This is a genomic window from Metamycoplasma auris 15026, assembly GCF_000367765.1.
In the GTDB taxonomy this organism is placed as follows: Bacteria; Bacillota_I; Bacilli_A; order Mycoplasmatales; family Metamycoplasmataceae; genus Metamycoplasma; species Metamycoplasma auris_A.
Genome location: NZ_AORI01000001.1, coordinates 57,672 through 115,342 on the forward strand (window position 1 = coordinate 57,672; position 57,671 = coordinate 115,342).

A 57,671-nucleotide genomic window follows, 5' to 3' on the forward strand; every position below is an offset into this window, starting at 1 on the left:
AGAAATTAAAAATTACAATGATTTCGATATTGAAAGCATCATTAAAAATAACAATCTTTTTATAGAAAAAAAGGCCATTGATTTGCATGCAATTATCAAAGAAATTTTTAAAGAAAATCTTTCTTTGGAAGCTGAATTTAAAAACAATTTCAATCGTGCATCCAAATTTTTAAGTGGTCAAGTAATGAAAAAAACTAGTGGTAAAGCAGACATAATTGAACTAAATAAATTAATTAAGGCGTTGAATGAAGAAAAAAAATAAAGACTTTTTACAAACTGGATGAGATAAAGACCCAGAGCAACAAGAAGAAAATAAGGAAAATCTTGAGCAATCTAAAGACTTTTCAACAAGACATATTGTTAAAAATAAAAAAAGACAAAACTTGCTTGAAAAAATTATTAAATGAATTATCTATGGCATTCTCTTCATTGCCATGCCTAACTCATTAAGAAGCTCAAAAACAAAAGCAAAAGAAATTGTTAATAATACATATCTTAAAATAAATTCATACGAATTTGCATTTGTACCTGCGGGATTTGCAATGTATATGTTTTTATCCTTTATTCCAACAATTGGTTTAGTTATTGGAATAGTAGGATTAATTAGTCCAAATTATGAAAATGTAATTAAGGTTATTATTCTTGGCCAATTAATTCCTGGGATTGAGCATGTTATTCCAACATTCTCAGGAATTCTAAAGACAGCTGGTGGAGCTGTTACATTCATCATTTTGGCACTTTCAATCTTATGATTATCATCAAAAGGATATAGTAAATTTGTTCTTTCAATCGATGCATTATATGGACACAAAACAACAAATGCTCTTTGAAAAACAAGAATTAAGGGCTTTTTAACAAGTATCATTATTACAATTTCATTGACCATTTTTCTATTAACTTACTCGGCTTTTTTAACTTTTATTTTAGATAGAGTTTTTGATCAAGGTAAACTTTTACCAAATATTAAACTAAAAGATTTACGTTGGGATTTTCAAATTATTTTTTGATTACCTATTATTTTATTTTTACCTCTATTAATTTATTGCTCACTGCTTATTTCTTTCAAATTTTCACCAAATTTCAAAGTTAAATTATCCCAAATTAACCCTGGCGCTTTAATTGCTGCAATCCCAACTTCTTTATATATTTTAATTTTTGGATCCTTAGCGTCACTTATTAATTATCATAAATTTGGCATTGTTGCATCTTTTATGTACATTATTTTACTTCTTAGCATTATGTCATATTTTATTTATACAGGTGTGATTGTTAATGCTAGTTTTTACAAAACCTTTATCAAACTTCCTACCATTGAAAAAAGTAGATGGTTAAACAAAAGAAGCTAAGCTGGTTTTTGTTTTGTTTCAAATTGCTTAAATAAAGAAAATAATAATATATTATTATTTATATTAATTAGTACCATTTTTATTACTTGTAATAAGACTAAAAAATACTAATTTATAAACCTAAAGTTGAATAATAAAGGAAGGATATGAAAGAGAAATTGCCTGGTGGTATTAATCACTATCTAAAGTGAGCAAGATCACAAACAAATATATCTTTTAGAAAATGGAATCCGAAAAAGATTGCATTTGTTGGTGTATTAATTGCTATTTCTGTTGTTATGTTTCTAATTTCAGTTAGAATTCTTCCAATTAGTGCACTTCCTGCATTTAAATTTAGTTTTATTGGACTACCAATAAAAATTACAGGTTTTGTTTTTGGACCTGTTGTTGGAATTATAACTGGGGTATTAGCAGATCTTATTTCTTTTGCATTAGTTCCCACTTATTATAGTGTTTTATATACGCTAGCTGTTGCCACAGCTGGTTTTGTTCCTGGTTTAATTGGCTATTATTTTTTTAATCTAAACGAACTTTTTTTCTCAAGAAAATATCGTATTTACAAATACAAACAAACAATTGAATTCTTTAAGATTCAATATCTCGAAGCACAAGCAAGAAGAAATTCCGAAGACTTGCAATATTTTTCAGAAAAAATAGCTTTCTATGAAGTAAAAGTTATTATTCTTGAAACAAAACAAAAACCTGTCGCTATGATTAACTTTTCTTTCATTTCAGCAATTAGTTTTTTAGTGTTACAAATTATTATTATTCTAGCTATTTTTTCAAAGCTAGATAATTCAATCTTTGAACATAACCGTTTTATTAAGAATCGTTTATTTTATGTAATTCTTACTACTTCTGGTTTTATTGGAATGATTGTTTTTGTCGTTCTATACCGTTTATTCTTAAGAAAAAACTACCAAACTTTTATTGAAGTTATGGCAATCATTACATTTTGTGCTATTTTAGAATTAGTAAATACACTTCTATTAGCATGAGCTGATACTGAAACTCTTAAGACAGACTTCTGGGTGAATTTTACAGGTCAAACGCTAACTAGTCCAATTAAGATATTCTTTAACCTAGCTATCATTTTAGCAACATACAAAGTAGTTGCCTCACTTATAAGATCGAAAGAAGGCAATAGATTTTAATGGATAAAAAAATTACAGGTTTAAGAGTTACAGGACTTAAGAAAAAAGAAAAAAACTGAATAAATAATAAGATTAATTTTGACTTGCTCATTAGTAATCTTAATTTTTCTTTATCTAAGAATAATATTTTAGGTATTATTTCGCAAGATAAAGAAACTAAGGATGCAATTTTTAAACTGCTAACTAATAATAAAATTAAATGAAAAGGCTACCAAGGTTTTATTGAATTCAAGCAAGGAAACAATAAAAATTATTCATTAACATATAAAGATGATGAATACCAAAAAAATCTTGCTTTTGGTTTTGATGATGAAAATCTGTTTCAAAATAAAACAAAAGATACTGTTTTTTCTTATTTAGAACGTTATATTATAGAAAATAACATCATCAATTTTATGACTTCTGTTTTTAAAAAAGGATGACAAGACGTATACCAAGATTCTAAGTACCATTTGCATTTAAAATATTCAGAAATAAATTTAAATTTACAAAAAGAAATTGAACCAATCATTGAAGAAATAAAAAAAATCATTGAGTTTAATTCAAATGATAAATTAAATGACTTTAGTTATAATGACAAAATTATCTTAATGCAAAATATTTATAATCTTATTAAAAATGTAATTAAAATAATTCAACATTATGAACAAGAATTTTTAAGTTATATTGAAGATCGGATTAATGACTATGAAAAAGGTTCGTCCCTTTTAAAATTTAAAGAATATAACTATGCTAGATTAGAATATGAAAAACTAATTAACCAAAATAACCAAAATAAAAAAATCACAATTGACTCACCCCTTTTAAGCAAACTAAAAAATCATCTAAAAATCCTAAAACTAAAAAAGAATACAAAGCTTGAAATTAAAAGATACTTTGATAAATTACAACATGAATTTATTCTAGAAATTGCTTTTAACAAAGCAAATCTAAACAAAAAAAATAAAAGCAATGCTTTTTCTTATTACTATCCAAGATACTATGTCAATAAGACTTTTTATGCGGCTTGCAAAAAACATCTTCCCAAAATTCGATTATTTGAAAAGTCCTTAATTATTGATTTTATTAAAGAAATTTATGACTTAAGAGACTATATTGTTAATGAAATTAGTGCTCTTGGCATTCTCAGTTCCCAAAAACAACTAAAAAACCAAGCTAAATACATTACCAAATCAATTGTTGAAAAAAACATTAAGATGTATGATGAAAGATTTAAGAATCTTATTGAAGAAGAAAGTTCAAATATCATTAAAAAAATTAATAATGAAATAGCAGAACTAAAAAATGAAAAAAAATACAATCATATTAATATTTCCAAACTCAAAGAGTATCAATATGATCTAGAAGAAAAAAAATACGAATACTACTGAAAAATTGATACAGAAGGAAGAAAAATCAAAGCTGAAGCTTCTAAAATATATGCTAATTCCCTTCCTTTTTATAACAAAAATAAAAACAATCTTTTAGTAATTAAACAAAATCTTAATTTTTTACTTGATGAAATTTTTAAAAAACACGCAGAAGAAATTGAAAATATCAATATAAAATCTTTATTTTCAAGTCCTCTTTCAAGAATCTTTTATGATTTACAATCAATGAAACTCCTTCTATTTGATTCATTTCATAAGTTTCATAATTACGAAAAAATCATTAATGATATAAAAAACAACAAAGATGCTTTCTTCCAGTTAATGCTGAAATTAAATATCTATAAAGTTATTCAAAATTCTGGTATGTCTTTGGATAAATTAGTAATGAATTTATCATATCTAACCTTAGATGAAAAAATAGCTTTAGAAATTAATAAGATTTTTCTAAACAACCCCGATCTTATTATTGTAGGTGATTTAATTTCTAAATTAACTAATAAAATTCAACTTGAAACACTCAACAAATTAAATCAATATATTTTAAGTAAAGAAGGTCTTGGCATCTATCTTTTAGACAAAATTGAAGTTGCCTCAAGAATTACTACTGATTTAAATATTATTTATAACTCCATTACAATTGAACAAGGAAAAACAAATAAAATCATTGATAATCCAATCAATCCTTATCTAAAAACAATTTTAAATAAAGAAACTGCTGATACAAAAGAAGAATTGGATAACTTTCTTGAAAAAAGCAATAATGTTGAAGGTATTTTTAAATACGAAATTGAACCTGATCATTATGTTTGATGTAATTGAAGTCAGTTAACTAGATGAGTAGAAAGTAATAATATAAAAAATAAAAAAATAAGAAACCTTCTTTTATTAGATGAAAATCAAAACAAAAGCCCAGCTGAAATAAATGACAAATATGAATTTGAAGAAGAAACAATAATCAATCTCGAAAAATCCAATAAAAAAACGCAAGAGCAAAAAGAAGAAAAAGATATGGATAAAAATTTCGATCATAAACTAGTTGAAAAAAATAGAAATAAAAAATGAGTTGAAATGCAAGCTTTTTCAACTCATGATTTAAGTAAACCTCCATTTACTATTATTCTTCCTCCTCCAAATGTTACCGGACAACTTCATATTGGTCATGCTCTAGATACTTATATTGCCGATACAATAATAAGATACAAACGCAATAAAGGTTTTGATGTTAAATGAGTAGCAGGTAAAGACCACGCTGGTATAGCTACACAAGTTGTTGTTGAAAAAAAATTAGCTAAAGTTGGACTAGATAAATACAAACTTGGAAGAGAAAAATTTATTGAAGAAATTTGAAACTGAAAAACTGAATACTCCAATAGAATTAGTGAACAATGAGCTAAATTAGGACTTGCATTGGATTATCCAAGCGAACGTTTTACTTTAGATAAAGAAGCTAACGAAGCAGTACTAAAAGTCTTTGTTTCAATGTACAATGATGGCTTAATTTATCGTGATACAAAAGCGATTTCATGGGATCCAAAACTTAAAACAGCCTTATCAAGTATTGAAGTTATTCCAACCGAAGTAAAACAAAAACTTTATTATGTTAAATATCCAATTAAGAATAAAAATGAAGATCTTGTTGTTGCTACAACAAGATTAGAAACTATGTTTTCTGACGTTGCAATTGCCATTAATCCAAATGATTCAAGATTCAAACTTCTAATGAATGAAACAATCATTCATCCGCTAACAAAAAAAGAAATTCCAATTATTGCTTCTCAGTTAATTGATCCTTCTTTTGGTACTGGAATTATGAAAGTTTCAGCGCATGCTATTGATGATATTGAAATTATTAAGCAAAATAATTTGGAAATCATTGAATGTATTGATGACCAAGGTAAAATGAATGAAATCGCCAAAAAATACCAAGGATTGGATCGCTTTGAAGCTAGAAACTTAATTGCAACAGAACTAATCCAAAATAATTTGATAGAAAAAATAGAAGACATAGTTTCAAATGTTGGCTATGGTGAAAGAAGTAACGAACCAATTGAAATTCTTGTCAAACCACAATGATTTGTCAAAATGAAATCATTGTCAGAAAAAATTCTTAAAAATCTAGAATCATCAGCAGCTGTAAAATTCATTCCTGAAAGATTTGAAGATGTTTTAATCAAATGAATGGAAAATGTTCATGATTGAACAATCAGTAGACAACTTTGGTGAGGACACAGAATTCCAGCTTGATATAAGGATAATGAAGTAGTTGTACAAATTGAAAGTCCTGGTGAAGAATGAATACAAGATAGCGATGTTCTTGATACTTGATTTAGTTCAGCTCTAGCTCCTTTTGTTTTCTTAGGATGACCACAATCTAATGAACAAATCAAAAGATATTTCCCAACTAGTTTATTAGTTACAGGTTATGACATTATTTTCTTTTGAGTTTCAAGAATGTATTTCCAAAGCTTGCAATTTATGAATGATATTCCTTTCAAACAAGTGCTTCTTCATGGTCTTGTAAGAGATGCCCAAGGAAGAAAAATGTCCAAATCACTTGGTAATGGTATTGATCCAATTTCAATGATTGATCAATATGGTTCTGATGTTTTAAGAATGTCATTAATCTTCAACTGTTCTCCTGGAGCTGATATTAATTTTGGCGACGATAAAATTCAAAGTGCTAGATTATTTATTAATAAATTCTGAAACATTGCAAGATTAATCAAACCAATAGAAATCAATCTTGATGAAAAAATAAAATATGAAAAACTAGATGAGTTTGATTTCTGAATTCTTTCTCAATTTAATCTAATGAAACAAAATATTGATAATTCTATGAATAAATATGAATTTTCAATCATTTATAAGCATATTTATGATTTTATTATTAATAAGTTTTCAGCATGATATTTGGAATTTCTAAAATTTAAAAATAATAACTACTTTATTCATTATTTATTTAGAGAAATTTTAATTACCCTTCATCCATATATGCCTTTTTTAAGTGACTTTTTATTTGAAGATATTTATAAAGAAGAGCTTCTTCAAACTAAAAGTATTGAATATAATCCAAATAAGAATTTTAATTCCAAGAATATTGATAATCTAATTGAATTAATTACGCTTTTAAGAAAATATCGTGAAGATAAAAGAATTTCAAAAGCAATTAATCTTAACTTCTTTGCCGAAGAATATGAAATTAATCAATTAAATGCATTAATTATTAATAAATTATCTAACTTTAGTATTAAAGAAAATACTGATTTTCTAATTCAAAGTTCATTTGCAAAAATTTTTATTGAACAAAGCAAAGAAGATAAGAATAACGAATTGGAAGAACTAAAAAAACTAATTGAAAAAACGAAAAACGAAATTGCTTTCAACGAAAAATTCTTAAATAATCCACAATTTCTTAAAAATGCACCAGCTAAACAAGTTTCTGATAAGAAAGAAAAGCTTGAATTTCATAAGAAAAATCTTCAACTTTATTTAGATGAATTAAAACAAAAAGAAGAATAAAAAATTAGCCTAGTTTTTGGCTAATTTTTTAATAAGTTTTTCTGCATTAATCTTAATTGAATTAAGACTATATTTTTCAATTAGAAAAGTAGCTTCTGAAGATAAAAAAATATTTTTTAAATCAAGGAAATCTTCTTTAATATCATCTAAATGAAAATCAAAGACTAATTGTGCAATTACTTTGTTTCTAAAAGCAAAATCTTTATATTCAATAAATTTCGAAGCCCAAGTGCTTTTAATGTCTTCTAAATTTGCATAAATGTTTTCTAAATTTTGATATTCATTTAAGAGTTTTGAAGCTGTTTTTGGACCAATGCCTTTTATGCCACTAAAGTTATCACTACTATCCCCAATGATTGCTTTATAATCAACGACTTGATATGGTTCAATGCCGTATGAAGTCTTAAAATTTGCATTATCTAATATGAAATACTCATCTTTATTTTTTTTAATAATTGACGTTTTTTCATCAATTAATTGGTTCAAATCTTGGTCAGCTGAAAAAATCAATTTATTTATATTTTTATATTCAAAACATAATTTGGCAATAATATCATCAGCTTCATAGCCATTTTTTTCAATATTTCTTATTTTTAGGGAACTTAAAATTTGTTTAATTAAATCAAGTTGGAAATAGAAACTTGGTTCCATTTTGCTTCGATTTGCCTTATACATATCATACATTTGGTGTCTAAAAGTTTTTTCTTTAGCATCAAAAGCAACAAACAAATGTGTTGGGCGATGTTCATTAATTAAATTAAAAAGGCTTTTAAAAAAAAGCACAACTTCATTTGTTGAAAAACCATTTTCATCCGTAAGCATAATATTGGATTTGTTTAAAGCAAAATATGACCGGTAGGCTAAATATGTTCCATCTATAATTAATAGTTTATTATTCATTATTTAATAACCTTAAAATCTATTAAATCAATTCAGTTTTCTTTTCTTCTTATAAATTTAATTTTTACAATTTTATTTTTTAAATTTTTTAACTCTTCATTGTATTTGTATTGCACGGCAATTACTTTGTAACTTGAATCTTGGAAGTATAAGATTTGTTGTTTGCTTTTATATTTACTTAATTTTTCAACCACGTCCACACATTGGGCAACTAATACATATTCATTATTAATTCTTGTGTTAATTAATCTATTGTTGTCAATTTCATATTTAGATGTAATGAAATAATTATAAGCTTGTCCAAGAAGCTCAATTTCATTAGCTTGCAAATCTTCTTCGTTATCTTGTTTTGTATCTAATAATTGATAATTTGCAATCTTATTAAGAATTTCTTCATTACTCTTGGAAAGATTTTCTTTGATAAAAATATTCAAATTAGATTTTGGATCTAGTTCATCCAGCATCGTTTGTTGACTTAATTTAAAATCCCTAAAAGTCCCAGCTTTAATTAAAAGTTCTTCCGTTGCTTTGCCTAGAGATTTGATCTTAGAAAGATTTAAAATACAGTGTAAAAAGTTTTGATATTGCCCAATAGCATTTCTATTTTCAATAATTAACTTAATTATTTCTGGACCAATTCCTTTAATTAATCCAAGTGGAAGAATAATTTTATTATTTTCAATATTAGCTATCTCAAACGATTTATTTATATGTGGACTAATAAATTCAATCCCCATTGATTTTGCTTCATTTACATATTTAGCAATTGTAGCTTGCGCACCGTTAGCTGATGAGATACATGAAGCATAAAATTCAAGTGGATAATTAGCTTTTAAATATGCCATTTTAAATGTTAAAGTTGCATAAGCAATTGCATGCGATTTATTAAAGCCATAATCAGCAAATTTTTCAATATTATTAAAAATTTCAGTTGCTATATCTTTTTCATAACCATTATTAATTGCTTTATTTATAAATTCATTTTTTATTTGAAGCATTTGGGAAGACTGTTTTTTAGAAATAATTTTTCTTAATAAATCAGCTTCTTCAAAAGACATGTTAGCAATTCTTTGAGCAATTTGCATAATTTGTTCTTGATAAATTATGATGCCATATGTATCTTTTACAATCTTGTTATATTCATTTGAAATTGAAGGAATTTTTTCAATTCCTTTTTTTCTTTTAGCATAATTAGAAACATAAGCAATTGGCCCTGGACGATTCAATGAAATAACAGCAGCAATATCATTGAAACTATCAATGCCAATTTCTTTAAGTCCTTTAATCATTACTGGACTTTCTACTTGAAATACTCCTAACGTATTTCCATTTGAAAGAAGTTCAAAAGTTTTTTTATCAAAATAATTTATCTTATTTCAATCAATCTTATTATTAGGATTTTTGTTGTTAACATAATTTTCAATTTCTTTAATTGTTGTTAGTGTTTTTAAACCTAAGACATCCATTTTAATAAGTCCAAAATACTCAAGATATTCTAAACTAATTTGGGTTTGTAAGAAATCATCAGTGTTTTTTGAAATCGGAATTGATTCAATGATTGGATTTGAAGAAATTACAATCCCTGCTGCATGTGTGCCAATTTGCCGATAGAAACCTGAAATTCTTTCAGTTTCAGCAACAATTTTGTTTGCAAAATTTGCATCCTTAACATTAAGTTGTTCAAGTTCTTTTTTTAGGTAAATATTTTTTTTAAATTCATCAAATAAATTTGTTTCACTTGAAGAAATTAATTTCGAAATAACATTGATTTTAGATGGAGCTATTTCATATGCTCTTAAAACATCTCTAATTGCTGATTTTTTACCTAAGGTAGAAAAAGTTACAATGTTATTAACTTTTTCATAGCCATATTTTTCAATCAAATAATTAATAACCAAATGTCTTTTATCATCTTGCACATCAATATCAATATCCGGCATAGAAATTCTTTTAGCATTTAAAAAACGTTCAAAAATTAAATCATACTTAATGGAATCAATTTCAGTAATACCTAAAACAAAGCAAACTAAAGAACCTGCTGCTGACCCTCTACCAGGGCCTATTGCAATATCATTATTTTTAGCTCAATTGACTCAGTCTTGCACAATTAAAAAATAATTAGCAAAATTTAGTTTGCTTATTGTTTCTAGCTCTTTCTCTAATCTTTTAACATATACTTCATTTTTAAATAAAAGACTTAAGTCATTAGATTCTTTAATTTTTTTAAGAACTAAAAATTTCAAATACAAATGAGATTCCAAATTCTTTTCATTTTCAAAATTTGGCAATAAATAATTTCTTTTTAATATAGGAAAATATAAACTTTGAACCAAAGAATTTGTTTTAGATATTAGATTAGTTATAACTTCTTCTTTAGAATTAAAATCAAAAAATAATGGTGTTCCTAAATCTAGTTGATTTTTATTAGTCATTTTGTTAAGCAACTCAATAATGGAATAATCTTCTAGACTTAAAATATTAAAGTTATTAAATACTAGGATATTCTCATTATTTTTAATTAAATCTAAAAAATTATTAATTTCTTCTAACTCAAGGCCAATATAATAGTTGGAATTTTTGATTATTTTTTTAGTTTCCTTGAAATAACTTAGATGTGGATTTTCAATAACAATAATATCTTTATAATTTTCTAATATCTCATCTAATGTTAGTTTTTTATTGTCCAATAAAAAATAAGAAATAAGTTTTAAAAAATAAAAAGCATCTTCATTTTTAGCAAACAAATTATATCTATATAAAGATCCATCAACCTCCAGGAACACATCAAGTCCAAAAATGGGCTTTAGATTATTTTTTAAACATTTTTCATTAGCCTCGCCTAGGCTAAAAAAATGATTTTTTTCGCTAAAAACTAAATAATCAACACCAGATTCTAAGGCTTTTTTTATTGCATCTTCAACACTTATTGTGCTACTTAAAAAAGAGTAAGTTGTATTTAAATGAACATTTAATAATTTCATAGTTTAATTATAATCAAAAGCAAAAATTAAGTTTCTAATTGAGACTCTAAGAAACTTAAAAAAAGCCTTATTTTTCTAGTTACTGACATATTAATTTGCTGTTTTCAACTCAAATTGAAAAGAGATTTTTAAAATTCTTAATTTATTTTTAAAAATGACCTAAATTATTAGTTTTTTGTTAATAAATCTATGTCAAAAAAGTGTTTTTAAAAATAAAATGCCCTTAATTTAAGATGAAAAATGCAAATGTTTTTTGTCTATAAAAAGGACATTTGTACCAATAAAATCTGAAATTAAAAAAATTTGAGACTTATTGCTTTTTTAGTTTCTTAAAATTATTTACAAGACAGTCAAAAGCTGGATCTAACACATTCTAATTAATAAAAAAAGGAGGTAAAATGTCATGCAAAACTATAAATTTGTAATTGATAATGCAAGTATGATTAGTTCCAAAGATTTAGTTAACTTAAGAACATTTTATACTCCTATAATTGGAAATAATGGTATTGCTTTTTATCATCATTTATATGACTTATATAATATTAATAAAGAAAAAAAATATGATTTATTAGCAACAATGAATTTTTTAATTTTAGATTATAAACAACTAAAAAAGACTAAGGACGAACTGGAAGCTATAGGTCTAATTCAAACTTACCAGGATTTAAATGGTGATCTTCTTTTTAGATTAATAAAACCTTTGAATGCAAATGAAATTTCTAATAATATTTTGATTTCTAGCATGCTTCAAGAAAAACTAGGTAAAGATAACTACTACCAAATTATAGAAAGAAATGCTAGCTATACTTTTGATGAAAATAAATTAAATAACGTTTCAAAAACCTTTTTTGATGTTTTTGAAACCAAAAACTTATTATCTCAGCAAGATAATAGTTTTGATTTTAAATTAAAAAATGATTACCAATTAATTAATTCTTTAAGTGCTGAAGAATATATTCATCACTTTACAAAAAAAGAACTAAGTCCTTCTCAATTACTTATGCTTAAAAAAATTAAGTTAATGAATTTTAGGGATAATGCAATTAATTGCATAATTAAATATTCAATTGCAATCAACAACGCAATTGTATGCAACTATATAGAAAAAATAGCCAATGATTTTGCCAAAAGAAATCTTTTTGAAGCAGATATGATTGATACTGAATTAAACCAAGCTTCTTTTTTTAAAAATAAAAATACATCGCATTCAACATTAAAAAATAAAAATAATCCTAGCTTTGATGATGGCTTTTGTGATGGGCTGGCTTGAGATGATTAAAAGGAGATAAAAAAGAATTATGGATAAAAAAATACTCAACTCCGTTTTTTCATTAAATGATGAATTAGATATTAATAAACTGCGTCAAGAAGTTTTATCTGATCCATACATAAAAAAAGAAATCGAGCGTTTGGAATTAAATGAGCAACAAATAAAAAAAGGCATGGGTATCTTGCAGCGATACCATGATTTTATTTTAGAAAATAACCACAAACCTTATTATGAGTTATATGTGAATATGTATGGCTTTTTAGATGAAGATCACTCCAAAAATCCGATATTTGAAAAATCTAGACAACTTGAAAATTTTTGACTCACTTCAATTACACCACTAGATCCTATTATTGAAAGCTATTTTTTAGAAAACAAAACTAACAGAGTTTTTAGTCCTTTTAAAGCCACACTACAAACTTTCTTAGATAATCTTATTAATACAAAAGAATCCCAAAGAATCAATACATTATTTAAAAACATTGCTTCAAAAGGGATTTTTGAAGACAATATTTGATTATTTGATGCTAAAAATAAGTATGCAAGCAACATTCTTAAATATATTTCTTCTGTTAGTGCTCTTGGATTTAATAAAAGTGTCGCTCTTTTAAATTCAAATGATTTATACAGTTATATTTCTTCAAATCCTGAAGAAAAAAAATCTATCATTTGGCATCTAAACCGTGTTGATGTTTTAATTATTAACAACTTAACTCTTGGAATTAAACCTCAATGATATTTAGATACACTAATCAATATTTTTGAAACACGTGCAGCTAAAAAACTTCCTATTTTAATTTCTTCATCAAGAGATATAGTGTCATCTAAAACAAAACTTTTAAGCTCTTATTATTATTCCAAATTTGACCAATCAAATGATTTGGAAGATTTATTTAAGCAAACAATTTCTGAAAAATTTGAAAAGATTGTAATTAACTAGTTAATTACTATTTTTTTAGTTTTTTTTAGGTTCGGAATGACTTTAATTATTGTTTACTTTTAGTAAAGGCTTCTTTAACAACTTTAAATGTTTCAATAAAGGATTCATCTTCATTTAAATCTTTTTTATCTTCTATAAATGGATAGAAATCAAGTAAATCTTTTAGTGGCCCAACTTCAACCTTATATTCTTTTAAGAAAGATTCATCTTTTAATTTGTCTTTATATTTATTTGATATATCATAAGCTTTTTTAAAATCACTTTTGAATTTAGCAAAAGTTTCTTTAGTCAAATTTAAACTGTTCAAGATGTCTAACATTGTTTTAATATCTTCTTTAGTAGAATCTCTCTTAGGTTCCTTTTCTTTAGGCTCTTCATTTTTTTTAGGCACTGATTGATTGCTGGACTGATCTGAATTCTTATTTGGTTTTACTTCATTCTTCTTATCTTCTTTAGGATTTTGATTTTTGGCAGTTTCTTTATTTAATTCAGATTTTTCTTTATTTATATTATTTTTATTTGAATCCTTATTATCTTTATTATATTCTTTGGTTTCATTGCTTTTTTCAATCTTTTTGTTTGCTTTTGTACAAGAAACAACTACAAGTGGCATTAATGCAGCTACTGCAACAAAACCTAAATAAATTAATGAATTTCTTTTAGTTTTCATAATTATTTTTTGCTTTCAACTTCTTTAAAATACTTGCAATTAGTATACAAAAAGATTGCACTAAAAAGTTTTTTATTGCAAAAATTATGCAAATTTAGTATACTTTTCTTTTTATTTTTATATTCATAATAAATGAAATGTTTAGTCTCAATTTTTTTAGTTCTAAGAAATCTTAGGTTACAATTTTTTTATATTATTTGGAGGTTTTTTTATGAAGAAAAAAAATATTTTTGGAATTCTTGCAGCAGCAAATGTTGTTGCTTTTAGTACTATTGCAATTAGTTGCATCACAAAACCTAATTCCTATATTAAAATCAACAACCCAAATGGTAACTATAATGCAAATATTGCTAATAGTGATGCCTATACAATTTATCCAGATATTAAGCCAAGTAAACCTGAAAGTAATATAAATAAAGAGCTATATAAGGATTTCAATACTCCTTCTAATAATTCTTCAAATACTCCAGTTGAGACTTTTTCTGAAAATTCAAATAATATTCCCAATAATACCCAACCAACTGAAACTCCAAATAATACTACAAATTCAAATTATTCTCCTAATAATCATTCAAATGTAGCACCAGATTTTGATCACAATAGAATAAGTGACATACCTGAATCATTTCTTAAGATAACAAATGCTTCCTATGACATTCAAAGCTTTGATAGAGATTATATTGATAGTGTGACTAAAGAATTTAAGCAAAAAAGTTTAGATGAAGAATCAATTAAAAAAATGATCTTAAATGATTTTCTTCCTATAAATTTCTATTCACATCCAAGATACAAATTACAAACTACAAGTTTATCAATAGGGACTAATGAAAAAGTAAAACTTTCATTGTTTGATACACAAACTAATTCAACAGTTACAGATAATGTCAACTGATACCAAAGATTAAGATATCCTAATACCGAAGTTATCAAAGGTGGTAGTGATAATGACAATACAAAATTCAAACTTGATTCTGATGGGACTATAACTGGTAAAGAACACAAAAATAATGACTATGGTACTACTCAAATTTGAGCCGAATATAAAGGATATTTGTATTCAACTTTCGTTGATGTAAAATCAGTTGAAAATACTAAAAAAGATAAAGAAGAAAAAGAAACTAGAGAAGAAGCTAAGAAAATTGTTAAAAATTGACACAATTTAACAGTCTTAGAAAAAATTACTGAAGCTTATAAATGAATAACAAAAAATGTTAGATATGATTATGACCTTAGTTTAGAAAATGTTTTACTTAATCAAACAGCATATTCTGCCTTAATAGATAAACATACTGTATGTACTGGTTATGCTAAAGGATTCAAAATGCTTTTAGATGAACTTGGAATTCAGAGTCGTTTAATTGATGGGCAAAGTAGTCGTGAAAATGCAGCAAGACATGTTTGAAACTTAGTAGAAGTTGATGGTGAATGATACCATTTAGACCCAACTTCTGACCGTGTTGAAAATAGACGTGGTGGAACTCCAATGACTGAAACTGAATTTAGATTCTTTATGAATACTAAAGATGATTTCGATAAGAATGATAAATTCAACCGTGATATTGGTAAACAAGGAACTCGTCTAAGAAATTACAAATATAAGGAAGCTTTTGTTAGCACAAAGGATGAAGTTCTAGCATTAGTAGACAATACCTTAGGGGAATTAACTAATGCTAAATCTAAGTCATTAACTTTAACATCAGATAATTTTGTAAATGTTGTTAATGCTTTTAAAGAAAGAGGTTTAGAACTTCAGTCTGCTCTTACATTAGCTAATAACAAAATTAATAAAAAAGTTATATATACATTTAATAATAAAGAAATTAATCTTCAAAATGTAAATGTTAATTTAGAACAATATAGCACTGATTCAACTTTAGCCATCAAAGTTAAATTTGATAAAAATGTTGAAGTAGGTGATTTAAAAGTTGGTAACTTCAATGTTGAAAATGCAATGATAAAAGAAGTTAAGAAAGTTGATGGTGGATATCTTTTATTACTTGACCACTTTAAAAACTTTGGTAACATTGAAGTTACTCTTAAATCAATTAAGAAAATGGGATTTAAATTCAATATAAAATCAAATAATAAATTTAATTTTAAAGTTGAAGCGCACACTAAACCAAATGCCACCTTAGAAGCTATATCACCTAACCAAGTTATTTTAAGAAATGTTTCAGCTGGTATGGAATTCAAAAGAAATCAAGGTACATGATATGAAATTCCTAACGATAATTTCTTAGTAAATAATGCAACCTTAGGAACAATTTCAGTTCGTTGAAAAAATAGCAATAAAGTTGATTCATATGTGCAAACTTTAAGTATTGATAGAGCAAGAGAAGTTGATAAACAAGTTAAACAAATTAACAACAATATGCTTATTGGACTTGATTCTTCAATGGAATATAAACTTAAAGATGCTAAAGAATGAACTAATGTAACAAGCCAAGTTATGTCTGATTTAACCAAAGGCATCTATCTAGTTAGAAGAAAAGCTCATGGCAACACTTTAGCTTCTGAAACTTCAGAAATAACAGTCCTTTAATTTCTTATAATAAACAAAAAGCAGAAAATGCATTGATTGCGTTTCCTGCTTTTTTTTACTGCTTTTAAATTATAAAATGGTTTCTTCAGTGAGTTGAATATCAATGTTTTTTAGTGTTTCGCGGTCTGAATCACTTGAGATTGAAGTACGATGTAAAAATAGTCCTGATAGATTTTTTAGTTGTAAATATGCTTGTTTTGCTACTGCTGAATTATTTGCACTAACTGACAATGCAAAAAGAGTTTCTTTTAAATCTAAACTTAGTTGGTTATAGTGTAAGGATTGTTTTAAATTTTGAACTAATTCAATAACAGAAGGTTCTAAGACATCAATTTTCTTATCAATCTTAGCAAAGTACTTTAAGGCATTAAGAACTGCTGCACTATTAGAATTTAGAAGATTTGATTCTTTACCAATAACAATATTATTTTCATCAATTTCAATTGCTGAACAAATAATATTGTTTGCAACACTAAATTCATTTGCTTTTTTAATTGATTTAATAAGATTAATATCAATATCGTTTTCTTTGATTATTTTAGCTAGTCTTGTTACATGAATTTTTGGACATTTATCTTGTTGATAATTGATATTTGTTTGGTAGTATCTTCTTATTATTTCTTTTTTAGAAGCATTTCTTACTACTTCATCATCAATGATACAGAAACCAGCCATATTTACTCCCATATCAGTAGGAGATTTATACATTGAAGTTTGATAAATAGTACTTAGTATTTTATTTAAAATAGGAAATGCTTCAAGATCCCGATTATAATTTGTTGCTTTAATTTTGTATGCTTTGTAATGATAATAATCTTCCATATTTAAATCATTTAAATCAACAGTAGCAGCTTCATAAGCTAAATTAATTGGATGCTTAACGTCTAAATTTCAGATAGGAAAAGTTTCAAATTTAGCATAACTTGATTTGATATTATGCTTATAATCATGGTATAGTTGTGACAATATTGCACTTAGTTTTCCCGAACCTGGTCCTGGTGCTGTGACAATTGCTAATTTCTTATTAATTTTGGTATATTCATTTTTACCAAAACCTTCATCAGAAACAATTAAATCAACGTCATTTGGATAGTTTTTTATCTTATATTGTCTAACTACTTTAATTTTTTTCTTATTTAACTTATTAATAAAAGCATTAATTTCATCGGAATTTTCAAATTGCGTAATAATAACGCTATTGATTTCAAGTCCATTTTTTTTAAACTTATTTATTAGTCTAAAAACATCTTCTTCATAAGTTAGATTAATATCAGATCTTACTTTTTTATTTTTGATATCCAAACTTGAAATGACAATAATCATCTCAAGTTCATCTTTTAGTTTTAAAAGCATATTGAATTTGGTGTTATGTTGAAAGCCAGGAAGTACTCTTGTAGCATGAAAATCATTGAATAATTTTCCACCAAATTCAATATACAACTTGCATCCAAATTTATTAATCCTATTTCTAATTGCTTCCGATTGCAAATCTATATATTTTTCATTATCAAAACCTTTAATCATAAATAAACACCACTTGAGCCTTAAATTATATTTTTAAATTATATTTAAATTAAATTGAAATTTATTAAAAGAAATTCCTTTATTTTTCTTAATAAAAACTAGCATTTTAATTTATTGTAAAATTTTTATATAATGCAAAAATATGAAGATTGAAAGGCAAAAAGAGATGAAATTTAATGAGCAAAGAACGAAGATTGTTGCAACAATTGGACCTGCTAGTGAAAGCTATGAAACAATGAAAGAATTGATTGAAGCTGGTGTGACAACAATTCGTGCTAATTTTTCCCATGGTAATAGAGAAGACCACCAACATAAATTTGATATTGCAAGAAAAATATCAAGTGAATTAGACCGTCCTATTTCTTTAATGTTAGATACAAAAGGCCCAGAAATTAGAGTTGGAAAAATGCAAAATGGCAGCTGCTTAATTCCTGCCAAACAACTTCTATCAATTAGAACTGATAAAGAATCATATGAAAATCTAATTGGTAACGAGAAGCAAATTACAGTTTCATACCGGATGGATTTAGATGTTAAAGAAGGCAATAAAGTATTATTGGATGATGGAAAACTAGTTACTATAGTTAAAAAAATTAAAGATGCAGAAATTATTGTTGAAACAATCAATTCACACATTCTAAAAACAAATAAGAGAGTTAATATTCCAGGTGTTGATTTTTCACTTCCTTTCTTAAGCCAAAAAGATATTGATGACATTGTTTGAGGAGCAAAATACAAAGTTGATTACATTGCTGCTTCTTTTGTGAATAATGCAAATCAAGTTAAAGAAATTAGAAAAATTCTTGATGAAAATAATGGGAAACATATTCAAATTATTTCTAAAATTGAATCCCAAACTGCAATTGATAACATTGAAGAAATAATTCGGGCATCAGATGGAATTATGATTGCCCGTGGTGATTTAGGTCTTGAAATTCCTTTCTATGATGTGCCATATTATGAAAAAAGAATTATTCGTTCAGCAAGAATGCAAGGTAAAGAAGTTATTGTTGCAACACAAATGCTTGATTCAATGGAAAATTCTCCAATGCCTACAAGAGCTGAAGTAACTGATGTTTATTATGCTGTTGAACTTGGTGCTGATGCTACAATGCTATCTGGCGAATCAGCAAGCGGTAAATATCCAGTGCAAGCAGTTAAAGTTATGTCTCAAATTGTTAAGAGAGCTGAAAAAGAATATTTCACTGAATTATTCTATGAAAAACAAATTCAAAAAGTTGCTAATGACCAAAGTTCCAGAATGCTTATTTCATACGAAGTTGCCTCAATTTTACAATCTGGAGAATACAAATACGCAATTGTTTTAAGTCATAGTGGAAAACTATTAAAAGAAGTCGCTAAATACCGTCCTAATGCGTATATTATTGGTGTAGTAAGCGATGATAAACTTGTTTGAAGTTATGGCGTTACTGCGGGAGTATTTTGTGAAAAACACTCCGAAGCAGTAAGAGGTTTAATCAAACACGACCATGAAGCTGGACGTCAAATTCTAGGTGCATATGGCGCTAGAAAAGGTGATAAATTCATCGTTGTTGATAGTTTAAATATCACAATGCATGAGTACTAAAAAAGAATTAAAAAAACTCCAAAACCTATGTTACTTACTTATTTAGGATTTGGAGTTTTTTATTATACCAATTTAATTAAATTTGAATACTAAAATGAGACTTATACATGTATTAGTATCAAAAAATAGTGTACAAATCTATCTAGTAATTTGGTAATTTAAATTACCTTTCTTTTCTTCTTTTTTGAAATGTTCTTTTAAACGGCTATCTTTGATTTCTAATTTAACAACTTTTTTATTATCTTGAGAGGATGGAATATAGAAAAATAGTTTTTCTGAAACACTACCAAATTTTAGATTTTCAGGCAAGGTTAGATTTTCAAACTTATTCATAGCCAAAGCTGATTCTTCAATTTCAATAATGTTACTTAAATCAATATTGCTCAATTCATTATTAGCAAAAACACCGCTGCTTAGTTTCTTAAGACTTTTTAGTTTATCTAAATTAACTGAAGTAATTCTATTATTTTCAAATGCATTTTTTCCAATGCTAATAATTGATTCAGGTAAATCTAAGGAAGCTATTTGATTATTTAAAAATGCACTATCTTTAATAGTAGTTAGATTGCTTGTTGTCTTATCAAATTTAACTTCTTTTAGACCTAAACCTTCAAACGCACCATTTTCAATACTTTTAATGCTACTTGGTAAAATAATTTTTTCAATATTAATAGTTCCAGTTGGACGGTCAAAAATTCCTTCTGGTAATGCAAATTGTGGGTTAGAAAAATTAGTTGAAGTATGTGTAAATAAAATTCTTAGTGCACTAGCAGAAAAAGCAGCTTGCGGAATACTTGTTAGATTTGTAGCTTTGCTTAAATCTAGTGTTTTAGTTTCCTTATTGTAATTTGTAATTCCACTGTTTCCTAAAACATAACTTTTTGCAAAGTCGTTAGCTTTTTCTCCCTTACCACATGATACAACAAAAGCAGAAGCTATGATTGGTGAAATTGAAGCGATTGATAATAATATTTTGTTTGAGTATTTCATAATTGCTATTTATTTTATCATAATTTAGCAACAAAAAATATCGAAGCTTAATTTAAAAATTAAGCCTTAATTAAGCATTATGATTTTTTCATTAAGTTAATAATAATTTCAAACCTAATTTAGTATAAAAAAACTAATTTTAAGGCTTAAAAAATCCTTTTAATTTCACTAATTCAATTTACTTAAGAAATATTGATTTTTCAGCCTTAAAAAACAAGATTTTTAGTGAAAAAAAATTAATAAATTAAGTTGAAAAATCAATAAAGGCTGACTTTATTTAAAAGCAATTTATAGTAATATAATAATTAATGTATATTAATGGAGAAAACATGAAATTCAAACGTATATTTTTTATTGTAACAGATGGATTAGGTATTGGACCTGAACCAAGACAAGAAGAATTTGGAGATAAGGGAGCAAATAGCTTACTACATGCCTCAGAAGCGCTTCCTTTAGAAATTCCAACATGAAAATCACTTGGAATTACTGAAATTGCAAAAGTTGCTGGACACAATGCAAGAGTTAAAAAACCTTTAGCTTATGTGGGAACTATTCATGAAATGTCAAATGGAAAAGACACCTTAACTGGACATTGAGAAATGATGGGAATTTATACAAAAACCCCTAACCCTCAATTTACAGAAAAAGGCTTTCCGGATGATTTAGTAGCTGAATTATCAAAAGCTTGAGATGGAAGAAAAATCATTGGTAACAGAAATGCTTCAGGAACAGTTATTTTAGCTGAACTTGGTCATCAACATATGGAAACTGGAGATATGATTATTTATACTTCTCCTGATTCAACCTTACAAATCATTGGTGATGAAAAGACATTAGGTGTTGAAAAATTAAATGCGTATGCTAAAAAAGCAAGGGAAATTTGTTCATCAAAACCTGAATGAAATGTTGCAAGAGTTATTTCAAGACCTTTTGTTTATGAAAATGGTAAATTTACAAGAACATTCAACCGCCATGACTTTGCTAACAAACCTACAGGCCACATTATCATGGAAGACCTACAAAAAGCTGGTATTGAAGTTGTTGCAGTTGGAAAAATCAATGATATTTTTACAGGAGTTGGAGTAGATAAAAACTACGGTCCTGCTTCCGATGATGAAAATATGGACATTGCAATTGATATTGCAGCATCAGATTCAAAAAACCAATTTATTTTTGTAAATCTAGTGCAATTTGATAGTCACTATGGACACCGTGAAGACCCTGTTGGATATAGTCAAAATGTTTCAAGATTAGATATTAAATTAGCCAAGTTAATCAATGCAATGAAAGAAGATGACTTACTAATTATGACTTCTGACCATGGTAATGACCCAACATTTGGCCCAGATCACACAAGAGAAGCACTACCTCTAACTATATTTTCTAAATCATTTAAGAGTCCAAAAGTTTTAGGTACTCTAAAAGGTTTAGGTACAGCAGGTAACATTGTTGCTAAAAACTTCGGAGTTCCACTTGTAGAAACTGGTGAAGATATTTTTGATATCCTAGTATAATTTAATTTATACTAAATTAAAGCAGGTAAAAAGGCCTGTTTTAATTTAGTTTAAAAATCAAAAAATCTATAAAATTATTAATTATGAAGAAACTAGAAAAAATTACAACACAAGAAGAAAATTTCGCCAAATGATATACAGATGTAATTCAAAATGGCGATTTGATGGCATACGGTTCTTCAAAAGGTTCAATTATTTTTAAACCTTTATCGTTTGGAATTTGAGACAATATTCGTCTAATTCTGGATAAAGAGTTTAAAAAAATTGGCGTTAAAAATGTCAATTTGCCGCTTCTAATTCCTGAAAGTTTGCTAAATAAAGAAAAGAATCATATCGAAGGTTTTAATCCTGAACTAGCAACAGTAACTGAAGTTGGTGGCAAAAAATTAGCTGAGAAATTTTTTATTCGGCCAACTAGTGAAGTTTTATTCGGTGACTTTTTTAAAAATGAAATTGAATCCTATAATGACTTACCTTTAATTTATAATCAATGAGTTAATGTTCTAAGATGAGAAAAAACAACTAATCCATTTTTGCGAACACGTGAATTTCTTTGACAAGAAGGTCATACAATTCATAACTCACAAAAAGAAGCTGAATTATTAACTACAAAAATGTTAGATATTTATACATCTTTCGTCCAAGATTATTTAGCGATTCCTGTTATTAAAGGACAAAAAACTGAGCATGAAAAGTTCGCTGGTGCAACATATACTTATACCATTGAAGCAATGATGAAAGATAAAAAAGCCTTGCAAGCAGGAACAAGTCATTATCTAGGTCAAAATTTCACAAAAGCATTTGATATTACATTCAAAAATAAAGAAAACAAACTTGAAAATCCTTATGGGACATCTTGAGGAGTTTCTACTAGATTACTAGGGGCATTAATTATGACACATGGTGATGACCGTGGCATAATTATTCCTCCTAAAATCGCTCCAGTGCAAGTTGATATTATTGAATTATTTGCAAACAAAGATCCTAGAGTAAAAGAAGTTTCTTTACAAATATCAAACTTATTAGAATCTAATGCAATATCAAATGAAATTGATAATAGCAACAAAAGTGCTGGTTTCAAAGCGGCCAATTCCGAAATTCATGGCACTCCATTAAGAATTGAAATAGGACCAAGAGATTTAGAATCTAATTGCGTAACCTTGGTTAGAAGAGATACTCTACAAAAATACCAAGTCACAATTTCTGATATCTTAGAAACTACTAAAAAACTACTAGAAGATATACAAAATAACTTATTTAATCAAGCTAAATTAAGACTTTTAGATAATATTAAAGTGGCTAATAACTACGATCAGTTTAAAGAAATCATTAATTCAGGATACTGAGCCATTGCAAAATTTTGCTGTGATGAAGCAGCTGAAGATGAAATTAAAAAGGAAACTGGCGCAACTTCTCGTTGTATGCCATTCAATTTAGATATTGAAATACAAAGTAATAATTGCTTTTATTCCAATAGAAAAACTGATAAAATTGTAATTTTTGCAAAATCTTATTAAGGTAATTTAAGGAGATAAACATATGTATAAAAAATTATTAAAAGAAGAATTAAATAACGCACATTTAAACGGAAAAGCAATCGTTGCTTTTAGAGCTACATGATGTGGTCCTTGCCAAATGATTGGTCCAGAATTACAACGTCTTGCAAATGAAAATGATGATATTAATGTGTTTGATTTCGATGTAGACCAAAATGTTGAATTCGCACGTGAAATGGGAGTTAGTGTAATTCCTTCATTATTCTATTATTTAGATGGTAAATTAGTAAATGCTACAAAAGGCTACTTACCAGTTGAAGAATTAAAGAAACAATTTATTCAAAAATAATAAATAAATTATGATTAATTTTAGACCAAAAGCCTATTTTACAGACTTAGATGGTACTTTATTAGATTTACCAAAAACAAAAGAAAAAATTAGTGAAAATAATTTGCAAATCTTAAAAGAAAAAAATGACTCTGGAATTCCTTTCATCATTGCCACTGGCCGTTATGCTTCTGATTTTGTTTTAGACTTAGCTAAAAAGACTAATTCTAAATATGTAATCTGCCAAAATGGTGGAATCATTGTCAATTCAGAAGGACAAATTATTGCCAAACATGAAATAAATAAAGATACAGTTATTGATATCTTGAATTTAATCAAACAAAAAAATTTGTTTTTCATTTTAAATAGTGGTAACACAATTTATGGCAATAAAACCAAATTGAAATTAATTAGACCATGAGTGCGAAGCATGACTCAGAAAAACTATGATGATTTAGAAATCATTACTGATTGCACTAAAATAATTGTTTTTGGTACAACTAAAAAAGGAATTAAAAAACTTAAAGAAGAATTAGAAAAAGAATTCAAAAACATTTCAATCTTTATTGTTTCAAAAGGATATGCAATTGAAATCAATGATATCAATGCAAGTAAAGGCAAAGCAATTGAATATGTTTCTAAATTACTTGATATAAATCCTAAAGAAGCAATTCATTTTGGAGATTCAGGCAATGATACATCCTCAATTCCCTATGTCGGAGCTTTTGTTGCAATGAAAAATGCCTTAAGAAATGTTAAAAGTCAAGCAGCATGAGTTGCTGGATCTTATAAAAATTCTGGTGTCTATAATGCTGTTAAAAAAATTGAAAATTCGAATTAATTAATTGGATATAATTTTTATGTATGTATTAATTTAAATCAAAGATTTAAGTTAATATAGTGCAAAAAAGGAGAGAAATGAAAACAAAAATAGCTATTAATGGCTTCGGTAGAATTGGCCGTTTAGTTTTTAGACAATTAATTAATGACAAAGACCTTGAAGTAGTTGCAATTAATGACTTAACTGATGCCAAAACATTAGCACATTTATTAAAATATGACACAGCACATGGAACCTTTGATTTTGAAATTAGCAGCAATGAAAAAGCAATCGTTGTTGATGGTAAAGAATATCTAATCTTTAGTGAAAAAGACCCTAAACAATTACCATGAAAAGAATTAGGCGTGGATATTGTTGTTGAAGGAACAGGAAGATTTTTAACAACTGAATTAGCTCAATTACACATTGATGCAGGAGCTAAAAAAGTTTTAATTACAGCCCCTTCAAAGAGTGCTGAAGTTAAAACAGTTGTTTATTCAGTTAATGAAGATACACTAACTAAAGATGACGTTATTGTTTCAGGAGCTTCATGTACAACTAACTGTTTAGCACCAGTTTTAAATGTTTTAGAAAAAGAATTTGGTATTGCTAAAGGTTACATGACAACAGTTCACTCATACACAGCAGACCAAAGACTACAAGATGCTCCTCACTCAGATTTAAGAAGAGCAAGAGCAGCAGCTTCCAATATGATTCCAACAACAACTGGGGCAGCAAAATCAATTGGTAAAGTTATTCCTTCCCTAAAAGGTAAAATGAATGGTATTGCTTTAAGAGTTCCTACCATTACTGGTTCTATTATCGATTTAACTGTCGAACTAAAGAAAGATACCACTGCACAAGAAATCAATGCAGCAATGAAAAAAGCAGCATCAGATTCTCTAAAATATACAGAAGACCCAATTGTATCAAGTGACGTTATTGGTTCAAGCGCTGGAGCAGTATTCGATTCCCAACTAACCCAAGTTCTAGAAGTAGATGGCAAGAAATTATATAAGGTTTATGCATGATATGACAATGAATCATCATTTGTCAGCCAATACATCAGAACTCTAAAGCACCTTGCAAGTCTAAAATAAAAATAAAACAAAAAATTAGCCTTTATTTAGAGGCTAATTTTTATTTGCATTTATTTAAAAAGTACATCAAAGATTTCTTCATAATATTTAACAGGTATGAATTCAACTTCTTTTTTAACTTCGTCAGGAACATCAATTAAATTTTTAGCATTATCATATGGAATAAAAATCTTTTTAATACCAAATTGTGCCGCAGCTAGGGATTTTTCTTTTAATCCTCCAATTGGCAGTACTTTTCCTCTTAGTGTAATTTCACCTGTCATTCCAACATTTGCTGGAACTGGTTTTTTAGATAGAGCACTAATTATTGAGGTTGTAAATGTTACCCCTGCAGATGGACCATCTTTTGGAATTGCTCCCGCTGGTACGTGAATATGAATTGATTTATTTTCAAAATCAAAATCAATTCCAAATTTTTCAGCATTTGCACGAACATAAGCAAGGGCAATTTGTGCTGATTCCTTCATGACATCTTTTAAATGCCCTGTTAGTTTTAGACCTTCTTTTCCTGGAAAAGTAGTCACTTCAATTGCTAGAGTAGAGCCACCAAAACTAGTATATGCTAGTCCATTAACAACACCTATTTGGTCTTTGTTTTCATTTTCATCTTCTTCGAATTTAATTGGGCCTAAGAAATCAATAATTACTTTTTCATCAACTACAAATTGGTCTGCAACTTCCTTATCTAAAATCTTTACTACAATCTTACGGGCAATACTATCTAATAAACGTTTTAATTCACGCACTCCGCTTTCTCTTGTATATGCATGAATTAGAAACTTAAATGCCTCATCTGAAATTTGCATTTGTGATTCATTAAGCGCATTTTGTTCTAATACTTTAGGCATTAAATGCGTTTTTGCAATTTCAATTTTTTCTGATGTTGTATATGTTGAAAGTTCAAGTAATTCAACTCTATCAATTAAGGCTGCAGGAATGCTATCATAATAGTTTGCAGTTGCTATGAATAAAACTTTTGATAAGTCATATTCTAAATCTAAGTAGTGATCTTGGAAGTTTGCATTTTGTTCAGGATCTAAAACTTCTAACATTGCACTTGTTGGATCACCTCTAAAATCAGAAGACATTTTATCAATTTCATCTAGTAAAATAACGGGGTTAGAAACTCCTGCTTTTTTAATTGCAGAAATAATTTTTCCAGGCATAGCTCCCACATAGGTTCTTCTGTGACCTCTAATTTCACTTTCATCCTTTACACCACCTAAAGAAACTTTAATGAACTTTCTTTGCAAGGCTTCTGCAATAGATTTAGCAAGTGTAGTTTTTCCTGTTCCAGGAGGACCAATTAAAGTAAGAATTGGAATGTTATTTACTGGATTATTTAGAGTATCACCAGTTTTGTGAACAAATAAATTCTTATCTACAAAATGTTCACTGTCATTTTTAATTGCAAGATATTCTTCGTTAGCATTTTTAGATTTTGTATGAGTTAAAACAGAAATAAATTCAAGAATTCTTTGTTTTGGTTTTTCTAAACCTGAATGATGTTTATCTAAAACTTTTCTAACATGATTTATATCAATTAATTCTTTGCTTACTTTTCTTCATGGCAACGCTAGAATTAAATCAATATAAGTTTTTGTAACGTTAGCTTCTGGACTAGATGCCATCATAGAAGCAAGTCTTGCTTGTTCAGCTTTTAATGCTTCTAGTACATAAGTAGGAAATCTTTTACTTTCTTCTGGATCTTTTTCAATATTTTCAGCATCATTACTTGCTTCATCACTAAGCATGGATCTTAGTTGTTTAATTTTTTCTCTAACTAAGAAATCTCTTTGAGAATTTTCCATTTCTTCATTCATTTTTTTGCTTAGTTCAAAATCAACATTGATTGCTTCAAATTTTCATGATAATCTTGAAACTATTTCATTAATTAAAGCATCATTTTTTAGTGGTAGAAGTTTTAATAAATCTTCTCTTGTTAAATGGCTTTTAATTATTTTTATAATTGTTCAAATTTGTTCATTTAGCTGAGGTTCTTTGTATTCTTTAATTTCTTCATTAATAATTTCATTTTTAATGAATTTTCTAAGAGTTTCAGCAACTGCAAAATCAAAAGTATTTGGACTAAAGAATTTATCTTCGCCTTTAGGAGCTGGTTTCTTAGCAATGAAATCATCTAGTTTTTTTAGTGATTTGTTTAAGTCTTCGATTGAAACTAAATTTTTAGTATTAATAATTGGTTCATATTCCATTAAAACTAAAGGGCTGTTTTGATTAGTTTCTTCTAAACGTATTAAATCAGTGATTTTAACAACTGATGCACAATTTAATTTCAAAGCATAAACGCCATTGTTTTCAAGCGGACTTTTTATTGATGCAACTACTCCATAATCTTCTAACATATCCTTGTTAGTTATTTCAGGTTCATTAGCAAAAGCATCCTTAATAAAAGCTATAACGATTTTATTTTTATATTGACTTTTATTTTCAATGCTTAAATTCATTGCTAAAACTGAATTAGGTTTTCCAACTCTAATTTGATCTGAATCATATGGCAGAAGAATTTGCTTTTTAATTGGTATAAAAGGTAATATCATTTTTCCTCTTTCAAATTTGTTTTTATTTTAGTTAATATCTTGCAATATTGTTAATTTTTAAGAAAAAAATAGGAATTATTTTGCAACAATAACTAGCGCTGGCTTAATTACACGATCATGTAGTTTATAACCAATATTTTTAATTTCAATAATTGTATCTTTTTCTAAGTCCGAAGTGACTAATTCATAAACCTGATGAATATTTGCATCAAACATATCACCAATATTTGGAATTATTTTTGTAAGTCCAGCATTGATTAAAACATCTTCAACTTGTTTGTAAAGCATACTAAATCCAACTATAAAATTATTTAAAACTGAATTATCAATTTTTTTGGCAGCATTGATTGCAATTTCAAAATTATTAAGTGGCAAAATCAGTTTTTCTAAAAATGATTGCAAAGCATACATTTTTGCTTCTTTGATTTGTATATCTTGGTGATCAGTTGCTTTTTGCTTATACTCATTGATTGCTTCTTGTGCTTTCTTTTGAATACTCATTACTTCATTTTTAAAGATATTAGCATCCAAAATTGCTTTTTGCTTTAAATTTTCAATTTCTTCATTTAGTTTCTTAATTTCATTTTCTTTAGTTTCAAGTTCACTTTGAATTTGTTTTAAATTATCTAATAAGAATTGATTTTTTTCAAGAATGCCTTTTTCTTTTGGACTTACTTTTCTTTTGGAAATTAATTTAAGCTTATAAACAATTTTTTTATTTTTTAAAACTCATTCAGATTCACTTTGTTTTTTACCATTACTAATAATTTCAAGAATTAATGGATCAATTTCATCATAATCATAAATATAAGAGAACTTTTTAATTTCTTCTTTTTGATTTGAATTATCTTTCTTTCTTAATTCAAACAAAAGATTTTCATATTTTTCAAAAATTTCCATTAGTTATCTCCTTTTTTAATTAGTATTGATAATAAATCAAGTGTTTCAAGGGATTCTTCAATATCAATATTTTTAGGCCCCATGATTGATATTTCTTTAATATTCTTATCATTTTCAAAATCAATTCTTTTACTAATAATATTTAGATTTTCTCTTGAGAAATCAAGTTTGATTTTGTTATCTTCATCTAAATTATTTTCAATTGTTGACCAAACGGAGTGTTTTTCAATTAGTTCAAGCAGCCCGACTAATTCTTCTCTAGAAATATTTTTTGATAAAATCATGGCATCTTTGTTATATGTTTTGTTTTGGGTTTTTTCTTCAAAAACAAAGATTGTTTTAATAAATCTTTCAAGAAGGCGTTCGTAGTTGCCAATTCTTTCTTTAAATAAAGGAAGGAGAGCTTTTGCTCTAGTAGCTAGTTCAATCATTGGTGTATCAATAAGACGTTCTTTAAATAATCGAATTGCAATTCTTAAATCATTAAGTTCAATGCCTTCTTCAAAATCAAAGAGTTTATTTTGCACATTTCCAGAACTAGTAACTATAACAATAACAGCAGATTGCATATCAAGGGGAGTTAGTTGAATACTTTTTAGTTTTTCATCCTTATTATTTGAAGTTGCAACAACAGTAAAATGCGCCATTTTGCTAATTAAATTTGCAGCTTCATCCAAAGTGGTATCAACACTCAATCTTTTTTTAATTAGAATATCATTAAGGCTTCGATTAAAAAATTTTTTTGGATTATAGGCAATATATTTTGTGTAATACTCAAGTCCAAAAGTTGTAGGAATTCTTCCGCCAGAAGTATGCGGTTTTTCTAAAAAACCTTGTTTTTCTAGCTCTGACATGATATTTCTAATTGTTGCTGATGATAAATCTAAATTTTTTGCTTCAACTAATTTTTTAGAACCAACCGGCTCGCCAGTTTCAAAAAAAGTTTCAACAATCATTTTAAAAATATCTAGATGACGACTTTTTAAATCCATAATTGAAATAATAAAATAACTCCTTTTAGTTTTATTATCTCAATAATTTTAGCACTAAATTAGCACTTTAACATTTTAATTGCTAAATTTCTTTAAATTCAGTTTTGATTCTTCTTTGTTAACTAATCTAATATAGTTAGGGATGTGCTTTAGAAGAATTATAATTGAAGCAAAAACTAAAATATAACTATGGGATCATAGTGGGATATCTCTATTAATAAATGAAAGCACTCAGGTATCATAGTAATATGGAATAAAACTTAAGAAAGCAAAAATTACAGCTGAAATAACAGAAGTTAGGGATACATATCTAATAATTAAAACTAAGGACAAATAAAATAAGGCTAGCATTAAAAAAGTAGTTAAGTCAAAAGCTAAGATCATGCCAAAAAATGTAGCTACACCCTTCCCACCCTTAAATTTAAAAAGACAAGGAATTATGTGTCCTATAAATGCTCCAAGTCCGCCAAAAAGTGGAATTATAAATTTAGTACCTGCATTATTTAAATAATTTTTAAATAAGAAAACAATCATAGTTGGTATAAATGCCTTCAAACAATCAAAAGCAAAAACTAAAATAGCAAACTTAATGCCAAATACTCTAAGAGCATTAGTTGACCCTGCGTTATGAGAACCATGCTGTCTAATATCTTTATTTCATTTTTTGGATATTAAAATACTTATATTAATTGATCCAATTAAATATGAAATAAGAAAAATGATTAAATTTATTCAGACATATTTTCAATCAAACATATAAAAATAATACATATTTTTATATAAAAAATATGGAATTTAAGAAATAAGAATGCATAAGGTATAAATACTTAACCTAAATAAAAAAGTGATTTTAAAAGTCTTAGTTTTAGCTTCTAAAATCACTTTTTTATTTTAAAAATTTAGTTTGTTTATTTCTTAAATTCTTTTTTTACATAATTTGAATTAAATAAATAAAGTAAACTGCCTCAGTCTAAATCAAAAGCAACTATGTCACCTGGTTTGTAAGTAATTTTGCTATCTTGGGCATTAATAATTAAATGATCAGAAGAGCCTCCTAAGATTTTTAGGTTTTTATCTCTTGGAAACATTGCATCAAACATTGTATCTAGTTTTCCAATTCCTAAAATTAGTCTTTTAATATCACCAATATCCTTAAAATATGGCACATGCCCAAAAGCATCAATCCCACAAGCTCCAACTGGTAGAGAGGACTTATAATCAACCTCAATTACTTCAGCTTCGCAATAAAAAGCATCACGATACATTCCATCTATAGTTAAGCGATACATATCTTCAGTGCCAAAAATCATTGCAAATCCCATTCTTAAGAAATTAATTTCTTTAGGCATTCTATTTTCTCAAACCATATGTAAACTTAAGGAATTTCCTCCTGACATGTGGCTTAATTTAATTTTTAATTCATCTTCAATTTCATGTTGTAATGCAACAAATTGAGCCATAAGTTCATTTGAAGGAATTCTTGCACCATAACATCCAAAATTGCAACCTAAACCAATTAGTTTAACCCCTTGTAGTTCATTTATTTGTTTTGTTATTTGCAGCGTTTCTTCTGGTAGATAACCTTCTCTTCTATCTCCTAAATCAACCATTAAAATAATTTCATGTGGTTTAAGATTTCTAGAAATAACATATTCACTAATTTTCTTAATAACATTAATATCCCCTTGCAACGATGAATCACATAGTTCAAGCATCCTTGGAATTTCAGAAATCATAGGAATTCTTAGAAGCTGCTTGTGACCTGGTATATCTTTATAAACTTCAAAATTATCCAGTCTTGAATCACCAAAATATCTAATTCCAGCTTCATAGTATAGTTCCACCATTCTTTTATTGCCACAAAATCCTTTAGTAACAGCTAAAACTTCGATACCTTTTTTACTACAGATTTCAATTGCTTTTTTAACATTGTTTATAAACTTCTTTTCATCAATAACAATTTTTAGGAAAACTCATATATGCCTTCTTTTTTTAATAATTAATTTAGTTTAGTTTTCTATAAATTAATTATATTTGATATTTACAACCCTATTGATAATGATTATTTTTTAGCATTCAAAAAACTTCATTTTTATTTTTTTATTGCCTAAAAAATAAATAAAAACAGATTGAAATTCAATCATTATTTCCAATGAATTTAAATCTTTTTCAATACTTTATTCAATCATTTATTGAATTATTTACTTATAATTCTTGGTTTAAATAAGATCTATAGGTCAATTATTGAAATTAGATCTTAAATACCTAAAAACTAAAATTTAATAGGAGATAAAATGATTAAGAAAATTGCATTACTACTAAGTTCATTTGTAACAATTAGTCCAACATTGATTGCTGCATCATGTCAAAATAGCAATAATGCCAATGTTGACAAATCAAATGATCCTAAAGAAAATAAATCAGAAAAAACTGCCAATGAAAAAGATACAAAGCAAAATTAAGGTGGTGTGTATACAACTCCAAAGTCAACTCCTGAAGGAATAATACCTGAAAAGGAAAATGAAAATGAAACTAATAGGGGGGGGGGTTGAGAGTCAACCATCTACTCCTAATTTAGGTGGTGAAGCTGAGTCAGAAAACTCATTAGGTGATTCTTCTTCAGGTATTGAAACTCCTGAAGAAAATAAACAAGAAGAACCACAAACTCAAGGTGATTCTTCAAATGAAATTACCAATGAATTACCGAATGAAAATGAAAAAATCCATAAGGAAAATGAAGATTTTTTCAATAAAATAAAGAAATACAATAAAGAAAAAAACGAAGCCTGAAAGGGTAAACAAGGTTCTTTAGGTCATAAGTTTGAAGACCACATTCGTAACTATGTTGATCTTGTTGGTTTTTCATCCCGTTTATTTGAAATTGTAGGTGACATAGCTGACTATAGCACATATTCAGAGTACAGACAAAAAGAAAACTATACCGATTCAGAAGCTAAAAAAGATAATTCCAACTGAGCTGAAATAGTTAAAAACTATGAAAAAATAATGGATCCTTATATTCCTAAACTAAAAGAATTCGTTGAAAAAAACATTAAGTAATTTTCTTGATCAGTTAAGAAAAAATCTAGGTCTAAAAAACCTAGATTTTTAATTGATAAAAATTAATTTTGCTGTATTTCTTACAATAATATTTTTATTTTGTAATAAGTCATAAGTAAAAGAAATCTCTTCTTTGCTAATTATTACTTTAATTAAATATACTTCTAAAAAAATTCAATCTTTTTCTGAAATATTTAGTTTATTTTCAACATATTGATTTTTTTTCATACTTAGACTTTGGGCTGCATAACTAATATTAATTTCATCATCACTAACATCTAGTACACAATGCATTCCTTTTTTATCATCAAATTCAATATGACTGAATTTGCCTTTTTCTTCTTCTAAAAAATCTACGTATTCTGTTTCAATGACTTTTTCTTCATAAGTGCTAAATGAAGAAATTAAAACGTATTTTAATTTCATTTTGAAAGTCTTTCAAAAATGATTTCTTTGCCAAATAAAAAGATTGCTTTTGCTAATTCGGGCCCATGTTCTTCAAGAGTAGAAGCAATTCTTATTGGCATAAATAAATCCTTACCTTTTAGATTTAGTTTTTGCTTTGTTTTTTCAATTGCTAACTGAATGTTTTCAATGCTAAAACTTCCTTCTTTTAAATAACTAAAAAATGTTTGAACTACTTCTAAGTTAGGTATTTCTAAATTAGTTTCTTTTTTTGGAGAAGTATATATTAAAAGGTTATTTTTAATTTCATTGATAGTTGCAGCTGATTGCTTATAAGTATCGACAAATAACTCATTTCATTCTGCTGAAAAAGGTGAATTAATTTGGCTAATTATTTCTTGGTTATCTGTTTTTTTCATATATTGTTTTGAGAATCATTCCATTTTTACAATATCAAATTTTGAAGGAGATTTTGAAAGTCTTTCATAATCAAAATTCTCAATTAATTCAGCATGACTCATAATCTCTTTACTATCTTTAGAAGTCCAACCTAAAAGCGATAAGAAATTAAAGATAGCATGTGGTTGGTAACCTTCATTTTTGTAGTCTTCAATAAATTGTTTAAGAGTCTTATCTCTTTTAGAAAGTTTTTTACCTTCCATATTTGTAATGATAGTTAGATGTCCAAAAATTGGCATATCCCAATTTAAAGCTTCATAAATAGCTAGTTGTTTAGGAGTATTTGTTATATGTTCTTCACCTCTTAAAACATGAGTTATTTCCATCATATGATCATCAACTACGACAGCAAAATTATATGTAGGATATCCATCACTTTTCATGATAACAAAATCCCCAATATCATCACTATTAACTTCAATTTTGCCACGCACTAGATCATTCCAAGCATAAACGACATTCTTTTTTAATCTTAAACGAATGGAGTATTGATTGTTATCATCTCTTTTTTTTCTTTCTTCATCTGAGATTTTTAGTCAATTTTCATCATATCTAAATGAGGCAATTTTGGCTTCTTCTTGTTCTTTTCTTTGCAACTCAAGTTCTTCAGGTGTGTCATAAGCTTTGTAAGCTAAATTTTTTGCTAGTAATTTATTAATCACTTTTTGATAAATATCAAGTCTTTCGGATTGCCGATAGAAACCATATTTTTTATTTGGATTAAGAGGACTTTCATCTGGAATTATACCAAGTCATGCAAGATTATCTAGTTGGCTTTTTTCACCACCTTCAACGTTTCTTGCTACGTCTGTATCTTCTAATCTAAAAACAAAATCACCTTTGAAATGCTTAGCAAATAAATAATTAAATAACGCCGTTCTAGCGCCTCCTATATGCAAATAACCTGTGGGACTTGGGGCATATCTTGTTCTAACTGTTTTCATAAATTTATTCCTTATCAAAAACTAAAACGACTGGTTCTGTAATATTTTTTCAAGTTTCTTGACTAATAATACCTTTTACAAAAGGTCATGGTGCTTCTTCTTTTCTATCAGCACTATATGGCACATTTAAATGCGCAGCAGCAGGACTTACAATATCTCTTACTCAATTTGGCGCTGCTTCATTGGATTTTTCAATTCAATATAAAACAATGTAAACTGCTTTAGGATTATTTTTGTAATCTGTATATTTTTTTCTTGTTGCAACTCCTGGAATATTTGTCACTAATTCAGGATATTTAAATGAATAGATACGATAACTGTGTGGTGCAGTTAAATTATTAAACTTAAGAAATTCAAAATTTCCTTTGATTTTAGGTTTATGTTCTTGGTTATGTTTATTATTCAACACATTTGGATTATTATCTTTAAAAATACTATAAAAAGGATCAGAAGGATCAATTGGGTTAAAAACTCCAGAGCGATTTGTGTTATAAAATTCCGAAGCGCTGCCTTTAATAATTCTTTCATTATTTTCATTTATATAGCTATATTTGCTATCTTCTTTAATGGAAATTGTTGGGCGATCATATCCACAAGTTGCAGCTAAAACTAAGGGAGATAAAGTTGCAGTAACTGCTCCTAAAAAAGGTAAACAAAGTGATAATTTTTTATATTTGTTATTCATAACAAATAATTTTAAACAAAATAATGTTTTTCGCTTTTTTTTCGCTAATTATCTAGTTTAGCTGCTTTTGTGTTTCACAATTAGATTATGCAAATACGAATTCAAGAAGACATTAAAGATTGCGGACTTTATGCCTTGCAAGCAGTATACAAATTTTATTGAAAAAAATGGCTTGATATCAATAAATTAAAATACCTGTGTCCTTACTCACAAAATGGCATATCAATTGCAGATTTGATTGAAAGTGCAGAGCAACTTTCAATTGAAATTGAGCCATATAAGATTGCTTTTGATGAACTTATTTCAATGCAAATTACAAGCCCTTGTATTTCAATTATCAAGATTGATAATTTTATGCATTATATTATTATAAAAAATATTAAAAATGGCTACGTAGAAACCTATGATTCAGTTAATGGCAAAAGAAAAATTAAACTCACTATTTTTAAAGAAATGTATACCAATATCATTCTTTTTACTAAAAAGAAAAAAGAAAAGAAATCCAATAAAGAATTTATTGAAAAATTTCGTCTTCCTTTCAAAATTTATTTTGGTTTTATTTTCTTTTTAATCCTTCTTAGTTTAATCATTGTTTCACTGAATTTCTTTTTATCATTTATCAATAAGTTTATTTTTCTATACATTCAAAGTTTTGCATGAAACAATGCTTTAAAAAGTATTCTTTTTTTATTTTGAATATCTATTGCTTCAGTAATAGCTAATTTAGTAAGTGCTTTGTTTTTAAATTTTTTAAGGATAAATATTGCTAAAAAAATAAAAAATAATTTTATTTCAAAATTAGAAACTGGTAACTACAACCAAATAACTAAGATTGAACAAAACGAAATTATTTTAAGGTATTTATCAATCAATATGATTTCTAATTTTTATGCTTCAATTTTAATCTTTTGGCCTACGCTTATTTTTACATTATCTTTCTTAATTCCGCTTATTTTCTATGTGAATTTGCATTCAATAATAATTATTTTTAGTAGTAATTTAATAAAGGTGCTATTAACTTACTTAATTAATTCAAGAATATATCTAGCCTCAAAAAAATTGATTACTACTAATCTTAATGAAATAAATGAATTAAGTTTTTTAGCCAAAAACTATGAGCCTTATGGGAAAGAAGTTTGGAAAAATGTTTCCTTGTTTAACTATTATGACACACTCAATCTTAATGCTTCAATTGAAAAAACAATTAATAAACTAAATGCCTTAAAAAACTCATTATATTCATTTTTTACAATTATTAGTAATAGTCTTATATTTTTAATTTTTATCAATATTAAAAATAGCAATATCTCAGATCTTCTTTTTATATTCCAATTGCAATCACTTTTGAATGAGCCTCTTAACAATTTTCAAACATTTTTAACAGAAAAAAAGATTAATAGAATCAACATTGAACGTCTCTTTTTTATTCTGAATATTCCAAGCAATCAAAATATTGAAAAAGTGTCTTTAAATGAAGAAATAAAAATGATAGAAATTAAGAATTTAAACTTTGGTTATTCATCTAAAAAAATTATTTCAAATATGAATTTAAATATTGATTCAAACTATGTTCTTGAAGGAAAAAATGGATCTGGAAAAACGACATTTTTAAAAATTCTTTCTGGTTTATTTTTTGATTTAAATAATAGTGTTTTAATTAATCAAATTCCGATTGAAAAGATCGATAAAGATTGAATTGCAAATAACATTTTTATGATTGACAAAGATAATAATTTTCCTAATGTTGATTTATATACTTATTTGTTTTTTGAAATACCTGAACAACAAAAAAATGAAATACTAAAAAACAAAGAATTTATTAGTCTTTTAGAGAATTTAAATCTTGATTTATTTGCAAATTTATTTATGTTAAAAAACAAACTTTCCATGGGACAAATTCAAATAATAAAATTGCTTCCTTTGATGATTAGAAAATTTCAATTAATTTTACTCGATGAGTCATTAGAATTTATTGCAAACAATCTTCTTGAAAAAATAAGAAATTTAATTTTAAAAAAACAAAAGACTTCAATATTTATTGAAGTAAGTCATACAAATAGATTCATCACAAAAGACCACAAAATTTATAAGTTTTTATAAATATTTAATATTTTTTTTCATTAATTTATAATTATGCGTATGAATAATTTGAATATAAAAAATTGCAGTCTTTTTGCATTTAAATTTAAGGAAGATTTTTTAACTATTTTAGCTGAGTCAAAGAGGGAATTTAATGCCCCCAAGGACATATCAGTTGACTTATTATTTGTAACTAAATGTAAGATGAAAAAACTTAATTTCTTACACCGCCAAAAAAACTATACAACTGATATTTTAAGCTTTCCCTTAGAAGCACAAAAAGAACTCGATTTTTTAGAATTATTGGAACTTGGACAAATCATAATTTCACCTTGAAAAATAATTAAACAAGCTAAAGAATTTAATCATAGTTTAAGAAGAGAATTTTGTTATATTTTTGCCCATGGAATTGCACATTTATTTGGCTTCGATCACCAAACAGAAGAAGAAGCTAAAATAATGAACCAACATGTAGAAAATATAATGCAAAGATTAAATATTACAAGATATTAAAGTGAGGTTAAATATGAAAAAAGTTTGCTATGTTGGCCTTATTGGCAGACCTAACGTAGGCAAAAGTACATTATTAAACAATATATTGAATTTCGATTTATCAATTGTTACTAATCTAGCACAAACAACTAGAGATAATATCAAGGGTATTTATAATGACCATGATAGTCAACTTATCTTCATTGATACACCAGGAATTCACAAAGCTGAATTTCTATTATCTGAAAAATTAAATGAAAAAAGTTATAAAACACTTAAAGATGTTGATGTTGTTTTATTTGTTACTGCTGCAAATGAAAAATTAGGCACTGGCGACAAATACGTAATTAATAAAATTAAAGAAACAACAGATGCAAAATTAGTTGCTGTTATAACTAAAATTGATTTAATAGATAAAAAAGAACTACTAGATGAAAAAGCAGCTCAACTAAAAGAGCTTGGTTTTTTAAGTGTATTAGGTGTTGGCTTAGGATACAAACAAACTTATTATGATTTGGTGGATGAAATTAAAAGTTTTGCTTATCCTTCAGAATTAATTTATGAAGAAGACCAATATAGCGATGTCTCATTGCGTTTTATGGCAAAAGAAATCATTAGAGAAGCTGCAATCAATAATCTATATCACGAAGTTCCTCACTCAGTTGCAATCACAATTGATGAGTTTATTGAAAACGAAAATGATGATAGCGTGCCATATAAAATCTATGCTACTATTTTTGTTAAAAGTGAATCACAAAAAGGTATTCTTATTGGAAAAGGTGGTTCAAAAATAAAAACAATTTCTATGTCTGCAAGACAAAGAATGATTAGCGTTTTTCAACACCCAATCATATTACTTGTAAAAGTTAAAGTCGATGAGAACTGAGTTGATGATGAACAAAAAATTAAAAACGCAGGTTATTAGATGAAAAATCTTTTTTTAACTCATCGGATTAAATTAATTCTCCTCTCGATTTTATTTTCTATTTTATTTATTTTGTTTTTTGTCATTCTTTTTGTTAAATTAAGTAACCCATACAAGGTTAGCATCTACAATTATGAGTCTTATTTAAGTAGGCCTATAATTGATAATCTAAAAAAGAATTACTCTTATCATGTGTTTAAAAATCTTGATGAATTTACTCGCGCAATTAAAAATAAAAAAGCCGTTGCTGGTGTTCATTCAGATTACCAAATAGCACAATTAATTCTTGAAAAAGAACTAAAGAAAATAAACTTTAAAAAAGTTTTCGGCGATGATTTTAAATACAATGAAGATGATTGACAAGATAAGAAAAATCAAGTCTATGCTTTATATCCAGAAGAAGTAATAAATCAATTTGAATACTTTAATAACTGAATCATTGATGAAATTAAAAAAATAAATCCAAAAAGAGAAACAAATAAGCCTTATGTTTTTTATGATAAGAATGATAAAAGCAAAGCCATAGGTTTTGATATTGATTTGGATGGAAAAATTGATAACTTCTATGAATACATTATTCCATACTTCACACTTGACAAACTAATTGCATATAACCCACAAAATACTGATATTGCTAAAAAAACAAGAAATAATCTTGTAGAAAATGCTACTTTTGATGATATTGTGGATGGAAAAAGTTGAACTGAAACTTTATCTAAACTTGTAAAAAAATACAAAAATCCTAACATTTATTGAACTCATTATTTTTTAGATAATGCAATGATCGGGCAATTTTATACACAAGATAAAAATAAAAATCAATTAGATAAAGATGGAAAATGAATTCTTTATAATCTTAAAAATTACAGAGATGTGTTTAATGACTTTAGTAATTTAGTTTTAGAAACAACAAAAAAATCAATCGAAGATACAACAAGAAATAAATTAGTAACAGATGGTCAAGAATTAGTATCTTCAATTATAGAACCTAAAAGAAATAAGGCTGATATTGCTATTATGTATAATGGAGATGCACTTGATGCTTATTATGGACAAGATAACTTTGCATCATTACCTGAAACAGATAACATTTCCTTTGTAAGACCAAATTATAGTTATCTAAATATTGATGGTTGAATCATTTCAAAAGATACAAATGATAAACAAGCAGACTTACTACTAGAAAATCTTCACGATAACCTTTATAAAGATGCATCATTTAATGTTGCGCAACTAGAAACACAATATCTTAAAAATGTTTTAGAAACATTAAATGAAAAAGATTCATCAAAAAAAGATTTCTATATAAAAAATCTTTTTAAAGATAGCAAACTCGAATCTCCTAAAACATTAGAAGAAATAGATAAAGAATTTTTCAAAGAAAGTTACTCTTCATTTCAAGATGCTTGGGAATCATTTAACTCACCATTTATCTTAAATTTCCATCATATCAATTACACTCCAAGTTTTAAAAATACAAAAGATTTCTTGAAGAAATGATATTTCTTAGATGAAGAAAAAACTCCTGATAAAAAAGCCTTAAAAATCTTTGATATAAATGACACAGAAACTAAAGAAAAAACAAAGTTTAGAGCATATCAACCTCTAAGTCTTGAATTAAAGACCAAAATGATTGAATACTATTATGAAATAACTAATTCTTAAATTTATTAATAAATTGAAAGGAAAAAATGGAAAAGAAAAAAATCAAAAAAGAAGATTCATCCATTATTGAATTAGTTGACGTTGTTAAAGAATTTGAAGATAAAACTGTTCTTGATAATGTTAATCTACAAATTAATAAAGGTGAATTCATTACTCTTTTAGGTCCTTCTGGATCAGGTAAAACTACGATCCTTCGTATTATTGGTGGTTTTGAATGAGTTACACGTGGTGAAGTTAAACTACATGGTAAAGATATCAAGGATTTATCCCCACACAAAAGAGATGTATCAACCATTTTCCAAGACTATGCCCTTTTTAGCCATCTTAATGTTGAAAATAACATTAAATATGGACTAAGACTTAAGCGAATTAAAAAAGAAAATGTTCCAAAATCATTCAAAACAAAACTAACATCCCAAAAGACTAAATGAAAAAAATACGCTCAGCAAAAAATGGCTGCGCTTGATAAAGAATTTGAAATCTACGAAAAAGAATTAAGTAGCAACACTAAGCTTTCAAAGAAAAAAAGAGAGAAATACCAACAATGAATTGATGACATGGATTTCAAATATTCATATTGAGAAAACTATGTTGATTTAAAAACTGAAAGCTACGAAAAAAGATTTTTAACTCGTCCTATTAGCAATGCTGAAATGGACAAAGAAGTTAAAGAAATTATGGAACTTGTTGGTTTAAGCGGCAACGAAAAGAAAAATGTTAATTTCCTATCTGGGGGAATGAAACAAAGAGTTGCTCTTGCTAGATCATTAGTTATTGAGCCTGAAATTCTTTTATTAGATGAACCTCTAAGTGCTTTAGATGCAAAAATTCGTGAAAAAATGCAAGTTTTATTAAGAGATATCCAACAAAAACTAAAACTAACCTTTATTTTTGTTACTCACGACCGGAATGAAGCTTTGCAACTAAGTGATCGTATTGCTGTTATTAGAGATGGTAAAGTTGAACAATTTGCTACTCCAAAAGAGTTATATGACTATCCTATAAATAAATGAGTAGCCAATTTTATTGGTGACTCAAATTTCTTTGATGCAACATTTTTAGAAGAAAATAAAGTTAAATTTATTTCCAAAACATTTGAAACAATTCATACTGAATTTAGTCCAAATGAAAAAGTCGATGCTTTAATTCGTCCTGAAGATATCATTATTACTAAAACAAAAGCAAAAGCAAAACTAACTGGGGAAATTATTAAATCAACCTATAGTGGAATTTATTACAATTATGATATTAATGTTAAAGGACATATCATTAATGTTAAAACTCCATCAAAACATGATGTCGGAAAAGAAGTTTATTTAACTTGAGATGTGGACGCAATCCATTTAATGAAAAAGGATAAGAAATTTAGTGAACAAGAACCTGAATCTTAATTCTAAAAAAGAAATTAAGATACCCAAGAAAAAGAAAACTTATTTCACATCTCCAATTCAAAAACTTCAACTTTCATTAATTATTCCATACGTTATTTTTACAATTCTATTTATTATTCTTCCAATGGTTTTTGTTTCTATTTATGCATTTAAACCACTTGAAGGACAACAAAAACAACTAGAAAACTGAGCAATTGCTTTAAGACCTTCAACATGAGTTATCATCGGTAGATCACTTCTAACTGGTGGTATTGCGGCCATTTTAAGCCTTATTATTGGCTTTCCTTATGCCTACATTGTTTCACGTTCAAAATATTCAGTTATTAAGATTTTAGGATTAACTTTAATTCTAAGTCCTCTAGCTATTTTTACAATCTCAAAAGCTCTAGCTGTTAGAGGTTTATTCTCAGCTATCTTTGATGAAAATCATTTGAATAATAATTTCTTTATTATCTTTGGGATGGTTTATTTGTATCTACCTTTTATGGTACTTCCTTTATACCAAGTGCTAAAAGATATGCCTAATAATATTCTTGAAGCATCCCAAGATTTAGGCTATTCAAAATTTAAAACTGTTTTTACTGTAATTATTCCTTATTCTGCAAAAGCAATTTTAAGTGGTTTAGGAATTGTTTTAATGATGGCTGCAACTTCCATTATTATTTCAGACAAACTACTACCAAATGGCAGCCAAAAACAATTAATTGGGAATTTAATTAATCAATTTGCAAACACAGCTAATCCATTTGATTTGGCAAACTCATCTACTTTAGTTATTATTACTCTTTCAGTGCTATTAGGCATCTATGGAATAATTTATGGTATTCCATATCTAATTTCAAAGAAAAAACAAGGAAGTCACTATGAATAAATTTAAAAGTTTTCTTAAGTACTCATATGTGTTTGTAATTCTTGCATTTCTTTATATTCCAATTATTTTTGGAAGTATTTATAGCTTCAATGCCCCATCTGACAAAGGGATTTTTTCAGTAACCACCTGAAATCGAACATCTTTTGAAGCATATAGAGAATTATTTTCTAAATCAAACTTATTAGCATTTGCTAACTCATTTCTTTTAGGTCTTGCTACTTCCGTTTTAGTTATTTCTTTATCTTTACTTACAGTTTTTGCTCTTTGAAGACACAAAAACAAAGTAGCGCGTTCATTTGTCCAAACTACATCAAATATTCCTTTAATTAATCCTGATGTTATTACTGGATTAACGCTTGCTATTGTTTTAAACTTCCTTTTCTTTGGTACTCTTAAGGCTACTAGTGAAGGTTTCTTTAGAGCTATTATTGGGCATACTGTTATGTGTTTACCTTATGGAATTCTTATTATGCTTCCAAAAAGTGACAAATTCTCAAAAAACGTTTTTGAAGCAAGCCAAGATTTAGGTTATTCAAAATTTAAAACCTGATTCAAAACTTATTTTGTTTACATGTTAGGTTCAATTGGTTTTACATTTGTAATGACAATGACACTTTCTTTTGATGATTTTATTATTACAAGAATTGTTTCCAATACCCAAACCTTAGGAACTAAGTTATACGAAGGACAATTCCAAGCTTGGTCGCTTGCAATTGGTGCAATTTCATTAATTATTGTTATATTTTCAAACACAATATACATTGTCTTTAAAAAGAGTCAAAATATTAAAACTAAGAAAACCATTTTATTAACAAGAAGACAACAACAAAAAGATTTTTAAGGAGGTACTTATAAATTGCATAGAAAACTTTTTAAAGCTTTAATCTTTTCTTTTGCTAGCATTCTAATTCTATTTTTATTTATTGGTTCCTTAGCCTTAAAATTAAACAATAAATACCGTCCCAGCATTTATAACTACGAATCATATTTAGCTCCTGGTATCATTAAAAAACTTAACCAAAATTACCACTATAAACAATTTAAAGAAGTCAATGAATTCACACAAGCTCTTGTCCAAGATAAAGCCATCGCTGGTGTTGGTAGTGACTTTCAAGCAGCGCAACTAATTCTTGATAAAAAAATTAAAAAAATAGATTATTCAGTTGTTTTTGGGGATGAAAACAAAGACTGAAACAAACGTAAAAACTTATTTACTGAAACAATCCAAAATCATCTTGAAAACTTTGATCAATTAATCTATAACAAATTAGCATCAATGACAGAAGATGATTTAAAAAGAATTGGCTTTGAAATTGATCCACAAAAAAAAGCTTGAAGAATGCTTGATGAAACAAAAGCAAAAAATGAAAAAGAATGAGACCATTTTGCTGATTTCATTATCCCATATTATTCTCAAGACAAAGGTATTGCTTATAACATTAATAAAGACACAAGACCGCATTTAAAAGACCTAAATGACGATGGTGAAATAGAAGAATTAAAAGAAGCCAACCTTAAAAAAGATTGACTTGATATTTTTAAAATTCTACATAAACATAACTACCAAAGAATTGGCTGAACTAATGCTTATGTTGATAATTTAATGATTGGCGCATTCAATTCTAGAAAAGAATGAACAAAAGAATTCACAGCAAATGGTGAAGGAAAACTTTTTGACTTTAATGAAAAAAATTACAAAGATGCAATTGATTCTTTTGTTAGTTTTGTTAAAAATGCATCGGGTTATGAAATAAGAAATACAATGCATAATTTCTTAAGTGGTGATGGTCTTGAATTAGTTAATCATTTAATCGAACCAGCTTCGGGAAGAAGCGACGCAGCTGTTGTTTATAATGGTGATGCCTTAGATGCATATTATTCAAAAGATAATTTTGCAAGTGTTGAAGAAGGAAAAATTCGTTTCATTCGTCCAAAACATAATTACATTCTTATGGATGGCTGAATTATTTCTCATAAATTAAGTGAAGAAGATACCAAGAAATTTCTAGAAGCTCTTAAAGAAAATGTTTATCATAATAATGCAAAATTCAATAAAGAAGATGGATTAATGAATCTTGAAGAAGAATTCATTGCAAAAATTATTGAAAACATTGGTGATAAAGAAATAAAAGAAGCTAAAGAAATTCTTGCATCAATATTTGAAAATGAAGAAGCAAAAAAAGAAATCATTGAACAATTAAACAAAAATGAAACTTTAAAAACAACTGACTGAAACAAACTAGATGAATGAACTAAGAACATTAATCCAAAAGAAGTTGATAATAAAAAATTCAAAGATTTTCTTCATATAGTAAGATCACATTCAGACGATGGATACAAACTTTTTGAAGATATATTTAGTGATGTTTTTTCAGATATTGAACTTTCAGAAATAGGAAATTTTGATTACATTTCATATACTCCAGCAGATGCTTTAACTTATGCATTTATTGATAAATGATACTTTGGAAATGATGAAATTGCAAAAGGTATTTTTGAACAACCTCATCCAGAAAAAGATAGTGAATACCAACTATTCACATATCCTCTAATTGAAAATAATTTAAGAACAAAAATTGTTTCATACTACTTTGAAAAAACTAAAAACTAATTAAATTAATTTCAAAACATTGACCATTAATTCATATTCTTTTTTTCTAAAAGAAATTAAATAAAAAAAGGCTAATTTTCAATTTAAATTAAGCCTTTTTTGTTTTTTATTGGAATTTTAAACACAAATATTCTTATCAATAATTAAGATGATTATTTATCCAAATTCCTATATCCTAAACGCTAGTAAAATAATTAAGTATAATTAATTATTAATTAATAATATATTTGAATTAAAAAGGAATATTAAATAGCATTATGACAATTAAAGAATTATTACTAAAACAAAAAGAAAATGCGATTTCTGAAGGTCTTAAATTGAGTATTGAAGGTTGAATTGTTTCAAATCGGGGAAATGAAAAAATTAGATTTTTAACAATAAATGACGGAAGTAGCATTTCTAATCTACAAGTTGTTGCTAAAAATGAAGATATTGAAAAATTTTCAATATCAAATATTTCTTTAGGAACTTCTTTGGTTATAAATGGTTATATCCATCTAACTCCAAATGCTAAACAGCCTCTTGAACTAATCTTAGAATCACTTACAATCATTAACTCAGTTGATGAAGATTTTCCTATCCAAAAAAAAGAAACTTCGCTTGAATTCTTAAGAGAAATTCCTCATCTAAGAAACAAAACTAATCTTTTTAAATGCATAATGTTAATTAGAAATTCCTTATCCTTTGAAATTCACAAATACTTTCAAGAAAATAGCTTCTTATATATGGCATCACCTATCATTACATCTAATGATGGCGAAGGCGCTGGCGAAACTCTTTTAGTAGATGATGAAAATAAAGAATATTTCTTCAAACAAAAAGCATTCTTAGGAGTAACAGGACAACTACATGCGGAATCCTATGCTCAAAGTTTTAAAAAAGTTTATACATTTGGCCCAACTTTTCGAGCTGAAAATTCACATACTTCAAGACACCTTGCTGAATTTTGAATGATAGAACCAGAAGTTGCTTTTTATAAACTTAAAGATATTGTTTTGCTAGCTGATGATTTATTAAAAACTGTAATTAAAAATACTATTCAAAACTACAATGATGAAATGAATTATTTAGATTCAATAAATCCTGGTTTATTAGATAATCTAAACAAGTTTCTAAGTAATAAATTAACAATTATTGAATACAAAGATGTTGTTGAAAAACTTAAGGAATTTAAAGATCAATTTATAGAAAAAGATATTCATTTTGGCATGGACTTAGCTTCAGAACACGAAAAATTCTTATCTGAACAAATTATTCAAGGCCCAGTTGCAGTTATTAATTATCCTAAAGATATTAAAGCTTTTTATATGTATCAAAATGATGATAATCAAACTGTTGCAGCATTTGATTTATTAGTGCCAGGAATTGGAGAATTAATTGGGGGCAGTCAACGGGAAGAAAGATATCAAAAACTTCTAGATCGTATGAATGAAATCAAAATTCCAATTAAGCCTTTGCAATGATATTTAGATTTAAGACGCTTCGGTTATGCGCCATCTTCTGGTTTTGGTATTGGTTTTGAAAGACTTATTATGTATGTAACAGGTATTTCTAACATAAGAGATGCAATACCTTTCCCAAGAGTTGCTGGACAAATAAAAATGTAGGTTAAAATATGAATAAAAATTTGACAATCATAATTCCAATATATAATCCCAACATTCAAGTTGATAAGATTTTACACAACATAAATAAGCAAAAAAATAATAATTTTGATGTTATTATAACAATTGACAATCCAACTAATGAACAAGTTTTTGAACTTGATAAGTTGCAAACTAAGCATAAGGAAAAAACTAAAATTATTATTAATTCAGCACACCAAAACCTTGATTTAACACTGAAAACCGCAATTGATTTAGTACAAACTCCTTATGTTCATATCCTAAAACAAACTTATAAAATAAAAAGTGAATTCATCCAACATATTAATTCTTTTTTAGAAAAACTTAATTATCAACCTGACATTATTGAAATTCCTTTTTCAAAAAAAGAAAACATATATTCATGTTACAAAGATGAAATTCTTCCTGAGCTAAATATTATTGATTTAGAAAAAAATAATTTGCCGCTTGCTTTAGCTTCATCTTCAAATTCAAATTACATTATTAAAAAAGAAATTATTTCTGAAGTAATTAAAAAATCAAAAATTAAAAATCTTAATTTCGAAAGTGCAACTAAATTTATTTTTGATTGTTTATTAAAAGCTAAGTCATATGTTTATTACAAAAACACATGAATTAGTGATCTAAATGGCAAATTTATTTTATTCAATATCAATTCTTTAGTAAGAGTTTGAAATGCTATTTTATCCTCATACAATAAAGATGATATTGATAAAAAAAATGCTCTTATTTTTGCAAATTTAATTTCATTTTGCTACTATGTTGCAGGTTATTTAGGAGTTTTTAAAATCAAAAACGATCCACTAAAAGACAAAGTATATAACAACATTAAAGCTGCTCTTCTAAAGGAAATCAAAACTCAAAAAGAATTTTGATTAAACGAAATCAAAACTAATCCTTACTTTAAAAAATTTAAAATTAATGATTTAAATAATTTAACAGATGGTTTTAGTAAAAAATGAAACTTAATCTTTAAGAAATTTACATGATAATAAAGAAAAACATTCGCGCTAATTTTTGAATTAGATTGCTTGCAACTTTGATAGATTTATTACTTTTTGTTATCTTTTCCCTTGCTTCTTCATTTATTGTTTTCAATTACAAAAAAATGGATTTCTTTACAAACAATATTATTTATAAAGAAATTATTTTCCGCATTTGGTTACTTGCAATTATTCTTTTTATTATTCTAGAGTACATTTTAATTCCAATACTTCTAAAAGGCCAAACTCTTGGAATGTTAATTTGCAAAATCAAAATTATTTCAGTAGATAAGCAAAAAAAATTATCTAAATATATTTTTGATCGCCAACGTTTATTTGCTTTACTTTGAATCTTTGTTTTTTTAGCTTTTATGCTTATTTCAGCTGATGGTTTTCTTAGTGCAGCAAAAGGAAATAAACTTAATGTTGCCCAAAAAATTATTCTAAGCATACCTTCAATGCTAGCCACTATTGCAATAAATATTGAATTTCTTATTCTTCTTTCAGGCATTAGTGCAACAAGGTTAAATTGGAATGATAAATTATCAAAAACAGAGACTGTTTGAAAAAATAAATTTGAAGAATTTGAAGAAGAAATAGACAATAAGTTAATTCTTCCAAAAAAAAGAGAACTTCCCAAAATTAATTGGTTTAAATAGCTAATTATAGCTATTTTTTAATAGTACTATTCCCCACATACTTAATAAGATATAATTAAATAAGTTATAACATCAGGAGGATTTTATGCTAGATTTAGATAATTTAAACGAACAACAACGTAATGCTGTTCAATATAATGAAGGGCCTCTGCGAATTATTGCTGGTGCAGGCTCAGGAAAAACAAGAGTTTTAACATACAAAATTACTTATCTAATCAAAGAATTAGAAATAAATCCTTTGCGCATTTTAGCCCTTACTTTTTCTAACAAAGCAGCTAACGAAATGAAATCGAGAGTTGCTAGTCTTCTTGATGATGAATCTGAATTGCCAACAATTACAACATTCCATTCCATTTGTGCAAATATCTTAAGACGCGATATTCATTTTTTAGGATATAGCAATGATTTTCAAATTGTTGATGAAATTGACCAGAAAGCAATTTTAAAATCAGTTTATGCTGAATTAGAAATTTCAAATATTGAATTTAGCTACAATTCCATCTTAAGCTTCATTCAAAACAAAAAAAATGCTTTATTTGATTTTTTAAATATTGAATCAGAAGAAAATGACCCAACAATTTCTGAAGAAGAAAAAAAATCACTTCAAACAAAAGAATTAATTTATAAAAAATACCAAGAAAGACTTGAAAGATCACAAGCTCTTGACTTTGATGATCTTTTAGTTTTTGTTTATAAGTTATTTTATGACCCTAAGTTTTATCGTACTGCTAACAAATGAGCTAGAAGATATGATTATTTATTAATTGATGAATTCCAAGATACAAGCATAATTCAATATAAGATTCTTCAAAAACTATGCTCCACTAACAATCTAACAATTGTTGGTGACCCAGACCAAACAATTTATAGTTGAAGAAATGCTGATATTAATATCATTATTAATTTTCATAAAGACTATCCAAATGCTCTTACTATCAAATTAGAAGAAAACTATCGTTCAACAAAAACAATTCTCAAATATGCTAATCGTCTTATTACAAATAACAAAATTAGATTAGACAAAAAACTATATACATACAATGAAGAAGGCGAAGATATTGATTTCTTTAGTGGTTATTCTGAAGAAGATGAAGCCAGATGAATTGCTCAAAATATCTCAAAACTAAAAAGAAATCGTATTCAATTAAAAAACATTGCTATTTTATTTCGGACAAATAGTTATTCAAGAGCTATTGAAGAAGCATTAATTAGAGAAAATACAATTTACAAACTTTTTGGATCAATTAAGTTTTACCAAAGAGAAGAAATCAAAGATGCCTTAGCTTATTTAAGAGTAATTCATGATGGCAATGAATTAATGTTTCTTCGCATTATCAATAAACCATCAAGAAAAATAGGTGAAGTTACAATTGAAAAACTACTTAATTTTGCACGTGAAAGAGGCATTGATTTATTTAGTGCAATTGAAAGCCATTTTGATGAAATTCAAAAAACTCTGCACATCTCTTCAATAACAATTCAACAAATAGCTAATCTAGTAAACAACATCCGCTGAGCTAGAGTAGCGCTTAAATCTAATTCAATTAGCATTATGCTTAAAGAATTTATGCTACAAGTTATTGGCTACTTTGAACCTTTTAAGAATGTTGAAGAAGAATATGAAAGCAAAAAAGAAAACTTCTTAAGTTTAATTAGTGCTATTGAAAGATGAGAAACTAAAAATAAAAAGGGCAGCATTGATGAATATCTACAAGAAATAACACTAATTACTGATAGAGATGTTGAAGATGATGCTACAAGTTTTGTATCTTTAATGACAGTACACAATGCCAAAGGTCTTGAATTTGATTATGTTTTTATTTGTGGACTTGCTGATGGGATTTTTCCTTTAAGAAGATCAATAATTCATTCCCCTCATCGTGAATTTACTTTCATAAGAAATCTAGATAACTATAAAGAAGATATTGAGGCTCTTGAAGAAGAAAGAAGATTGATGTATGTAGCTATAACAAGAGCTAAAAAGAAATTGCATTTATCATATGCGATTAATCGTTCTGGTTTTACAAAACGAAGTCGTTTTATTGACGAACTTGGACTTCGTAGTAAACAAGATTCAATCAATCTTGCTTCAGATTTTGCTTTTAGTAAAGAAAATGATTTGAATAATGCTGATTTAATCGTTGGAGATTGCATCATTCATAAGACTTATGGAAAAGGTGAAATCATCGATCTAGTTGGCTCAATTATTACAGTTAAATTCCAAACTAATAAAGTAATTAAACAATTTGAACGTTCTCACCACTCAATTAAAAAATGGGATGGTAATCTAAATGAGTTCGAATAATGCTTTGATAATTCTTATTTTATTGCTTATTAGTTTAGTATGTGTTATTACTTTTTTACTTATTTATTTCATTGACAAAAGAAAATGAGATATCAATAATACTAATGGACTGATTTTTTTAGAAGTTGATATTGAAAAACAAAGAATTAAATATCGTAGCGATATTCAAAATCTCTATACTCAACCTTTCTTTTTAAAAAAACTTTCATTATGAAATAAAAAATGAAAAAAGCTTGAATCGTTTTTAAATTTATTAGATAAAAAAGCTTCCTTTGCATTTGAAAAAGCTCTTGAAACAAGAAAGAATATTATTATTGATTTTAATAAACAAAAAAATAAATTATCAACTAGTATTACTAAAGTAATTATCGAACTTAACTTCATTGATGATAATAAACTGCTTTTAAATCTAAGTTGAAAAGAAATTACAAAAGTTGAAAAAACAATCATCGAAGGACTAAATACAAATATCAATTATTTGATTAATCCTGAAAATCATTATGTTGCTTGCGTATTAATTTTAAATATTAAAAATATCAATACTTTTGATGGTTTAATAAAGATTTTTAAAGACTTATTTATGCAACAAAAAATCATTGGAGTTAAAACTATTTTAGATTGAAATAAACTCTTTTTTGTTTTCCCTAAAAACAAATTCAGTCTAAGCAAAGCACACAACATTATTCGCATTATCAAAAACTATTATTCTTATTGATATAGCAGCTTCTTTAAATCTTTTTATGCCTTTGATAGTTCGCTTCTTCTAAAAAAAGAAGATACATATGAAGCTATTTCTAATTATGAGCTAATCTTTGATTATTTGAAACTTGATTTAAATTTAGAAAACCCTTGATTATCAAATAATTTTCTTGTTTCTGAAGACTTTAGTGCTTTTAAAAATAAATATAATTCAATCAAAAAATATCTTCAAGAAAATGCTATTGATACAAAACAAATCTATCTAAATGATTTAGAAGATTCAAACAAAAAATTAGATATTCTTTTAATTGATAAAAAATTCAAAAATGAATTTAAAAATTTTGATAAACAAAATAAAGAACTTTGAAATTCATTTGATTTGTATAAGAATTACTTTTTAAGTCTTTACAAAAATTTAAATAAACAATCTTTTGATAATAAAATTCTCAACATTCAAGATTTTATTTTCAACACTATTGATAATGCCACAATTAATGAATTAAATTCTAATTCCAAAGATTTTCTATCACTTATTAAAATTAATAGCAAAAAAACTCTTGCTAGAACAAAGAAAAAAGTAGAACAAATAAAAGATATTAATAAGTCTTTTAAAGCAAAAATTCGTTTAACTCAAATCAATGAAAGCATCATTTTAAATATTGGTTCTTGAATTGATATGATTTGAATTGATGAAGAAATTGTTAAAAAAATTGATGACCCAAGTATTACTATTTTTCTAAAATTTCTTTTAAAGAAAGCTGAAGAATTAAAAATTTCAGTTGTATTTGAAAAAATGAACTACAAGAATTACAAAAAAACACTTTCTTTCAATAACTTAAAATTGTTTTATACAAAAAATAAGATTGATAAAAAATTCGCTTCCAAAAAATAAAGAAAGGTAATTTATGAATAAAAAACTTATAAAAGATAACTTTTTTGAAGCAATAAATGGTGAATGACTAGCTAAGCATAAAATTCCAGATAACAAATCTTCCGTAGGTTCTTTTGAAAGACTAGATGAAGAATTGGTTAGATTAAAAATTAAGCTTTTAGACAAATGAATAAAAGATTCTTCTGATATCAAAAACAATCCAACTCTTTTAGAGATGGTGAAGTTTTATAAGTTATTTACCAATTGAAATCAAAGAAGAATAAACGGAATTAAACCGCTTCTTCCAATTCTAAAGCAGATTGAATCTCTGCAAAGTTGAGCTGATTTAGAAAAAAATTACAAAGATTTTTTATTTGCTGGCTTTGAGCTTCCTATTCCTTTATTCATTGAAACAGATTTTAAAAACTTCGAACAACAAATTCTTTTTGTTTCTTGCCCTAATGTTATTCTTCCAGAAAAACAATATTATGCAAACGAAGAAAAAAAGAATTCAATGTACAAAATTTGAACAGCGATGGTAAAAAAACTTCTTTTAAAAATCAACAAAGATACTAAATGAGCTGAAAATCTAATTAACAAAGCACTTCTATGAGATTCAGAAGCTGCTAAGTATATTTTATCTGCAGAAGAATGAGCAATCATTACAAATATCTATAATCCAAAAAAAGTTTTTGAATTTGATACAAAAATTAAAGAACTTAAATTATCAAATATCATTAAAAGTATTTATAACAAAGAAATTGAAGATGTAATTTGTGTTTCAGACAATTTAGCAAGTGACCTATCTAAATTAATTACTGCACCAAATTTTGAAAACTATAAAGCTTTTTTATACATTAACACAATTCTTTCTTTAGCTGCTTTCTTAGATTATGATAGTTTAGTTATTGCTGGAGAATTCTCAAGAGCTTTAAGAGGACAAATAAAAGCACAACCTAAACAAAAAATTGCAGTTAAACTTGTAGCTGATGGTGTTTACAAAATGCCTTTTGGTAAATACTATGGTGAAACTTTCTTTGGAAATGAAAACAAAAAAAATGTTGAATCTATGATTACAAAAATGGTTTCAATATATGCAAATAGATTAAAAAATAATGATTGATTATCACAAACAACAAAAGAAAAAGCAATTCTAAAACTTTCAAAAATTGGTGTTTATGTAGGTTTCCCTGATTTATATGAAGAATACTATGACAAATTAATTCTTAAGGAATATGAAGGCTATAATGACTTACTTATGAATGTTATGGACTTCCAAAAAATTGAAGGTGAATATAGATATTCGCAATATGGCAAAAAGAAAAATAAAGACTTATGGTCTATGACTCCTGCCATGGTAAATGCCTACTATAACCCAACTAAAAATATCATTGTTTTCCCAGCTGGTATTTTACAAGCTCCTTTCTATAGTAAAAAACAATCTTCTTCAACAAATTATGGTGGAATCGGTAGTGTTATTGCGCACGAAATATCACACGCATTTGATAATAATGGTGCTAACTTCGACGAAGTTGGAAACATGGTTAACTGATGAAGTGAAAAAGATAAAGAAGAGTTTGACAAACGTGCGAAAAAAATGATTGATTTATTTGATGGCAAAAAAACAGAAGCAGGAAAATGCAACGGAAAATTAACTGTTTCAGAAAATATTGCTGATGCTGGCGGAGTTTCTTGTGCACTAGAAGCAGCAAAGCAAGAAAAAGATTTCAGTGCCAAAGAATTTTATATAAATTATGCAATCAATTGAAGATCAAAATATCGTAAGGAATTACAAAAACTTTTAATTGATACTGATGTGCATGCGCCTGCTATTTTAAGAGCTAACATTCAAGTTCAAAACTCCGATGATTTCTATGATGCTTTTGATATTAAAAAAGGCGATAAGATGTATCTAGCTCCAAACAAAAGAGTTAAAATCTGATAATTAAAGCAAGTTAATCCTTGCTTTTTTTATTTCCTCTAAAAATAGTAATATGTCAATAATTTCTTAGTTTTTTGCTTTTAAAAACATAATTATTGACATTGTTTTCTTCTTAAATTAAGGAACTTTTTAAATTTTTTTAATTAATTACATTTTTTATTAATATTATTAATTTAACAAACATAAACTTTACTTTCCCATATTATTTTTTTATTTAGAAATTAGGAATTCAAGATTAAAAAAAACAAATTATTCATATAAAAAACAAAACTTAATTTATTCTATAATTTAATCTATGAAAAATATTTATAACGATACAATAGCAGCTATTTCTTCAGGTAATATTAACCAAGCTATCTCTATAATTAGAATATCTGGACCAGATGCAATTGAAATAATAAAAAAAGTCTACAATGGAAAAATTGGAACTGATAAAACAATAACTTATGGATATATTGTGGATCCAAATACTAAAAAAGTTGTAGACGAAGTTTTAGTTAATTTCTTTATTGGAAATAAAAACTTTACTGGTGAAGATACAATCGAAATCAATGCGCATGGTGGAATAATAGTTACAAATAAAATTTTAAATTTAATTCTAGCTAATGGCGCAAGAATGGCTACTCGTGGCGAATTTTCCAGAAGAGCTTTTTTGAATGGAAAAATTAGTTTAGAAAAGGCAGAAGCAATAAACTCTCTAATACATGCACAAACTAATATTCAAGCAGAAATAGCTATTACTCAATTCAATGATAAAGATGCAGAAATTATTGATAAATTAGAACAACAACTTCTTATGATTATTTCAATCATCGAAATAAATATCGATTACTCAGATTACAATGATATTGAACAGATGAATAGTAATAAATTACTAACTATGATTACTAACTTAAAAAATAACATTGAAATCATCGTAAAAAAATCTGAAAATGCATCTGATGTTTATAATGGAATAAAAGTAGCTATTGTAGGTCAACCTAACACTGGAAAATCATCAATTTTAAATAGATTATTAGGTAAAGAAAAAGCAATCGTTACAGATATTGCAGGAACAACAAGAGATATTGTTGAAGATACTTATGAATTGAATGGCATTCTATTTAAAATAATTGATACAGCTGGCATTAGAAAAACACAAGATAAAATTGAATCAATTGGAATTGAACGTTCAATAAAAGCAATTGAAGAAGCTAAAATTGTTGTACATCTAACAAGTCCTGCGCACAAAGAAAACGAAGAAGATAGATTAATTAAAGAATTATCAAAAAATAAAATTTATATTCCAGTTATTAACAAAAGTGACCTTTTAAAAGAAAAAGCACCTGCTAACTATGTTTTAACATCTGCAAAAAATGGATATCTTTGAGAGCTAAAAAATGCCCTTATAAAAAACTATCTAAACTTAGATTATGAAGATCCAGAATTAATTTATAACACAAGAAGATTAGGACTTCTAAAGCAATGTATAAATGAATTAAATAATGCAATTGAAAGTCTAAATGCGGGATATGGACCTGAAGTTGTTATTTTAGATATTAATAAAGCTTGAGGAATTCTAAGAGAAATTCTAAATAAAGAACATGATAACGAAGCTCTTTTAGATAATATGTTTAGTAAATTCTGTTTAGGTAAATAATGGAAAATAAAATTGAATTAAAAAAAGGATTAATTCTAAAAAATATAAAAAACAATAATTCTTTATTTGATGGTTTAAGTTATGAAGGACTTTGCATAATTAGAGATTTTGAAATCCCTATTTTTGTTTATAATCTTCTTCCTAATGAAAGTGCAAATATAGAAATAACTTATTATTCAAAAAAATGTTGTTTTGCTAAAGTTATAAAACTTTTAAATGTTTCAAAAGAAAGAAGAATACTAAATGAATATGAAAAATTACTTTATGAAAGCGGAAGTGCTCCACTTCTTTCTTTAGATTATTCTAAACAAATTGAATTTAAAGAAACATTAATAAAAAAACTATTTGCAAGAAACTTAAATATAAAAGAAATTAATCCAATAATAAAATCTCCAAAAGAATTTTTTTATCGTAACAAAATAACTCTTCAAATTGAATACAAAGAAAATGAAATTTTATTTGGTTTTTTTAAGAAATATAGTCATTCATTAATTCCGCAAATAAATCTCTTATTAGCTAATAAACAAATAAATAACTTTTATAAAAATATACTTCTAAATCCACAAACAGAAATAGATATTAAAATCAAAGAAACAATCTTTTCTTTGGGGCCAAATAAAATAACTTTGCGCTCAAGTAATTTAGATAACAATATAGAAATAGTGTTAAATATCAATAAAAAGATTGAAAAAAGATTGATAGATGAATTAATCGAACTTAATAAGCTTAAGAAAAATTACAAAATTAGCATCTTTGATGAATTAAAAAACAAATGAATTAATTTACTAGAGCATCAAGGAATTAAATATCAAATTGATAATATATTTTTTGAAGTAAAAAATGATAGTTTTTATCA

44 protein-coding genes (2 of these 44 cut by a window edge) are annotated in these 57,671 nt (G+C 26.6%); 31 read left to right on the forward strand and 13 right to left on the reverse strand.

All coding sequences use genetic code 4. The annotated features are described in order from the left end of the window. The 4 genes from gatB to MAU_RS03710 form a co-directional block, all read left to right on the forward strand. On the forward strand, positions 1-262 hold the final stretch of the coding sequence (gene gatB, locus MAU_RS00250) for an Asp-tRNA(Asn)/Glu-tRNA(Gln) amidotransferase subunit GatB (protein ID WP_004423117.1). The gene continues 1,163 nt to the left of window position 1, outside the view; the window shows 262 of its 1,425 coding nt (coding positions 1,164-1,425); its start codon lies off the left edge, out of view; its stop codon occupies positions 260-262. After that, positions 246-1,346, forward strand: a complete 1,101-nt coding sequence (locus MAU_RS00255) for a YhjD/YihY/BrkB family envelope integrity protein (protein ID WP_004423119.1) — start codon at positions 246-248, stop codon at positions 1,344-1,346. Before gatB ends, MAU_RS00255 begins: the two co-directional genes overlap by 17 nt. 146 nt (positions 1,347-1,492) lie before the next feature. After that, positions 1,493-2,500 (forward strand): hypothetical protein, encoded by a 1,008-nt coding sequence (locus tag MAU_RS00260; RefSeq protein ID WP_004423122.1) that lies wholly within the window; start codon positions 1,493-1,495, stop codon positions 2,498-2,500. Beyond that, positions 2,500-7,389, forward strand: coding sequence for a valine--tRNA ligase (locus MAU_RS03710; protein WP_004423125.1), 4,890 nt, complete (start codon positions 2,500-2,502; stop codon positions 7,387-7,389). Before MAU_RS00260 ends, MAU_RS03710 begins: the two co-directional genes overlap by 1 nt. A gap of 9 nt (positions 7,390-7,398) precedes the next feature. Here MAU_RS03710 and MAU_RS00270 read toward each other — a convergent pair whose 3' ends face one another. Next, a complete protein-coding gene (locus MAU_RS00270; RefSeq protein WP_004423128.1) occupies positions 7,399-8,289 on the reverse strand; it encodes a 5'-3' exonuclease in 891 nt (296 codons plus the stop codon). Further along, a complete protein-coding gene (dnaE, locus tag MAU_RS00275; RefSeq protein ID WP_004423131.1) occupies positions 8,289-11,270 on the reverse strand; it encodes a DNA polymerase III subunit alpha in 2,982 nt (993 codons plus the stop codon). Before dnaE ends, MAU_RS00270 begins: the two co-directional genes overlap by 1 nt. 403 nt (positions 11,271-11,673) lie before the next feature. Here dnaE and MAU_RS00280 point away from each other — a divergent pair, with 403 nt between their 5' ends. Beyond that, entirely contained in the window at positions 11,674-12,549 is an 876-nt protein-coding gene (locus MAU_RS00280; RefSeq protein WP_004423134.1) for a DnaD domain protein, read from the forward strand. A gap of 19 nt (positions 12,550-12,568) precedes the next feature. Further along, the gene (locus MAU_RS00285) at positions 12,569-13,480 is read left to right on the forward strand and encodes a hypothetical protein (protein ID WP_004423138.1); all 912 of its coding nucleotides are present in this window, start codon (positions 12,569-12,571) and stop codon (positions 13,478-13,480) included. Between the two features lie 46 nt (positions 13,481-13,526). Here the strand turns inward: MAU_RS00285 and MAU_RS00290 are convergent, their stop codons facing one another. Beyond that, the gene (locus MAU_RS00290; protein ID WP_004423141.1) at positions 13,527-14,150 is read right to left on the reverse strand and encodes a hypothetical protein; all 624 of its coding nucleotides are present in this window, start codon (positions 14,148-14,150) and stop codon (positions 13,527-13,529) included. 211 nt (positions 14,151-14,361) lie between these two features. On the opposite strand from MAU_RS00290, the gene MAU_RS03600 reads away from it, so the two are divergent. Further along, the gene (locus MAU_RS03600; protein ID WP_004423143.1) at positions 14,362-16,692 is read left to right on the forward strand and encodes an MAG6410 family transglutaminase-related lipoprotein; all 2,331 of its coding nucleotides are present in this window, start codon (positions 14,362-14,364) and stop codon (positions 16,690-16,692) included. 69 nt (positions 16,693-16,761) lie between these two features. On the opposite strand, the gene MAU_RS00300 is transcribed toward MAU_RS03600, so the two are convergent. Further along, a complete protein-coding gene (locus MAU_RS00300) occupies positions 16,762-18,216 on the reverse strand; it encodes a DUF1846 domain-containing protein (protein ID WP_004423146.1) in 1,455 nt (484 codons plus the stop codon). 166 nt (positions 18,217-18,382) lie between these two features. Between MAU_RS00300 and pyk the strand changes: the two genes are divergently transcribed. Next, complete coding sequence (gene pyk / locus MAU_RS00305) at positions 18,383-19,804, forward strand: pyruvate kinase (RefSeq protein WP_004423148.1); 1,422 nt, start codon at positions 18,383-18,385, stop codon at positions 19,802-19,804. Between the two features lie 138 nt (positions 19,805-19,942). Here pyk and MAU_RS00310 read toward each other — a convergent pair whose 3' ends face one another. Further along, positions 19,943-20,794, reverse strand: a complete 852-nt coding sequence (locus tag MAU_RS00310) for a leucine-rich repeat domain-containing protein (protein ID WP_004423151.1) — start codon at positions 20,792-20,794, stop codon at positions 19,943-19,945. Positions 20,795-21,123: 329 nt separating this feature from the next. On the opposite strand from MAU_RS00310, the gene MAU_RS00315 reads away from it, so the two are divergent. From MAU_RS00315 to gap, 5 genes are all read left to right on the forward strand, one after another. Continuing rightward, entirely contained in the window at positions 21,124-22,308 is a 1,185-nt protein-coding gene (locus MAU_RS00315; RefSeq protein ID WP_004423153.1) for a phosphopentomutase, read from the forward strand. 83 nt (positions 22,309-22,391) lie between these two features. Further along, positions 22,392-23,825 carry a proline--tRNA ligase gene (proS, locus tag MAU_RS00320; protein WP_004423156.1) on the forward strand — a complete coding sequence of 478 codons (1,434 nt, stop codon included), beginning with the start codon at positions 22,392-22,394 and terminating at the stop codon, positions 23,823-23,825. 22 nt (positions 23,826-23,847) lie between these two features. Continuing rightward, positions 23,848-24,153 carry a thioredoxin family protein gene (locus tag MAU_RS00325; RefSeq protein WP_004423158.1) on the forward strand — a complete coding sequence of 102 codons (306 nt, stop codon included), beginning with the start codon at positions 23,848-23,850 and terminating at the stop codon, positions 24,151-24,153. 10 nt (positions 24,154-24,163) lie between these two features. Beyond that, a complete protein-coding gene (locus tag MAU_RS00330; RefSeq protein WP_004423161.1) occupies positions 24,164-24,973 on the forward strand; it encodes a Cof-type HAD-IIB family hydrolase in 810 nt (269 codons plus the stop codon). Between the two features lie 77 nt (positions 24,974-25,050). Next, positions 25,051-26,052: a type I glyceraldehyde-3-phosphate dehydrogenase gene (gene gap / locus MAU_RS00335; RefSeq protein WP_004423164.1), complete on the forward strand. Its 1,002-nt coding sequence runs from the start codon at positions 25,051-25,053 to the stop codon at positions 26,050-26,052. Positions 26,053-26,102: 50 nt separating this feature from the next. Here the strand turns inward: gap and lon are convergent, their stop codons facing one another. The 5 genes from lon to MAU_RS00360 all read right to left on the reverse strand — a co-directional run bounded on the left by lon (position 26,103) and on the right by MAU_RS00360 (position 32,508). Next, complete coding sequence (lon, locus tag MAU_RS00340; RefSeq protein ID WP_004423166.1) at positions 26,103-28,613, reverse strand: endopeptidase La; 2,511 nt, start codon at positions 28,611-28,613, stop codon at positions 26,103-26,105. A 75-nt stretch (positions 28,614-28,688) separates the two neighbouring features. Further along, a complete protein-coding gene (gene grpE, locus MAU_RS00345) occupies positions 28,689-29,513 on the reverse strand; it encodes a nucleotide exchange factor GrpE (protein ID WP_004423170.1) in 825 nt (274 codons plus the stop codon). Continuing rightward, complete coding sequence (hrcA, locus tag MAU_RS00350; RefSeq protein WP_004423172.1) at positions 29,513-30,505, reverse strand: heat-inducible transcriptional repressor HrcA; 993 nt, start codon at positions 30,503-30,505, stop codon at positions 29,513-29,515. The genes grpE and hrcA overlap by 1 nt, the downstream gene beginning before the upstream one ends. Before the next feature lie 75 nt (positions 30,506-30,580). Next, positions 30,581-31,261, reverse strand: a complete 681-nt coding sequence (gene plsY / locus MAU_RS00355; RefSeq protein WP_004423173.1) for a glycerol-3-phosphate 1-O-acyltransferase PlsY — start codon at positions 31,259-31,261, stop codon at positions 30,581-30,583. A gap of 152 nt (positions 31,262-31,413) precedes the next feature. Next, positions 31,414-32,508 (reverse strand): alanine/ornithine racemase family PLP-dependent enzyme, encoded by a 1,095-nt coding sequence (locus tag MAU_RS00360; protein WP_338010094.1) that lies wholly within the window; start codon positions 32,506-32,508, stop codon positions 31,414-31,416. A gap of 291 nt (positions 32,509-32,799) precedes the next feature. On the opposite strand from MAU_RS00360, the gene MAU_RS03605 reads away from it, so the two are divergent. Further along, a complete protein-coding gene (locus MAU_RS03605) occupies positions 32,800-32,967 on the forward strand; it encodes a hypothetical protein (RefSeq protein ID WP_004423175.1) in 168 nt (55 codons plus the stop codon). Between the two features lie 58 nt (positions 32,968-33,025). Further along, positions 33,026-33,565 (forward strand): hypothetical protein, encoded by a 540-nt coding sequence (locus MAU_RS00365; protein ID WP_004423176.1) that lies wholly within the window; start codon positions 33,026-33,028, stop codon positions 33,563-33,565. A 48-nt stretch (positions 33,566-33,613) separates the two neighbouring features. Here MAU_RS00365 and MAU_RS00370 read toward each other — a convergent pair whose 3' ends face one another. Genes MAU_RS00370 through MAU_RS00380 form a run of 3 tightly spaced genes read right to left on the reverse strand, consistent with a single transcriptional unit; the run spans position 33,614 to position 36,058 of the window. After that, positions 33,614-33,991, reverse strand: a complete 378-nt coding sequence (locus MAU_RS00370) for a hypothetical protein (protein ID WP_004423178.1) — start codon at positions 33,989-33,991, stop codon at positions 33,614-33,616. After that, positions 33,982-35,373, reverse strand: coding sequence for a glutamate--tRNA ligase (gene gltX, locus MAU_RS00375; RefSeq protein ID WP_004423181.1), 1,392 nt, complete (start codon positions 35,371-35,373; stop codon positions 33,982-33,984). The genes MAU_RS00370 and gltX overlap by 10 nt, the downstream gene beginning before the upstream one ends. A gap of 4 nt (positions 35,374-35,377) precedes the next feature. Then, on the reverse strand, positions 35,378-36,058 hold the full coding sequence (locus MAU_RS00380; protein ID WP_004423184.1) for a hypothetical protein: 681 nt from the start codon (positions 36,056-36,058) through the stop codon (positions 35,378-35,380). 87 nt (positions 36,059-36,145) lie between these two features. Here MAU_RS00380 and MAU_RS00385 point away from each other — a divergent pair, with 87 nt between their 5' ends. The 16 genes from MAU_RS00385 to rlmD form a co-directional block, all read left to right on the forward strand. Next, positions 36,146-38,158 carry an Mbov_0121 family peptidase domain-containing ABC transporter gene (locus MAU_RS00385; RefSeq protein WP_004423187.1) on the forward strand — a complete coding sequence of 671 codons (2,013 nt, stop codon included), beginning with the start codon at positions 36,146-36,148 and terminating at the stop codon, positions 38,156-38,158. 39 nt (positions 38,159-38,197) lie between these two features. Continuing rightward, positions 38,198-38,650 (forward strand): rRNA maturation RNase YbeY, encoded by a 453-nt coding sequence (gene ybeY, locus MAU_RS00390; protein ID WP_004423189.1) that lies wholly within the window; start codon positions 38,198-38,200, stop codon positions 38,648-38,650. 13 nt (positions 38,651-38,663) lie between these two features. Beyond that, positions 38,664-39,554, forward strand: coding sequence for a GTPase Era (gene era, locus MAU_RS00395; protein ID WP_004423193.1), 891 nt, complete (start codon positions 38,664-38,666; stop codon positions 39,552-39,554). 192 nt (positions 39,555-39,746) lie between these two features. Continuing rightward, positions 39,747-41,219, forward strand: coding sequence for a hypothetical protein (locus tag MAU_RS00400; RefSeq protein ID WP_238543379.1), 1,473 nt, complete (start codon positions 39,747-39,749; stop codon positions 41,217-41,219). 26 nt (positions 41,220-41,245) lie between these two features. Further along, positions 41,246-42,610 carry an ABC transporter ATP-binding protein gene (locus MAU_RS00405; protein ID WP_004423198.1) on the forward strand — a complete coding sequence of 455 codons (1,365 nt, stop codon included), beginning with the start codon at positions 41,246-41,248 and terminating at the stop codon, positions 42,608-42,610. After that, positions 42,588-43,481, forward strand: a complete 894-nt coding sequence (locus tag MAU_RS00410) for an ABC transporter permease (protein WP_004423200.1) — start codon at positions 42,588-42,590, stop codon at positions 43,479-43,481. Before MAU_RS00405 ends, MAU_RS00410 begins: the two co-directional genes overlap by 23 nt. Then, positions 43,474-44,322 carry an ABC transporter permease gene (locus tag MAU_RS00415; protein ID WP_004423202.1) on the forward strand — a complete coding sequence of 283 codons (849 nt, stop codon included), beginning with the start codon at positions 43,474-43,476 and terminating at the stop codon, positions 44,320-44,322. Before MAU_RS00410 ends, MAU_RS00415 begins: the two co-directional genes overlap by 8 nt. 15 nt (positions 44,323-44,337) lie before the next feature. Beyond that, entirely contained in the window at positions 44,338-46,092 is a 1,755-nt protein-coding gene (locus MAU_RS00420) for a hypothetical protein (protein WP_004423204.1), read from the forward strand. Positions 46,093-46,349: 257 nt separating this feature from the next. After that, on the forward strand, positions 46,350-47,699 hold the full coding sequence (gene asnS / locus MAU_RS00425) for an asparagine--tRNA ligase (protein WP_004423205.1): 1,350 nt from the start codon (positions 46,350-46,352) through the stop codon (positions 47,697-47,699). 8 nt (positions 47,700-47,707) lie between these two features. After that, complete coding sequence (locus MAU_RS00430) at positions 47,708-48,709, forward strand: glycosyltransferase (RefSeq protein WP_004423212.1); 1,002 nt, start codon at positions 47,708-47,710, stop codon at positions 48,707-48,709. Next, positions 48,703-49,359: an RDD family protein gene (locus MAU_RS00435; protein WP_004423214.1), complete on the forward strand. Its 657-nt coding sequence runs from the start codon at positions 48,703-48,705 to the stop codon at positions 49,357-49,359. The genes MAU_RS00430 and MAU_RS00435 overlap by 7 nt, the downstream gene beginning before the upstream one ends. A gap of 85 nt (positions 49,360-49,444) precedes the next feature. Next, positions 49,445-51,664, forward strand: coding sequence for an ATP-dependent helicase (locus MAU_RS00440; protein WP_004423216.1), 2,220 nt, complete (start codon positions 49,445-49,447; stop codon positions 51,662-51,664). Beyond that, a complete protein-coding gene (locus MAU_RS00445) occupies positions 51,651-53,255 on the forward strand; it encodes an MHO_4530 family protein (RefSeq protein ID WP_004423218.1) in 1,605 nt (534 codons plus the stop codon). The genes MAU_RS00440 and MAU_RS00445 overlap by 14 nt, the downstream gene beginning before the upstream one ends. A 13-nt stretch (positions 53,256-53,268) precedes the next feature. Then, entirely contained in the window at positions 53,269-55,179 is a 1,911-nt protein-coding gene (locus MAU_RS00450) for a M13 family metallopeptidase (RefSeq protein ID WP_004423220.1), read from the forward strand. Positions 55,180-55,471: 292 nt separating this feature from the next. Further along, positions 55,472-56,815 (forward strand): tRNA uridine-5-carboxymethylaminomethyl(34) synthesis GTPase MnmE, encoded by a 1,344-nt coding sequence (mnmE, locus tag MAU_RS00455; protein WP_004423223.1) that lies wholly within the window; start codon positions 55,472-55,474, stop codon positions 56,813-56,815. Beyond that, positions 56,815-57,671: the 5' portion of a 23S rRNA (uracil(1939)-C(5))-methyltransferase RlmD gene (gene rlmD / locus MAU_RS00460; protein ID WP_004423224.1), read on the forward strand. 505 nt of this gene lie beyond the right edge of the window; 857 of the gene's 1,362 nt are visible here — the first part of the coding sequence; the start codon lies at positions 56,815-56,817; its stop codon lies off the right edge, out of view. Before mnmE ends, rlmD begins: the two co-directional genes overlap by 1 nt.